The organism is Streptomyces rhizoryzae (assembly GCF_023155275.1).
GTDB classification, from domain to species: Bacteria; Actinomycetota; Actinomycetes; order Streptomycetales; family Streptomycetaceae; genus Streptomyces; species Streptomyces rhizoryzae.
In genome coordinates, this window is the sequence record NZ_JALMUV010000003.1 from 55959 (window position 1) to 112377 (window position 56419).

At 74.5% G+C, this 56419-nt stretch carries 54 protein-coding genes (2 of these 54 only partly in view); 30 read left to right on the forward strand and 24 right to left on the reverse strand.

Translation table 11 applies throughout. The features are described from left to right. The 3 genes from MUU72_RS03630 to MUU72_RS03640 form a co-directional block, all read right to left on the reverse strand. Window positions 1-2135, reverse strand: partial view of an ATP-binding protein gene (locus tag MUU72_RS03630; protein WP_372502969.1) — the 5' portion only. 505 nt of this gene lie to the left of the window's left edge; 2135 of the gene's 2640 nt are visible here — the first part of the coding sequence; it begins with the start codon at window positions 2133-2135; the stop codon falls past the left edge of the window. Between the two features lie 172 nt (window positions 2136-2307). Beyond that, the gene (locus MUU72_RS03635; RefSeq protein WP_248011635.1) at window positions 2308-3024 is read right to left on the reverse strand and encodes a helix-turn-helix domain-containing protein; all 717 of its coding nucleotides are present in this window, start codon (window positions 3022-3024) and stop codon (window positions 2308-2310) included. A gap of 44 nt (window positions 3025-3068) precedes the next feature. Beyond that, complete coding sequence (locus tag MUU72_RS03640; RefSeq protein WP_248011636.1) at window positions 3069-3767, reverse strand: CBS domain-containing protein; 699 nt, start codon at window positions 3765-3767, stop codon at window positions 3069-3071. Window positions 3768-4042: 275 nt separating this feature from the next. On the opposite strand from MUU72_RS03640, the gene MUU72_RS03645 reads away from it, so the two are divergent. From MUU72_RS03645 to MUU72_RS03655, 3 genes are all read left to right on the forward strand, one after another. After that, entirely contained in the window at window positions 4043-5035 is a 993-nt protein-coding gene (locus tag MUU72_RS03645; protein ID WP_248011637.1) for an Acg family FMN-binding oxidoreductase, read from the forward strand. 167 nt (window positions 5036-5202) lie between these two features. Next, window positions 5203-5895, forward strand: coding sequence for a hypothetical protein (locus MUU72_RS03650; RefSeq protein ID WP_248011638.1), 693 nt, complete (start codon window positions 5203-5205; stop codon window positions 5893-5895). A gap of 71 nt (window positions 5896-5966) precedes the next feature. After that, on the forward strand, window positions 5967-7808 hold the full coding sequence (locus MUU72_RS03655) for a glycoside hydrolase family 15 protein (protein ID WP_248011639.1): 1842 nt from the start codon (window positions 5967-5969) through the stop codon (window positions 7806-7808). A gap of 148 nt (window positions 7809-7956) precedes the next feature. Here the strand turns inward: MUU72_RS03655 and MUU72_RS03660 are convergent, their stop codons facing one another. Next, the gene (locus tag MUU72_RS03660; protein ID WP_248011640.1) at window positions 7957-9210 is read right to left on the reverse strand and encodes a PP2C family protein-serine/threonine phosphatase; all 1254 of its coding nucleotides are present in this window, start codon (window positions 9208-9210) and stop codon (window positions 7957-7959) included. Between the two features lie 150 nt (window positions 9211-9360). Here MUU72_RS03660 and MUU72_RS03665 point away from each other — a divergent pair, with 150 nt between their 5' ends. Both MUU72_RS03665 and MUU72_RS03670 read left to right on the forward strand, forming a co-directional pair. After that, window positions 9361-12054, forward strand: coding sequence for a SpoIIE family protein phosphatase (locus MUU72_RS03665; protein WP_248011641.1), 2694 nt, complete (start codon window positions 9361-9363; stop codon window positions 12052-12054). Between the two features lie 96 nt (window positions 12055-12150). Next, entirely contained in the window at window positions 12151-13596 is a 1446-nt protein-coding gene (locus MUU72_RS03670; protein ID WP_248011642.1) for a glyceraldehyde-3-phosphate dehydrogenase, read from the forward strand. A gap of 78 nt (window positions 13597-13674) precedes the next feature. Here the strand turns inward: MUU72_RS03670 and MUU72_RS03675 are convergent, their stop codons facing one another. After that, window positions 13675-15420 carry a hypothetical protein gene (locus MUU72_RS03675; protein ID WP_248011643.1) on the reverse strand — a complete coding sequence of 582 codons (1746 nt, stop codon included), beginning with the start codon at window positions 15418-15420 and terminating at the stop codon, window positions 13675-13677. 364 nt (window positions 15421-15784) lie between these two features. Here MUU72_RS03675 and MUU72_RS03680 point away from each other — a divergent pair, with 364 nt between their 5' ends. Genes MUU72_RS03680 through MUU72_RS03690 form a run of 3 tightly spaced genes read left to right on the forward strand, consistent with a single transcriptional unit; the run spans window position 15785 to window position 18410 of the window. Then, a complete protein-coding gene (locus MUU72_RS03680; protein ID WP_248011644.1) occupies window positions 15785-16804 on the forward strand; it encodes an NAD-dependent epimerase/dehydratase family protein in 1020 nt (339 codons plus the stop codon). A 50-nt stretch (window positions 16805-16854) separates the two neighbouring features. Continuing rightward, window positions 16855-17349, forward strand: a complete 495-nt coding sequence (locus MUU72_RS03685; protein ID WP_308403772.1) for an NUDIX domain-containing protein — start codon at window positions 16855-16857, stop codon at window positions 17347-17349. Beyond that, window positions 17346-18410 (forward strand): mevalonate kinase family protein, encoded by a 1065-nt coding sequence (locus MUU72_RS03690; protein ID WP_248011852.1) that lies wholly within the window; start codon window positions 17346-17348, stop codon window positions 18408-18410. Before MUU72_RS03685 ends, MUU72_RS03690 begins: the two co-directional genes overlap by 4 nt. Here the strand turns inward: MUU72_RS03690 and MUU72_RS03695 are convergent. The 4 genes from MUU72_RS03695 to MUU72_RS03710 all read right to left on the reverse strand — a co-directional run bounded on the left by MUU72_RS03695 (window position 18407) and on the right by MUU72_RS03710 (window position 22680). Further along, window positions 18407-19519, reverse strand: coding sequence for a radical SAM protein (locus MUU72_RS03695; RefSeq protein ID WP_248011645.1), 1113 nt, complete (start codon window positions 19517-19519; stop codon window positions 18407-18409). The genes MUU72_RS03690 and MUU72_RS03695 overlap by 4 nt on opposite strands. 85 nt (window positions 19520-19604) lie before the next feature. Then, window positions 19605-20459, reverse strand: coding sequence for a carbohydrate ABC transporter permease (locus MUU72_RS03700; RefSeq protein ID WP_248011646.1), 855 nt, complete (start codon window positions 20457-20459; stop codon window positions 19605-19607). After that, the gene (locus tag MUU72_RS03705) at window positions 20456-21382 is read right to left on the reverse strand and encodes a carbohydrate ABC transporter permease (protein ID WP_248011647.1); all 927 of its coding nucleotides are present in this window, start codon (window positions 21380-21382) and stop codon (window positions 20456-20458) included. The genes MUU72_RS03700 and MUU72_RS03705 overlap by 4 nt, the downstream gene beginning before the upstream one ends. Window positions 21383-21387: 5 nt before the next feature. Further along, complete coding sequence (locus tag MUU72_RS03710; protein WP_248011648.1) at window positions 21388-22680, reverse strand: extracellular solute-binding protein; 1293 nt, start codon at window positions 22678-22680, stop codon at window positions 21388-21390. Window positions 22681-22976: 296 nt separating this feature from the next. On the opposite strand from MUU72_RS03710, the gene MUU72_RS03715 reads away from it, so the two are divergent. After that, entirely contained in the window at window positions 22977-24140 is a 1164-nt protein-coding gene (locus MUU72_RS03715; RefSeq protein WP_248011649.1) for a serine/threonine protein kinase, read from the forward strand. A gap of 41 nt (window positions 24141-24181) precedes the next feature. Next, window positions 24182-24871: an HAD family hydrolase gene (locus tag MUU72_RS03720; RefSeq protein WP_248011650.1), complete on the forward strand. Its 690-nt coding sequence runs from the start codon at window positions 24182-24184 to the stop codon at window positions 24869-24871. Here the strand turns inward: MUU72_RS03720 and MUU72_RS03725 are convergent. Next, window positions 24855-26399, reverse strand: coding sequence for a N,N-dimethylformamidase beta subunit family domain-containing protein (locus tag MUU72_RS03725; RefSeq protein ID WP_372502971.1), 1545 nt, complete (start codon window positions 26397-26399; stop codon window positions 24855-24857). The two genes, MUU72_RS03720 and MUU72_RS03725, sit on opposite strands and share 17 nt — an antisense overlap. Window positions 26400-26457: 58 nt before the next feature. On the opposite strand from MUU72_RS03725, the gene MUU72_RS03730 reads away from it, so the two are divergent. Further along, the gene (locus MUU72_RS03730; protein WP_248011652.1) at window positions 26458-27330 is read left to right on the forward strand and encodes a class I SAM-dependent methyltransferase; all 873 of its coding nucleotides are present in this window, start codon (window positions 26458-26460) and stop codon (window positions 27328-27330) included. Continuing rightward, on the forward strand, window positions 27327-28094 hold the full coding sequence (locus MUU72_RS03735; protein ID WP_248011653.1) for a GNAT family N-acetyltransferase: 768 nt from the start codon (window positions 27327-27329) through the stop codon (window positions 28092-28094). Before MUU72_RS03730 ends, MUU72_RS03735 begins: the two co-directional genes overlap by 4 nt. A gap of 101 nt (window positions 28095-28195) precedes the next feature. On the opposite strand, the gene MUU72_RS03740 is transcribed toward MUU72_RS03735, so the two are convergent. Further along, window positions 28196-29329: a hypothetical protein gene (locus MUU72_RS03740; RefSeq protein ID WP_248011654.1), complete on the reverse strand. Its 1134-nt coding sequence runs from the start codon at window positions 29327-29329 to the stop codon at window positions 28196-28198. Between the two features lie 138 nt (window positions 29330-29467). Beyond that, entirely contained in the window at window positions 29468-29902 is a 435-nt protein-coding gene (locus MUU72_RS03745; RefSeq protein ID WP_248011655.1) for a MarR family winged helix-turn-helix transcriptional regulator, read from the reverse strand. A 137-nt stretch (window positions 29903-30039) separates the two neighbouring features. On the opposite strand from MUU72_RS03745, the gene MUU72_RS03750 reads away from it, so the two are divergent. Beyond that, window positions 30040-30447, forward strand: a complete 408-nt coding sequence (locus tag MUU72_RS03750) for a VOC family protein (RefSeq protein ID WP_248011656.1) — start codon at window positions 30040-30042, stop codon at window positions 30445-30447. On the opposite strand, the gene MUU72_RS03755 is transcribed toward MUU72_RS03750, so the two are convergent. Then, entirely contained in the window at window positions 30438-31046 is a 609-nt protein-coding gene (locus tag MUU72_RS03755; RefSeq protein ID WP_248011657.1) for a TetR/AcrR family transcriptional regulator, read from the reverse strand. The genes MUU72_RS03750 and MUU72_RS03755 overlap by 10 nt on opposite strands. A gap of 116 nt (window positions 31047-31162) precedes the next feature. On the opposite strand from MUU72_RS03755, the gene MUU72_RS03760 reads away from it, so the two are divergent. Next, a complete protein-coding gene (locus MUU72_RS03760; protein WP_248011658.1) occupies window positions 31163-32692 on the forward strand; it encodes a carboxylesterase/lipase family protein in 1530 nt (509 codons plus the stop codon). A 12-nt stretch (window positions 32693-32704) separates the two neighbouring features. On the opposite strand, the gene MUU72_RS03765 is transcribed toward MUU72_RS03760, so the two are convergent. Beyond that, window positions 32705-33934: a GDSL-type esterase/lipase family protein gene (locus MUU72_RS03765; protein WP_248011659.1), complete on the reverse strand. Its 1230-nt coding sequence runs from the start codon at window positions 33932-33934 to the stop codon at window positions 32705-32707. Between the two features lie 257 nt (window positions 33935-34191). Here MUU72_RS03765 and MUU72_RS03770 point away from each other — a divergent pair, with 257 nt between their 5' ends. Continuing rightward, window positions 34192-35109: an ATP-grasp domain-containing protein gene (locus tag MUU72_RS03770; protein WP_248011660.1), complete on the forward strand. Its 918-nt coding sequence runs from the start codon at window positions 34192-34194 to the stop codon at window positions 35107-35109. A 45-nt stretch (window positions 35110-35154) separates the two neighbouring features. Here the strand turns inward: MUU72_RS03770 and MUU72_RS03775 are convergent, their stop codons facing one another. Further along, window positions 35155-35937, reverse strand: coding sequence for a DsbA family protein (locus MUU72_RS03775; protein ID WP_248011661.1), 783 nt, complete (start codon window positions 35935-35937; stop codon window positions 35155-35157). A 262-nt stretch (window positions 35938-36199) separates the two neighbouring features. After that, window positions 36200-36994, reverse strand: coding sequence for a GNAT family N-acetyltransferase (locus tag MUU72_RS03780; RefSeq protein WP_248011662.1), 795 nt, complete (start codon window positions 36992-36994; stop codon window positions 36200-36202). A gap of 45 nt (window positions 36995-37039) precedes the next feature. Here MUU72_RS03780 and MUU72_RS03785 point away from each other — a divergent pair, with 45 nt between their 5' ends. From MUU72_RS03785 to MUU72_RS35170, 6 genes are all read left to right on the forward strand, one after another. Beyond that, the gene (locus tag MUU72_RS03785; protein ID WP_248011663.1) at window positions 37040-37888 is read left to right on the forward strand and encodes an alpha/beta fold hydrolase; all 849 of its coding nucleotides are present in this window, start codon (window positions 37040-37042) and stop codon (window positions 37886-37888) included. Window positions 37889-38053: 165 nt separating this feature from the next. Next, window positions 38054-39169 (forward strand): ABC transporter ATP-binding protein, encoded by a 1116-nt coding sequence (locus MUU72_RS03790; protein WP_248011664.1) that lies wholly within the window; start codon window positions 38054-38056, stop codon window positions 39167-39169. Between the two features lie 75 nt (window positions 39170-39244). After that, window positions 39245-40423, forward strand: a complete 1179-nt coding sequence (locus MUU72_RS03795; RefSeq protein ID WP_248011665.1) for an ABC transporter substrate-binding protein — start codon at window positions 39245-39247, stop codon at window positions 40421-40423. A 13-nt stretch (window positions 40424-40436) separates the two neighbouring features. Further along, window positions 40437-41285 carry an ABC transporter permease gene (locus tag MUU72_RS03800; protein WP_248011666.1) on the forward strand — a complete coding sequence of 283 codons (849 nt, stop codon included), beginning with the start codon at window positions 40437-40439 and terminating at the stop codon, window positions 41283-41285. Window positions 41286-41308: 23 nt separating this feature from the next. Further along, window positions 41309-42121 (forward strand): ABC transporter permease, encoded by an 813-nt coding sequence (locus tag MUU72_RS03805; RefSeq protein ID WP_248011667.1) that lies wholly within the window; start codon window positions 41309-41311, stop codon window positions 42119-42121. Between the two features lie 95 nt (window positions 42122-42216). Beyond that, on the forward strand, window positions 42217-42489 hold the full coding sequence (locus MUU72_RS35170; RefSeq protein ID WP_282503615.1) for an NUDIX hydrolase: 273 nt from the start codon (window positions 42217-42219) through the stop codon (window positions 42487-42489). Here MUU72_RS35170 and MUU72_RS03815 read toward each other — a convergent pair whose 3' ends face one another. Beyond that, window positions 42490-42918 (reverse strand): SRPBCC family protein, encoded by a 429-nt coding sequence (locus tag MUU72_RS03815; protein ID WP_248011668.1) that lies wholly within the window; start codon window positions 42916-42918, stop codon window positions 42490-42492. 178 nt (window positions 42919-43096) lie between these two features. Then, window positions 43097-43642, reverse strand: coding sequence for a helix-turn-helix domain-containing protein (locus tag MUU72_RS03820; protein ID WP_248011669.1), 546 nt, complete (start codon window positions 43640-43642; stop codon window positions 43097-43099). A gap of 56 nt (window positions 43643-43698) precedes the next feature. Between MUU72_RS03820 and MUU72_RS03825 the strand changes: the two genes are divergently transcribed. Beyond that, window positions 43699-44994 carry an alpha/beta hydrolase family protein gene (locus tag MUU72_RS03825; RefSeq protein ID WP_248011670.1) on the forward strand — a complete coding sequence of 432 codons (1296 nt, stop codon included), beginning with the start codon at window positions 43699-43701 and terminating at the stop codon, window positions 44992-44994. 30 nt (window positions 44995-45024) lie between these two features. On the opposite strand, the gene cynR is transcribed toward MUU72_RS03825, so the two are convergent. Next, complete coding sequence (gene cynR / locus MUU72_RS03830; protein ID WP_248011671.1) at window positions 45025-45927, reverse strand: transcriptional regulator CynR; 903 nt, start codon at window positions 45925-45927, stop codon at window positions 45025-45027. 150 nt (window positions 45928-46077) lie between these two features. Between cynR and MUU72_RS03835 the strand changes: the two genes are divergently transcribed. The 4 genes from MUU72_RS03835 to argG all read left to right on the forward strand — a co-directional run bounded on the left by MUU72_RS03835 (window position 46078) and on the right by argG (window position 49341). Next, on the forward strand, window positions 46078-46680 hold the full coding sequence (locus MUU72_RS03835) for a carbonic anhydrase (RefSeq protein ID WP_248011672.1): 603 nt from the start codon (window positions 46078-46080) through the stop codon (window positions 46678-46680). Window positions 46681-46729: 49 nt separating this feature from the next. After that, on the forward strand, window positions 46730-47212 hold the full coding sequence (gene cynS / locus MUU72_RS03840; protein WP_248011673.1) for a cyanase: 483 nt from the start codon (window positions 46730-46732) through the stop codon (window positions 47210-47212). Window positions 47213-47250: 38 nt separating this feature from the next. Next, complete coding sequence (locus tag MUU72_RS03845; RefSeq protein WP_248011853.1) at window positions 47251-47760, forward strand: nucleoside deaminase; 510 nt, start codon at window positions 47251-47253, stop codon at window positions 47758-47760. Window positions 47761-47892: 132 nt separating this feature from the next. Further along, a complete protein-coding gene (gene argG / locus MUU72_RS03850; RefSeq protein WP_248011674.1) occupies window positions 47893-49341 on the forward strand; it encodes an argininosuccinate synthase in 1449 nt (482 codons plus the stop codon). A gap of 191 nt (window positions 49342-49532) precedes the next feature. On the opposite strand, the gene MUU72_RS03855 is transcribed toward argG, so the two are convergent. The 3 genes from MUU72_RS03855 to MUU72_RS03865 form a co-directional block, all read right to left on the reverse strand. Beyond that, window positions 49533-49922: a tautomerase family protein gene (locus tag MUU72_RS03855; RefSeq protein ID WP_248011675.1), complete on the reverse strand. Its 390-nt coding sequence runs from the start codon at window positions 49920-49922 to the stop codon at window positions 49533-49535. Between the two features lie 138 nt (window positions 49923-50060). Beyond that, window positions 50061-50720, reverse strand: a complete 660-nt coding sequence (locus MUU72_RS03860) for a response regulator (RefSeq protein WP_248011676.1) — start codon at window positions 50718-50720, stop codon at window positions 50061-50063. A 5-nt stretch (window positions 50721-50725) separates the two neighbouring features. After that, the gene (locus tag MUU72_RS03865) at window positions 50726-52096 is read right to left on the reverse strand and encodes a sensor histidine kinase (RefSeq protein ID WP_248011677.1); all 1371 of its coding nucleotides are present in this window, start codon (window positions 52094-52096) and stop codon (window positions 50726-50728) included. A gap of 196 nt (window positions 52097-52292) precedes the next feature. On the opposite strand from MUU72_RS03865, the gene MUU72_RS03870 reads away from it, so the two are divergent. Next, window positions 52293-52850 (forward strand): GlcG/HbpS family heme-binding protein, encoded by a 558-nt coding sequence (locus MUU72_RS03870; protein ID WP_248011678.1) that lies wholly within the window; start codon window positions 52293-52295, stop codon window positions 52848-52850. Between the two features lie 212 nt (window positions 52851-53062). Then, entirely contained in the window at window positions 53063-53806 is a 744-nt protein-coding gene (locus MUU72_RS03875; RefSeq protein ID WP_248011679.1) for an SDR family NAD(P)-dependent oxidoreductase, read from the forward strand. Window positions 53807-53840: 34 nt separating this feature from the next. On the opposite strand, the gene MUU72_RS03880 is transcribed toward MUU72_RS03875, so the two are convergent. Beyond that, on the reverse strand, window positions 53841-54425 hold the full coding sequence (locus MUU72_RS03880; RefSeq protein ID WP_248011680.1) for a helix-turn-helix domain-containing protein: 585 nt from the start codon (window positions 54423-54425) through the stop codon (window positions 53841-53843). Between the two features lie 114 nt (window positions 54426-54539). On the opposite strand from MUU72_RS03880, the gene MUU72_RS03885 reads away from it, so the two are divergent. Further along, the gene (locus MUU72_RS03885; RefSeq protein WP_248011681.1) at window positions 54540-55376 is read left to right on the forward strand and encodes an EamA family transporter; all 837 of its coding nucleotides are present in this window, start codon (window positions 54540-54542) and stop codon (window positions 55374-55376) included. Between the two features lie 62 nt (window positions 55377-55438). After that, window positions 55439-56146: a B3/B4 domain-containing protein gene (locus tag MUU72_RS03890; RefSeq protein WP_248011682.1), complete on the forward strand. Its 708-nt coding sequence runs from the start codon at window positions 55439-55441 to the stop codon at window positions 56144-56146. A gap of 90 nt (window positions 56147-56236) precedes the next feature. On the opposite strand, the gene MUU72_RS03895 is transcribed toward MUU72_RS03890, so the two are convergent. Beyond that, a protein-coding gene (locus MUU72_RS03895) for a beta-ketoacyl-[acyl-carrier-protein] synthase family protein (RefSeq protein WP_248011683.1) crosses the window boundary here: on the reverse strand, window positions 56237-56419 show its final stretch. It continues 1032 nt past the right edge of the window; 183 of the gene's 1215 nt are visible here — the last part of the coding sequence; its start codon lies off the right edge, out of view; it ends in the stop codon at window positions 56237-56239.

Here is a 56419-nt window from a genome sequence, read left to right on the forward strand (position 1 = left end):
AGGGTGGCCAGGGCGGTGGGGAGGACGTCCGCGAACGAGGTGGGCTCGAGGTGCAGGGTGAGCGCGCCGGCACGGAGCCGGCTCATGTCGAGGAGGTTGTCGACCAGCCGGTTCAGCTCGATCAGGGCGTCCTCGGCGGTGGCCAGCAGCTCCTCCCGTTCCGCCGCGCCGAAGACCACGTCGCGGCTGCGCAGTGAGCTGATGGCGGCCCGTCCGGCGGCCAGCGGCGTGCGCAGGTCGTGGCTGACCGCGGCCAGCAGCGCGGTCCGCAGCCGGTCCGCGGCCTTGACCGGCTCCACCTCCGCGGCGGCCTCCCGCAGCCGGGCGTGGTCCAGGGCGGCCGCCAGATGCGCGGCGAAGGCGGTCAGCACCCGGTGCTCGGAGGCGGGCAGGGTGCGGCCCCGCAGGACCAGCAGCCGGTCCGGCCCGGCGGGCACCCTCACCGGCCCGTCGACGGCCTGCCCCGGACCGGCCTCCGCCTCCTGCGCGGACCGCGGCACCAGCTCGGCGGAGTCCATCCCGAACGCCTCGCGGGTGTGCTCCAGCAGCCGGGACACCCCCTGGTCGCCGCGTAGGATGTTGCCGGCCATGGACGAGAGCGTCTCGGCCTCCGCGGTGGCGCTGGCGGCCCGCCGCGCAAGCCGCATCGAACGGTCCACCAGGGCCGCGACGGTGACCGCGACCAGCGCGAACACCCCCAGCGCCAGCGCGTTGTTGGGCTCGGTGATGGTGAACTCGCCGCTCGGCGGGATGAAGAAGTAGTTCAGCAGCAGCGACGCGGTCAGGGACGCCAGCAGCGCCGAGACCACCCCGCCCAGGCAGGCCACACCGACGACGGTGACCAGGAAGAGCAGCGCCTCACTCGTCAGGTTGAGCACACCGCGGGTGCGCAGCAGCACGAACGTCAGCAGCACGGGCAGCAGGAGGCCGGCCGCCGGCCCGGCGACGCGGCGGGCCAGCGGCAGCCGGCGGCCGGGGACCGCCAACCGGCGCCCGCGCCCGGCCCGTTCATGGGTCACCATGTGGACGTCGATGTCGCCGGAGAGCTCGACGGTGGTCTCACCGATCCCGCGCGCGGCGAACAGCCGGGACAGCCAGCCCCGGCGGCTGGTGCCCAGCACCAGCTGGGTGGCGTTCTCGGCCCGCGCGAAGTCCAGCAGCGCGGTGGGCACGTGGTCGCCGACGACCGAGTGGTAGGTGCCGCCCAGGCTCTCCACCAGCGCCCGCTGCCGGGCGAGCGCGGCGGGGGAGGCGTAGGCGAGCCCGTCGCTGCGGGCCACGTGCACGGCCAGCAGGTCGCCGCCGGACGAGCGGTCCGCGATCCGCTCCGCGCGGCGGATCAGCGTCTCGCCCTCCGGGCCGCCGGTGAGGGCCACCACCACCCGCTCCCGGGTCTCCCAGACGGTGCGGATGCCGTGCTCGGACCGGTACGTCTGGAGCGTCTCGTCCACCCGCCCGGCGACCCACAGCAGCGCCAGCTCCCGCAGCGCCGTCAGGTTGCCGATCCGGAAGTAGTGCGCGAGCGCGGCGTCCACCTTCTCCGGCCGGTAGACGTTGCCGTGCGCCATCCGCCGGCGCAGCGCCTCGGCGGGCATGTCCACCAGCTCGATCTGGTCGGCGTGGCGCACCACTTCGTCGGGGACGGTCTCCCGCTGCGGTACGCCGGTGATCTTCTCGACCACGTCGTTGAGCGACTCCAGGTGCTGGATGTTGACGGTGGTGACCACGTCGATGCCGGCGGCCAGCAGTTCGTCGATGTCCTGCCAGCGCTTCTCGTTGCGCCCGCCGGGCACGTTGGTGTGCGGCAGCTCGTCGACCAGCGCGACCGCGGGGCGGCGGGCGAGCACGGCGTCGAGGTCCAGCTCGCCGAACGCCGTCCCGCGGTAGGCGCGGCGCAGCCGGGGCACGGTCTCCAGGCCCGCCAGCATCTCCTCGGTGTGCCGCCGGCCGTGGCACTCGGCGTACGCCACCACCACGTCCGTACCGCGCCGCAGTCGCCGGCGCCCCTCGTCCAGCATCCGGTACGTCTTGCCGACCCCGGGCGCCGCCCCGAGGAACACCTTGAGCTTCCCCCGCCGTACGCCCGGCGTACCGGCCGCGCCACCCTCCGGCGTCACCGAAAGTCCCTTCGTCACCCGTGCAGTGCAGGCACCACGACGCCTGCTGTGGCGAGGGACGGACCTCGGACGGCCGAGCGGTGGAGTGCTTCACATGGTCACATGTGTCCGGCGGAAGTGCGGTCGGGCGCCGGGATGTTGACGTTTTCCTGACCCGGCGGGGCCGCTCACGGCCCGGTCGCCGCAGGGGTCACCGCCCGGCGCCCCCGGCCGGTGACCCGGGCGCGCCCGCGACGCGGATCCGGCGCCCGCTCAGCCGCGTCGGCCGTACCGCGATCCACTGGTAGCGGCCGCCGCCCACCCAGGGGGCGGAGTACGCGTTCTCCTCCAGCCGCCGGGTCCGGTCGAAGGCGGTGACGATCTCGGCGGGCCCCACGGCCAGCACGCTCCAGCCCTGGCTGAACGCCTCGTCGAGGTGGTCGACCTCCAGCGCCGCCTCGTGGCCGGCCGCGGCGGCCGGACCGGAGCCGGCATGGGTGCGGTAGGCGATCACGTCGTGGTCGACGGTGTAGTTGACCGGGAAGACCGCCGGGACGCCGTCGACGGTGACCGCCACCCGGCCCACGCCGTGGCTGCCGAGCAGTTCCCGGCACTCCCCGGGCCCCAGCACCAGCACCTCGGGCCGGACGGTGGCGACACCCAGGCCGGCCGGCAGATCGGCGGTGCCCCCGACCAGGTCGGCGACCGTGGTGTCCAGCGCACCGGCCAGGCGCAGCAGGAACCCGATGTCGGGCTGGGCCGGATGCTCCTCGATGTACTGGAGGTAGCCGGGCGACGCGGCGGCCCGGGCCGCGACCTCCTCCCGGGTCAGGCCCAGCTGCTGCCGGCGCAGCGCGGCGCGCCGGCCGAGGTCGCCGCGGAACGGCGCCGGACCGCCGCCGGTTCCGGCGGGCTTGTCGGTCGTCATCGCTGTCTCCGTCCTTCCAGGGGTACCGGCCCGGCCGCTTCCGGTCAGCGGCCCTCCTCGGGGCCGCCCGCGGCGGCCGCTCCCGCCCGGTCACCACCGGGCACCGCCGGCGCCGGCTCCCCGGCCACCGACACCACGCCGTCCACGCTCGCGCACATCCGGACCAGGACGGGCACCAGCAGCGGGTCGGCGACCGTGCCGCCCAGCGTCACCTGCCCGTGGGAGACCTCGGCGGTCACCCCGGCCGCGCCGAGCCGCGCCAGCCGCCCGACGACCTCCCCGGTGATCTCCTCGCGGATGGCCCGGTCGGTGCGCAGGAACACCCGGAGCAGATCGGTGCGGCTGACGATGCCCAGCAGGGTGTCGGTCTCGTCCACCACGGGGAGCCGCTTGAGGTGCTGGACCTCCATCAGGCGGGCGGCCTCCACCACGGTCCATTCGGGGTGCGCGCACACCGCCGGCGCGGACATCAGCTCCTCGGCGGTGCGGCCCTCGGCCCGGGCCCGCTCCCAGGCTTCCAGGTGGGGCAGCGGCGTCCGCCCGGACAGGTCGGACCGGTCGGCCGCCTTGCGCAGCAGATCGGCCTCGGAGACCACACCGGCGGGCCTGCCGAGCCGGTCCAGGACCGGGACGGCGCTGACCGCGTGGTCGGCGAGGGTCTGCGCGATCTCCTTGAAGGGCGTGTCGAGCCGCACGCTGACGACCTTGCGGGTCATCAGCTCGGCTACCGTGCGGTGCGCCATCGTCGGCTCCTTCCGCCGTCCGTCCCGGCCGCGGCGGTGCCGCACGCCGTCCCGGCCACCTCTCTCCAGGGTGCTGGACCGGCGCCCGCCCGGCATGAGCCACCCGGCCCCACCCCACCGGCCGGCCGTCCCGCGAGGCCGACCGGCCCGCCCGGCCGGGCCCGTCGGCCCCTGCCGCGGCACCGCCCGGCCCGGCACGCTGGAATCACCCTGCCGACCCCGCCCGCGCCCGCGACCGGGCCCGCGGACGCATCCGATCCGCCCCGGAGGCCACGGTGCTCACCCACCCCACCCTCGACGACACCGCGGTCACGGCCCTGGTCGCGGACGCCACCACCGCCCCGTCGATGCACAACGCCCAGCCGTGGCAGTTCACCTACTCCCGCGCCCGGCGCACCCTCACCCTCGGCGCGGACCTGAGCCGCGCCATGCCGCTGGCCGACCCCACCACCCGGGGCCTGCACCTCGGCTGCGGCGCCGCCCTGCTGAGCCTGCGGGCCGCCGCGGCGCACGCCGGACTGCGGACGGCCACCACCCTGCTGCCCGACCCGCGCAGCCCGGCCCTGCTGGCCGAGGTGCGCCTGGACGTCCCGCACGAGCCCCTCGACGCCGCGCTGAGCGGTCTGTACCGGGTGCTGCGGGACCGGCACACCAGCCGCTACCCGTTCGCCGAGCGGCGCATCCCCGACGGCGTCCGGGCCGCCCTGGCCGAGGCCGCGGACCGGGAGGGGGCCCGGCTGGCGTTCCTGACCACCCCGCACCGCGAGGCCGTCCTCGACCTGATCGTGCACGCCGAGGGCTACGACCGGATGGACGACGGACGGGAGGCCGAACAGCGCGCCTGGACCCGCGACACCCGCGTCACCGCGCCCACCGACGGCGTCCCCGACTACGCCTTCGGGCCCGCCGAGCGCGGCGGCGCCGCCCCGCTGCGGGACTTCGCCGGCCGCCGCACCGTCCCCGGCCGCGCCCACGCCGCCTTCGAGAAGCGCCCCCAACTGGCGTCGCTGAGCACCACCGGCGACGGCCCGGCCGACTGGCTGCGGGCCGGCCAGGCCCTCCAGCGCGTCCTGCTGCTGGCCACCCGCGAGGGCCTGGCCAGCTCCTTCGCCACCCAGCCCCTGGAATGGCCCGACCTGCGCTGGCTGCTGCGCGACCCCCGCACCGGCACCGGCTACGTCCAGATGGTCCTGCGGCTCGGCTACGGCCCCCAGGGCCCGCACACCCCGCGCCGGCCGGTCGCCGAGGTCCTGACGATCACCCCGTGAGCCCGCGCCGCGGCCGGCGCACGGCTCACCCGTCCGGCACGTGCGACCCGGTGCCGCGCTCCCGGACGCCGTAGAACTGACCGTACGGCTCCGGGGCCGCCGCGAGGCGGCGCCCGGCCGGGTGCGCCGGGCGCGGCCCGGGCACGGCACGAGCGGCGGGAGAGGCGATGGCGACCAGGCACCCGGCCCCCCGGGGGCTGCGCACACCGCCGGTCGCGGCGGCGGCCGGGATCGTCGCCGCGGTACTGCTCGGCGCCGCGATCCTCCTGGTGCACCTGGCGGTGCCCGAGCACCCCCAGGACGCGGCCGACTGGGTCCGGGACACCTCCCAGCGGCGGTCCCTGCACACCGCCCTGGCCCTGCTCCCGTTCGCCGGGATCTTCTTCCTGTGGTTCATGGGCGCCCTCCGGGACCACATCGGCGCGGCCGAGGACCGGTTCTTCGCCACGCTGTTCCTCGGCAGCGGGCTGCTGTTCGTGGCCATGCTCTTCGTCCTGGCGGCGACCGCCGGAAGCCTGCTGGCCGTCACGGACGTCTCCCGCGCACCCTCCGCCGGGCAGCGGGCCCTGTGGCAGTACGGGCGCCACCTCGTCCTGACCCTGCTCACCGCGTACGCCACGCGGATGGCCGCGGTGTTCGTGATCGCGACGACCACCATCGGCCACCGGCTCGGCCTCTTCCCCCGCTGGCTGGCCTGGCTCGGCTACCTCGTGGCGCTGGTGCTGCTCTTCGCCGTCGGCGGCGCCACCCACCTCGAACTCGTCTTCCCGCTGTGGATGCTGGCCGCCGGCTGCCACCTCCTCGTGGTCACCCTGCGCCGCCACCGCACCCCCGCCCACCAGGACCCCCGCGCGGGCTGACCGGGCCGCCGTGGCGCGCACCGGGGCCGGGGCCGACAGTGGAGGTACCGGCTTCGGGAGGCGGAAGACCCATGGAGCGCTACCCACCCATCGCCGAGCACGGCCTCGTCGGCGATCTGCAGACCGCCGCGCTGGTCTCCGGCAGCGGCGTCGTCGACTGGTTCGCCGCACCGCGCTTCGACGGGCCCAGCATCTTCGCCGCCCTCCTCGACCACGACCGCGGCGGCGCCTTCCGCTTCGCCCCCGACGACACCCCCGGAACCCGCTGCAAACAGCTCTACTACCCGGACACCGCGGTGCTCGTCACCCGCTTCATGTCCCCCGACGGCGTCGGCGAGATCTACGACTGCATGGCGCCGGACCGCACCGGCACCCCCACCGCCCGGCACGTCCTGGTCCGCAGCGCGCGGGCGGTCCGCGGCACCGTCCGCTTCGGCCTGGAGTGCCGGCCGCGCTTCGACTACGGGCGGGCCGCCCACACCTGCGCGCTGCGGGACGGCACCGCCGCCTTCCGCGCCCCGGGCACCACCGCGTACCTCCAGACCACCTTCCCGCTGCGCACCGACGGCACCGACGCCGAGGGCGCGGTCACCCTGCGCACCGGGCAGCTCGCCGCGGCCGTCCTGACCGTGGACGCCCCGGACGCGCCCGCCCCGCCCCCGCTGAGCGTGGCCGCCGTGGAGGACCGGTTCTGGGAGGTGGTGGACTTCTGGCAGCGCTGGCTGCACACCTCCCGCTACCGCGGCCGCTGGCCCGGCGTGGTGCACCGCTCGGCGATCACCCTCAAACTGCTCACCTACGCCCCCACCGGCGCGCCGGTCGCCGCGGCCACGATGGGCCTGCCCGAGCAGATCGGCGGCGAACGCAACTGGGACTACCGCTACACTTGGGTCCGGGACGCCTCGCTGTCCGTACGGGCCCTGCTGGACCTGGGCTTCGCCGAGGAGGCCGCCCAGTTCACCGGGTGGCTCGGGGAGCGCCTGCGGGCCGGGCTCGACGCCGGCCGCGAACCGCTCCAGATCATGTACCGCGTGGACGGCGACCCCCACCTGCCCGAGGAGACCCTCCCGCACTTCGAGGGCTACCGCGGCTCGGCCCCGGTCCGGGTGGGCAACGACGCCGCCGGCCAGCTCCAGCTGGACATCTACGGGGAGGCGCTCTTCGCCCTGTCGGAGGGCCGCGAGATCGCCATGCGGGCCGGCTACCACGGCTGGCGGAACATCGCCCGCACCCTGGACTGGCTCGCCGACTCCTGGGACCGCCCCGACGAGGGCATCTGGGAGACCCGCGGCGGCCGCAAGGACTTCACCTTCAGCCGGCTGATGTGCTGGGTGGCCTTCGACCGCGGTCTGCGCCTGGCGGCCGCCTACGGCCGGCCCGCCGACACCGTCCGCTGGACCGCCGCCCGCGACACCATCCTGGAACAGGTGATGCAGCGCGCCTGGAACGACCGGGAACAGGCCCTCGTCCAGTACTACGGCGGCGCGGTGCTGGACGCCGCGCTGCTCCTCGTCCCCCGCGTCGGCTTCCTGGCCCCCAGGACGGAGAGCTGGCTGTCCACCCTCGACGCCGTGGAACGCACCCTGGTCTCGGACAGCCTCGTCCACCGCTACGACCCGGCCGCCTCACCGGACGGCCTGCGCGGCAGCGAGGGCACGTTCAGCCTGTGCACGTTCCTCTACGTGGACGCGCTCGCCCGGGCCGGACGGCTCCGCCCGGCCCGCTACGCCTTCGAGAAGATGCAGACCTACGCCAACCACGCCGGCCTGTTCGCCGAGGAGATCGGCCCCGGCGGCGAGCAACTGGGCAACTTCCCGCAGGCGTTCACCCACCTGTCCCTGATCATGGCCGCCGCCACCCTGGACGACGCCCTCGACCGGCAGCGGGACCCGCTCGCACCCCCGGCGTTCTGACCGGCCCGGCCGGGCCCCTGATGACGGTCGTCTCGGTGTCCCTGCCGCGCAGCCCGTCCACCAGGTCCGTGACGACGTCCCGCAGCTCACCGTGCAGGGCGTACACCCGCCGCGGGGTGTGCGGCGGCCGGGGTGAGCGCGGCGCCGGTCACAGGCGGGCGATGACCAGGGCGATGTCGTCCCGGGCGCCGCCGCTGACGTCCAGGCGGGCCAGCACCGCGTCGGCGAGCCGCTCCGGGCCGACCCGGGGGTAGCGGGCCAGCGCCTCGGTGAGCCGGGCCAGGCCCGCGTCGATGTCCTCACCGCGCCGCTCGATGAGCCCGTCGGTGTAGAGGACCAGGGCGTCACCGGCGGTGTAGGACACCTCCGCCTGGGGGCGCGGGACGTGGTCCGGACGGGCCCCCAGCGGCGGGTCGGTGGCCTGGTCCAGCAGTCGGTGGCTGCCGTCGGGGTGGAGCAGGACCGGCGGCGGGTGGCCGGCGCTGCTGTACGCGATGCACCGCCGGACCGGGTCGATGACCGTCTGGACGGCCGTGGTGGCCAGCGCCCCGTGGACGGACCGGGCGTACAGCCCCAGCACCTCCAGCGCCTTGGCGGGCCCGTCCACGGCCCGCGCCGCCGCCGACAAGGCGCTGCGCAGCATGCCCATCACGGTCGCGGCCGCCAGCCCGTGCCCCACCACATCGCCGACCGCCAGGGAGAAGCCGCCCGACGGCAGGTCCGCCAGGTCGTACCAGTCGCCGCACACGTTCAGCGAGCCGGCCGCGGGCAGGTAGCGCACCGCGACGTCCCGGTGCCGCTCCAGGTCGGGGGAGTGCAGCATCGCCTCCTGGAGGGCGAGCGCGACCTTGCGCTCCCGGGCGTGCGCCCGGCGCAGCTCGTCGTTGAGGTGCTGGAGTTCCCGGGCCCGCTCGTACAGCTCGGTCTCCATGGTCTCCGCCTGGCTCCCGCCGCCCTCGCGGGCGTCCCGCGGCGCACGGTGGTGGGGCCGGCGCTCCCGGACGAAGGCGGTGACGTCCTCGGCGCGGTGCAGGATCCAGGCCACCGAGCCGTCGGCGGCCTTGACCGGGGTGTTGACCGGCGACCACCAGCGCTCCTCGAACTGCCCGGGCCGGTCCGCGCACGGGATGTCGTACCTCAGGACCGCCATGGTGTCCGGGGCGCCGGTGGCCAGCACACGGCTCAGGGACGCGGAGAGGTTCCGTACGCTGCCGGCGGCGCGGTTCGCGGGGCTGTCCGGGAAGGCGTCGAAGAGGTACCGGCCCACCAGGTCGCCGCGGGACCGCCCGGTCGCGCGCAGGAACGCCTCGTTCACCTCGGCGATCACAAGATCCGTCCCCAGCACCAGGCAGGGGCTGGGGGTGGCGGCGAACAGAGCGGCGTAGTCGATCCCCGGTGTCACTTTCCTGGCTTTCCTGGCATCCCGCGCGGCCGGACAGGCTGACGCTCACCAATCTAGGAGGCCCGTCCGCGGTACGCCCGGTGGGGCGGACGGGTCCGGGCGGCGGCCTCCCGGCGGCACGGTGAACCGGACGGTGTTAGAAATGGCAGCATGGTCGACGGGTCCGACCGATACCGGCGCGTATCGGTACGGTCACTGACCGCCAGGCGCCCGTGGAGCGTCGCCGGGCAGGTCTTCGTACTTCAGGTGGCGGTGGGCCTGCTGCTCGTCATCGGTGCCATGGCGGCGCTGCTGCTGGAGTCGCGGCACGACGGTGAGCAGGAGGCACGCAACCGCTCCGTCGCCGTGGCCCAGACCTTCGCGCACGCCCCGGGTCTCCAGGCGGCGCTGAAGTCCCCTGACCCCTCCAAGGTGCTCCAGCCGATCACCGAGAGGGCCCGCAGACAGGCGGGTGTCGACTTCATCGTGGTGATGAACGACCAGGGGATCCGCTACACCCACCCCCGCCCCGAGCTGATCGGCAAGCACTTCATCGGCGACATCGGCCCGTCGCTGGCCGGCCGGGTCCGGGTCGAGAGCGTCAGCGGTCCGCTGGGCCACGAGGTGCAGGCGATCGTGCCGGTCGACGGGCCCGGCGGCTCGGTCGTCGGCCTGGTGTCCGCCGGCCTGAAGGTCAAGAACGTCACCCACGCCATCAACCGCCAGCTCCCGGTGATCCTCGGCGCCAGCGGCCTGGCGCTCTGCCTGGCCACCGGCGGCACCGCGCTGATCGCCCGGCGCCTGCGGCGGCAGACCCACGGCCTGGGCGCCGCCGACATGTCCCGGATGTACGAGCACCACGACGCGGTGCTGCACGCCGTACGGGAGGGCGTGGTGATCATGGGCGACGACGGGCGGCTGCTGCTCGTCAACGACGAGGCCCGGCGGCTGCTGGCCCTGCCCGACGACGCCGAGGGGCGGCACCTGTCGGAACTGGCCGGCCTGGAGCAGGGCATGGCCGAGCTCCTGGGCTCCGGCCGGGAGGCCACCGACGAGGTCCACCGGGCCGGCGGCCGGCTGCTGGCGGTGAGCCAGCGCCCCACCCGCCCGCACGGCGGCGCGCCGGGCACCGTCGCCACCATCCGCGACTCCACCGAACTGCGGGCGGTGTCCGGCCGCGCCGAGGTGGCCCGCAAGCGCCTGCGGCTGCTCTACGACGCCGGGGTCGGCATCGGCACCACCCTGGACGTGGTCCGCACCGCCGAGGAGCTGGCGGCGGTCGCCGTCCCGGAGTTCGCCGACTTCGTGACCGTCGACCTGGCCGAGCCGGTGCTGCGCGGCGACGAACCGGGCGACGCGGCCGGCCAGATGCGCCGGACCGCCGTCCACGGCATCCGCGACGACCCCCCGCTCTACTCCGTCGGGCAGCGCATCGCGTTCGCCCCCGCCACCCCGCAGGCCCGCGGTCTGAGCGACGGCCGGTCGCAGGTCGTCCCCGACCTGTCGGAGGCGTACGGCTGGCACACCCAGGACCCCGTGCTGACCCGCCGGATCGTGGAGTACGGCATCCACTCGATGATCAGCGCCCCGCTCAAGGCCCGCGGCATCATCCTCGGCGTGGTCAACTTCTGGCGCTCCCGGAAGCCCGAGCCGTTCGACGACGAGGACCGGTCGCTGGCCGACGAGCTGGTGGCGCGCGCCGCGGTGAGCATCGACAACGCCCGCCGCTACACCCGCGAGCACGCCATGGCGGTCACCCTCCAGCGCAGCCTGCTGCCGCGGGCGCTGCCCGAACAGAGCGGCCTGGAGGTGGCCCACCGCTACCTGCCCGCGCAGTCCGGGGTCAGCGGCGACTGGTTCGACGTGATCCCGCTGCCCGGCAGCCGGGTCGCGCTGGTCGTCGGGGACGTCGTCGGCCACGGGCTGCACGCCGCCGCCACGATGGGCCGGCTGCGCACGGCGGTGCACAACTTCTCCACCCTGGACCTGCCGCCCGACGAGCTGCTCAGCCACCTCGACGACCTGGTCGACCGGATCGACCAGGAGGAGTCCGACAGCGGCGGCGGCCCCGGCATCACCGGCGCCACCTGCCTGTACGCGATCTACGACCCGGTCTCGGGTCGCTGCGCCATGGCGCGGGCCGGACACCCGCTGCCGGCGCTGGTCCACCCGGACGGCGGGGTCCAGTTCCCCGAGCTGCCGGCCGGCCCGCCGCTCGGCCTGGGCGGGATGCCGTTCCAGACCGCCGAGCTGAGCCTGGCCGAGGGCACCCAGATCGTGCTGTACACCGACGGGCTGGTGGAGGAGCGCAGCCGGGACTTCGACGTGGGGATGGACCTGCTGGCGAGCACCCTCGCGCACGCCGAGCGGTCGCCGGAGGACCACTGCCGGGCCGTACTCGAAGCGCTGCTGCCCACCCGCCCGCACGACGACGTGGCCCTGCTGATCGCCCGCACCCGCACCCTGGGCCCGGACCGGGTGGCCGGCTGGGACGTCCCGTTCGACCCGGCGGCGGTGGCCGGGATGCGCACCGAGGTCTCCGCCAAGCTCACCGCATGGGGCCTGGCCGACCTGGTCTTCACCACGGAGCTGGTGCTCAGCGAACTGGTCACCAACGCCATCCGCTACGGCACCCCGCCGGTCCGGGTGCGGCTGCTGCGGGACCGCAGCCTGGTCTGCGAGGTGGCCGACGGCAGCAACACCTCACCGCACCTGCGGTACGCGGCCACCACCGACGAGGGCGGCCGCGGGCTGTTCCTGGTGGCCCAGCTGACCGACCGCTGGGGCACCCGCTACACCCCGCAGGGCAAGGTCATCTGGGCCGAACAGCCGCTGCCCGCGCCGGGCATCGAGGAGGGTGGCTGACGCCGCCCGGCCGGGCCCGGCCGGTACCCGCTGCGAGGGCGGAAAGCGGGCGGGTTAGCATATGAGCACCGCCTAGCTCGATCGAGAGATAAGCCTGTGACTGTCAACGACGACTCGTTCACCAACTGGAAGAACCGCGAGGAGATCGCGGAGTCGATGATCCCGATCATCGGGAAGCTGCACCGGGAGCGGGATGTAACGGTTCTGCTGCACAGCCGCTCCCTGGTGAACAAGTCGGTGGTCAGCATCCTCAAGACCCACCGCTTCGCCCGGCAGATCGCCGGTGAGGAACTCTCGGTCACCGAGACGATGCCGTTCCTCCAGGCCCTGGCCACCCTCGACCTCGGTCCGTCCCAGATCGACCTCGGCATGCTCGCCGCCACCTACAAGGCGGACGACCGCGGGCTCTCCGTGGTGGACTTCACCGCCGAGGCCGTCGCCGGCGCGACCGGTGCCAACAAGATCGAGCGCGGCGAGGGCCGCGACGTCGTCCTGTACGGCTTCGGCCGGATCGGCCGGCTCGTCGCCCGGCTGCTCATCGAGAAGGCCGGCTCCGGCAACGGCCTGCGGCTGCGCGCCATCGTCGTCCGCGGCGGCGGCGACCAGGATCTCGTCAAGCGCGCCTCGCTGCTGCGCCGCGACTCCATCCACGGCCAGTTCCAGGGCACGATCACCGTCGACGAGGCGAACGACACGATCGTCGCCAACGGCAACGAGATCAAGGTCATCCACGCCGACGACCCGTCGTCGGTGGACTACACGGCGTACGGCATCAAGGACGCCATCCTCATCGACAACACCGGCAAGTGGCGCGACCGCGAGGGCCTGTCCAAGCACCTCCGGCCCGGTATCGCCAAGGTCGTGCTGACCGCGCCGGGCAAGGGCGACGTCCCCAACATCGTGCACGGCGTCAACCACGACATGCTCAAGCCGGACGAGCAGATCCTCTCCTGTGCGTCCTGCACCACCAACGCGATCGTCCCGCCGCTGAAGGCGATGGCGGACGAGTACGGCGTCCTGCGCGGCCACGTCGAGACCGTCCACTCGTTCACCAACGACCAGAACCTGCTGGACAATTACCACAAGTCCGAGCGCCGCGGCCGCTCCGCGCCGCTCAACATGGTCATCACCGAGACCGGCGCCGCCTCGGCCGTCGCCAAGGCCCTCCCGGACCTCCAGGCGAAGATCACCGGCAGCTCGATCCGCGTCCCGGTGCCGGACGTCTCGATCGCGATCCTCAACCTCCAGCTCGCCCGCGAGACCAACCGCGAGGAGGTCCTGGACTACCTCCGCAACGTCTCGCTGACCTCCCCGCTCAGGCGCCAGATCGACTTCACCAGCGCCCCCGACGCGGTCTCCAGCGACTTCATCGGCTCCCGCCACGCCTCGATCGTGGACGCCGGCGCCACCAAGGTCGAGGGCGACAACGCCATCCTCTACCTCTGGTACGACAACGAGTTCGGCTACTCCTGCCAGGTCATCCGGGTCGTCCAGTACGTCTCCGGCGTGGAGTACCCGACCTACCCGGCCCCGGCGGTCTGACGCCCGCTCCGCCCCTGTCGGTACCCCTGCGAGGTCCCGTGCCCGATCGGCGCGGGACCTCGCCGTGCCGGGGCGCGGTCACACCTCCAGCGTGAGGTGGATGCCCTCGTAGGCCAGCCACTGGGCGTGCGTGTGCAGGCCGTGGCGCAGGTCGGTGACGGCCTGCCAGCCGGGCGGGGGCGGGGGCCAGGAGGCGGGCCCGGCGGCGGGCGGCCCGGGGACGGGCGGTGCGCCCGGGGCGGGGGCGGTGAGGGGGACGGGGCGGACCGCGCCGCGGACCGCCTCGGCCAGGGCGGCGGCGGTCACCGGGGCGCCGGCCAGGCCGGCCACGGGCGCCGCGGGCGGGGTGCGCACCACGCCGGCCAGCGCGCCGACCAGATCGCGGGTGTGCAGGGGCCGGACGGTCGCGGCCGGGTCGTCCAGGGTCAGCGGGTAGCTGCGCAGGGCGTCCCAGACCAGGCGGCCGATGAACCCGTCGGGCGGGCAGCCGGGGCCGTAGAGGTCGCCGAGGAGGAGCGTGAACTCCCGCCCGCCGACCGTGAGGCGGAGGCCGGGCGTGCGGGGCGGGGGCGGGGAGAAGGTGAGGGGGGTCAGGTCCAGGAGGGGCGCGGCCGGGTCGGCGGCGGGGCGGCGGGTGAGGGGGATGACGCGGTGGCCGGCGTCCGCCAGGCCGCGGACCACGTGCTCGCCGAGCGGTGTGGCGGCACCGAGGACCTGCACGGGCGGGGCTTCCGGGCTAGCCGGGGCGGCGGGCCGGCGGCGGGCCGGCCGGGGGAGTGCACCGGCCTCCTGACCCGCCGTCAGGCCCGCCCGGGCGATCCGCGCCAGGGCCGCCCGCTGCTCGGCGATCCGCTCCTCGGACTGGCGGTGGCTGAGGCCGCCGGGGCCGATGGTGGCGAGCGCCTCGGCGAGCACGGCGGGGTCCGTCCCCGGGGGAGGGCCGTCGGCGGAGCCGGCCGGCGGGTCGCAGCGGAGCCCGTCCCGCCGGTGGACCCAGCCCATCGTGAAGGCGGTCAGCCACGTCGCGTGGGCCGCCTCGGGGGAGGTGTCTTCGGCCATGCGCACAATGGCCGGTAGGTGTCTTTCCGGGTCGGCGCCGACGCCCGCCAGGTACTGCGCGCAGTCCAGATGCAGCCAGTGCCCGGGGTGGCCGGGGGTGTCGGCGCGTACCGCGCACTGCGCGACGCCGTTCTTGGCGAACGGCAGCACCCGCAGTCCGGACAGCCGCAGCTCTTCGCGGCCGGGAACGTCACCGGGCAGGAAGCACACCGAGCGGCGCGGCCCGCGGAACGCGTTGCCGGAGATGCTGCCGTGGTCCTCGTGCTCGGCGAGGCTGGGCACCGAGACGTAGGACGGGATGCCGCGGGCGTGCAGGTAGCGGCCCATCAGGATGTCGTCGGGCCAGCTGTCGAGATGACGCCGGCCGAAATCCACGAAACCGGCGGCGACCGCGCGCGGAAGAATGATCGCCACGCAGGGAAAATACTCGTTGACGGCGGCCACCCACCGGGCTCCGGTCAGTGCGCCGAAACGCACCGCGGCGCCGTTCCGGGAGTCCCACAGCGCGAAAAGGGCGAGCGCCGCCTCGGGCATCCGCGCAATCGCCTGCCGGGCGCGGGCGAAGAAGGAATCCGAAAGGATCATGTCGTCCTGGACGACGAGGTGATGTGTCGCGTCGTCCTCGATGGCCTCCCAGGCGCACAATGCGGTCCGCAATACGGACGGTTTGCCGGCCGGGTCGGGATCCATCACCACCCGCAGGGCGCCGGGCGGGGCGGAATGCGCCAGCCGTTCCGCCGCCGGACGGCGTCGAGGATGGGTCATCACGGCCCCGCTCAGCCGATAAGGCGTCATCAATTCCTCCGCTTCTCCGCTTTTCCGGCCCGACAGCCTTTTCCACCGCACCGGGGCGTTCCGGTCCAGGTGAATCCGGACAGTACGGCCGTCCTGGCACCGGCCGCAAGACTGCCGAAATGGCGCTCTGGCACCGCGAATCCGGGCCGGACATGCTGACCGCCGGCCCCACCCGGGCCGATTCGTGCTCCGTTATACGGGAAGAGGGGAAGCCATGCCCAAAACGGCCCACGCACATGGCGAGGTCGAGGGGAACGGAAAAACGCACGGCAATGACGGCGCGCGGAGCGGAACTTTGGCGCCCGGTGTCTTCGCGGAAACGGTGGAGGCCCGGTTGGAGAAACTCCGGGATTCCCGGGTCGTGGTGACCGGCGGCGCCGGACTCGTCGGCAGCCGGCTGGTCGGGCTGCTGCGCCGGGCCGAGGCCGAGGTGACGGTCCTGGACCGGCTGGACGCCTATCCCGAGGCGGTGCACTCCACCCTGTTCGGCGTCGACCGGCTCGGCGCGGCCGTGGTGGTGGGGGACGTCTGCGACCGCGAAGCGGTCCGCCGGGTGCTGGCCGGCGCCGACTACGTGGTGCACGCCGCCGCGTACGCCGATGTGGCCGCCTGCACCCGCCGCCCCGGTACCGCCTTCCGCGCCAACGTCCAGGGCACCGAGGTGGTGCTGGAGGAGGCCGCCGCCTCCGACGTGCGCCGGCTCGTCCTGGTCTCGTCCGCGGCGGTGTACGGCAACGGCGATCCGGCCGTCCGGGGGCCGCAGGTCTTCCACGAGGACCAGCGGCTGCTGCCGGTCTCCGTCTACGCCAACTCCAAGCTCTGGGCCGAGCACCAGACCCGGCTGCTGCTGAGCGGCCCGGACACCCCCGAGTACGCGGTCCTGCGGTACTTCTCCGTCTACGGCGACCCGCAGGTCCCCAAGCCCGGCAGCCACTCCTGGATGGTGGCCTGGCTGTCCATGCAGGCCCGCCTGGGCCGCCCGATGCGGCTCAACGGCGGCGGGGTGCAGGTCCGCGACCTCGTCCACGTGGAGGACGTGGCGGCGGCCACCGCGCTCGCCCTGGTGGAGGAGGGCATGGCCGGGGCGACCGTCAACGTCGGCACCGGCGTGCCGACGTCGGTGCGCGAGGTCGGCGAGCTCATCGCCCGGCACTTCCCGCACGCGCGGTTCGTCACCACCCCGCTGCCGGAGGGCGACCCGCTGGGCGGCTACGCGGCCACCGGGCAGTGCCGGGAACTGCTGCGCTGGGCCCCGCGGATCGACGTCCGCACCGGAGTGGAGCGCTATGTGCGCTGGCTGGCCGACACCCCGCACGCGGTGCCCGGCTGGCTGGCCGCCGGCCCCGCCGCATGACACGCTGCCTGCGCACACTCCCGACCGCTGCCAGGAAAGGTGCGTCACGCGTGAGTTACGAGGGCTCGTACCTCTGGCAGCTGCGGCAGCGGGTCGGCAGCCGGCCGCTGCTGGTCCCCGGCGCCCAGGTGCTGCTGCTGGACGCGGCCGGGCACGGGCTGTTCCAGCAGCGCGCGGACAACGGCGTGTGGGAACTGCCGGCCGGCGCCTGCGAGGAGGGCAGCGACTTCGCCGGCACCGCGCAGCGGGAACTGGCCGAGGAGACCGGACTGCACGTCCGCCGCGCCGACCTGGAGGCGTTCGGTTCGCTGTCCGACCCCGGCGTCCACACCCTGACCTACCCCAACGGCGACATCACCCACTGCTTCGCGCTGTGCTTCGTGGCCCGCCGCTGGTCCGGGGAGCTGACCCCGGGCCGGGACGAGGTGACCCGGGCACGGTTCCGGGCGCTCGCGGACCCGCCGCGCCCCCTGCACCCGCCCACCGCTGTGGTCCTGGAGATGTTCCGGGAGTACCGCACGACCGGAAGGTTCCAGGCCCGATGAGCGGATCGCGCACGGTGTCCGACGCGGCACAGGAGGGCGCGGCGGCGCGTCCCCCCGGGCAGGTGGCGGTGCCCTGCCGGGCCTGCCTGTCCGGGGAGGACCTGGACTGGCTGGGCGGCCGGTCGGTCAGCCTGGCCCTGGACCTGATGACCACGGTCACGGTGCGCCCGCCGGGCGCCCGGCCGCCCGCCGCGGCCCCGGCGGGCGGCGCCGGCGGCTGGGCGGAGGAGGTATGGACGTTCCTGCGCCGCCGGCTGCCCGGCCTCGGCCCCCGGCCCCCGGCCGTCACCGTGCACAGCGACGCCCCGGCGGCCAGCGGCCTGTCCTCGTCCACCGCGCTGATCGTGGCGCTGTTCCGGGCGTTCACCGACGCCGTGGCGCCGGCCGGCGGGCCCGGCGGCCGGCCGGTGTCCGCCGGGACGCTGGCCCGGTGGGCGTACGAGTTCGAGTTCGCGGTGTTCCACGGCGGCGGGATGGACCACCTGGCGGTGATCGCCGGCGGTCTGCTGCTGCTCGACGGGCGCACCGCCGGCCTGCCGGGGATCCGGGGGCGTACCGGCTTCCCCGGCGAGTGGTCCGTGGTCGTCCTGGACTCCGGCACCCGGAAGGACACCGGCGACCACATCCGCACGGTCCGCGGCCAACTCGCGGCCGGTGACGCCCGGTTGGCCGCCTACCGGGAGCGGACCGACGCCGCCTCGGCCGCCGTCTGGGACGCCGTGCACCGCCGCGACCTGGCCGCCCTGGGCGCGGCGATGACCGAGGCGCACACCGCGATGCGGGACCTCCAGGGCATGTCCACCCCGCAGCTGGAGGAGTTGCGGACGCTGGCCCGGCGGACCGCCGGCCTGCCGCTGAAACTCAGCGGGGCCGGCGGCGGCGGAGCCCTGGTCGGCGTCTGCCCGGCCGCCGACCGCGCCGAGGTGGTGGCCCGCCTCCGGCGGGCGCTGGCCCCGGCGCACCCCCGCGCGCGGGTGATCCCCGCCGGGGCCGCCGCGGGCCTGGCGCCGGAGCTCGCCGCGGTCCCGGACCACCGGGCCGGGGCCGGCGGCGCCCCCTAGATGAACGGGTCGTAGTCCGTCCCCGGTTCCGGCGGGGCCACCGTGCCCGCCGCCGTTCCGGCCCCGATCGCGTCGAGTTCGAGGTTGGAGCGGTGGCGGGCGCAGTGGAAGCGGCAGTCCCGGCTCGGGTCCACGATCCCGCGGTCCGAGGACCGCCAGATCTCCGGCAGGCGCTCGGTCACCGCGTCGCCGATCCGGGCCCCCTCGTTGCCCCGGTGGTACGAGCAGACGTACACCCCCGACGGGGTCACCAGGGTCCGCAGTTCGGCGACCCGGCAGCGGTGGTAGTCCTTCTCCTGCACCGGGCCGACCCGGTTGCGCAGCGACGTCAGCGTCGAGGAGTTGACGATCTCGAAGCCGTCCCCGGTCAGCGCGGCGGCCTTGCCGAGCTGCTCCTCCACCGAGGCCAGCACCGCGTCCGGCACCTGCACCACGTGGTGGCCGTCGTCGAACATGGCCTTGGTCTCGAAGTAGTCGCAGCCGATGTCGTGGGCGAGTTCGGCGGCCCGCAGCACCTCGTGGTGGTTGCCGACGACGCTGCCGTCCGGCTCCTGCCGGGACATGACCAGGAACGAGTAGCCCAGCGCGCCGCGCTTCTCCCGGGCCAGCAGCCGCATGTTGGCGACGACCCTGTCGAAGACGCTGCGGCCCTTGCGGTCCGGGCGGAAGAGCCGGTACGTGCCGCTGGTGCCGGCGTCCACCGAGACCCGCACCCACGAGGCGTAGGCGGCCAGTTCGGCCAGGTTCTGCTTGATCAGGGTGCCGTTGGTGACCACGCCGATGGCGATACCGGCCTCCCCGAGGACCCGCAGGACCTGCCGGGTGCCCCGGTGGGCGAGCGGTTCCCCGCCGCCTATCAGGACCACCGCCCGGACCTTCATCTCCACCAGCTCACCGGCCAGTTCCGCCAGCCGTTCGGGGGTGAAGCGCCCCTGGTTGAGCAGCTTTCCGCTGATGCACTCCGGGCAGGCCAGGTCACAGAAGGTCGTCGGGTCCAGATCCACGACCAGGGGGCCGCTGGAGCGGGCCCCGGTGGCGGCCTCCACGATCCGGGGCCAGCCGGACGGCTGGTACAGCTTGGACACCAGGTCGAGACGGTCGAACGTCACAAGTTCTCCTGTGAGGTCGGGGGTTCCGTACGCCGGCGGACACCGGTCCGCCGGCCGGGCGCGTACGCACACGGCTCGCGGCCGCTCACCCTTTGACCGCGCCGGCGGCCAGACCCGCGCCGATCCGCCGCTGGACGAGCGCGAAGAAGACCGCGACCGGGAGCGCGGTGAGGGTGGCACCGGCCATCAGTCCGCCGTAGTCCGTGCCGAAGCTGGTCTGGAAGGACAGCAGCCAGATGCTGAGGGTCTGTTTGTCGTTGCTGGACAGCAGGACGTAGGCCAGCACGTACTCGTTCCACGCCTGCACCAGGGCGTAGACGGACGTCGCCACCAGGCCCGGCGCCAGCAGCGGTAGCACGACCCGGCGGAACGCCCCGAGCCGGGTGCAGCCGTCGGTCATCGCGGCCTCCTCCAGCTCGACCGGGACGGCGGCGATGAAACCGCGCAGCAGCCACACCGTGAACGGCAGCACGAACACCAGGTAGGTGAGGATCACCCCCGGCAGGCTGTCGGTCAGGCCGGCATCGCTCAGCAGCAGGTACAGCGGGATGATCAGCCCGGCCAGCGGGACCATCTGGACGCCGATGATCACCAGCACCAGCGCCTTGCGGCCGGCGAACGAGAAGCGGGCCAGGGCGAACGCCGCCAGCGTCCCGATCAGCAGGGACACCAGGACCGTACCGACGCCGATCAGCACGCTGGACCGGACGTTGGCCCAGAACGTGGGGGAGCCGAGGGCCCGCCGGAAGTGCTCCAGCGTCAGGTGGCCGGGCAGCAGGCGGGGCGGGCTGGCGTGGATCTCGGTGGCCGGGCGGAACGCGGTGAGCAGCATCCAGTACAGCGGGAAGGCCATCCCGGCGCTGAAGAGCAGCCCGAGGGCGTTCGCCGCCGCGCGCCGCCGGGTGCCGCGCGGCGCCCCGGTACCAGGGGCTCCGGTCACTCGGCCGCTCCCAGGTGGACGAGCTGCCGGACGTAGACGACCGCGCCGGCCAGCAGCATCAGGACGGTCAGCACCGCGATCGCCGCGCCGGCGCTGTAGCGGTTGACCGCGAAGGATTCGATGAACGAGTAGACGCCGAGCAGGTAGTACTCCTTCTCCGGCTGGCCGCCGCGCATCAGCCAGATCTGGTTGAAGACCCCGAAGTCCCAGATCGCGCAGAGCGAGGTGACCAGGACCGCGGTCGGCCTGATCACCGGCCAGGTGACGTGGCGGAACAGCTGGCGGGGCCGGGCGCCGTCCACCAGCGCCGCCTCCGCCAGCTCGGCGGGGACCTGGCTCAGCGCGGCGAGCAGGGTCAGCGCGGCGAACGGGACGGCGCCCCAGACCACCACCCCGGTGATCACGGCGAACCCCTGCCAGGGGTTCTCGAACCAGTTGTGCTTGCTGAGGTCGAGCCCCGGCACCAGGCTCAGCAGCCAGTTGACGACGCCGTAGTCCGCGTCCGAGAGCCAGCGGAAGATGGACGCCGCGACCATCACCGGCATCGCCCAGACGGCCACCAGCACCCCGGTCATCAGCGTCCGCACCCCGCGCGCCACCACCCGCATCAGCAGCGCCACCAGCAGCGACAGCACCATCGTCGCCACGACGCAGACCACGGTGAACAGCGCGGTGCGGCCCACCACCGTCCAGAAGAAGCCGTCCGAGAGGACCGAGCGGTAGTTGGCGAGCCCGGCCCAGGGCGGTGCGGCCCCGGAGAACAGCTCGCGCCGGGTCATGCCCTGGAAGGACAGCAGCACCAGGTCGACGAGCGGATAGCCGAGGACCGCGGCGAGCGCCAGCACGGTCGGCGCGATCAGCAGGTACGGCAGCACCCGGCGCCGTACCCGGGCGGCGCGCGGCGGCTGCTCCACGGTCCCCACCGGCCTCAGTGCTCGTTGATCACGGCGTCGATCCGGCGGTCCGCGGCCCGCGCGGCGTCCGCCACCGACCGCTTCCCGGTCGCGATGTCCTGGAGCATCTCCGGCAGCACGTTGGACTTCTCGACCGCCGTCCAGCCGGGGGCCGGCGGGGTCACCCAGCCGTGCTCGGCGGCGCGCGCGGCCGGGCCGTTGACGCCGCCGGCCGCCACCTCCCGCAGCTGGGCGGTGTTGTTGGGCAGGGTGTCGGCGGCGATCAGCCGGCGCTGGGAGGTGCGGTCGGTGAACAGCCGGATCCAGTCCTGCGCCAGGTCCTGGCGGGCGGACTTGGCGGGGATCGCCAGCGTGGAGCCGCCCAGGAACGGCGGCAGCAGCCCGCCGGACGGGCCGGGGAAGGCGAAGGTGGCGAACTTCCCGCGCAGCGCCGGATCACCGCCCGAGCGGCTGTCGGTGGCGGCCTTGGCCTCCCAGGTGTTGCCGTAGAACATGCCGACCCGGCCCTGGCCGACGACCGCCGGCTCGTCCCCGTTGTCCTTGGAGCGGTCCCCGGTGTAGTACGCGTCCAGGAGCTGCTTCCAGGCGGTGAGCCCGGCGACGGACCTGGCGGAGGACAGCGTGCCGTGCCAGCGGCCGTCCCGGCTCACCGCGATCTCGCCGCCGGCGTCCTTGACGAAGGCCATCGCCGCGTACCAGTAGCGGCCCGGCATGTAGAAGGCCGAGAAATTCTTGTCGGCGGCGCCGAACTTCGCTTTCAGTTTGTCGAGGTCGGCCCGGAGTTCCGGATAACTGCGCGGGGCGCCGGCCACCCCGACCCGGGCGAGCAGATCCGTGCGGTAGATTCCCACGCGGGCGCCGACGTAATACGGGACACAGTAGGTTTTTCCTTCGTAACGGCAGGCGTCGCGGAGTGCCGGAAGCCATTGCCCGGAGTGGTCGTATTTCGCCGGATCGACGGTGGTGAAGGCGCCGTTGACAATGTAATTGGTGGTTTCGCTGTTCCCCATTTCGATCACATCGGGGACGTCCCGGCCGGCCAGCGCGGCATCGATCTTCTGGTTCTTCGTGGTCCACTGCTGGTACTGCACGGTGACCTTGACCTTCGGATAGGTCTGCCGGAAGCGCCGGTTGACCTCGGTCACCAGATCCGGCCAGCTCTCCTGGGCGTCCACGGTCAGCCAGACCGTGAGCTCATCCGCCCGGTCCGCGGCCGCGACCGGCTTGCCCCCGCCGCAGCCGGCCACCGCGGCCAGCATGGCAAACGCCCCCAAACCCGCCGCTGAACGGGAGATCCGCTCGGCCATGAGCCCCTCCATCCGGTTGCCGGAACCGGCTGTATCTACCCGTGCTTTTCCCGCCGCTCACCCCGGGGATTCTTTCCGGCCAGAAAATCCGGCGCCGGTAAATGATCAGCCGGAGAATCCCGTGGACCCGGTCCGGCAGGCCGGACGGTATACCGATCTTGGGTGCGGCGGGTCAAAGCCACCGTGGTTTTGACGCAAAAGGCGCGCCGGCCGCATGATCCGCTCTTGACGGTGCCGCCCCCGCTGCCTCAGTTTTGCTCGGGTGTCTCCCACGTCCCCTATCGAAGGGTTTGCACGTGACTGACTACGGCACGACGGCCGCAGATCCGGCCACCCGCCCGGTGAAAGTCAATTCCTGGAACGGCTGGGATCCCCTGCGGCACGTCGTCGTCGGACGCGCCGACAACACCGTGGTGCAGGCCCCCGAGCCCGCGATCCGCCGGGACTTCCCCGACGACGGCTTCCCGCTGGGCACCTACGGCCCGATGCCGGCGGAGATGACCGCCGAGGCCAACGAGCAGCTGGACAACTTCGCCGAACTGCTGCGCCGCCGCGGCATCCGCGTCGACCGCCCCACCCCCTTGGACTTCAACCAGCAGGTCAGCACCCCGGACTGGACCCAGGAGACGATGTCCGGCTGCATGCCGCCGCGCGACCTGCTGCTGACCGTCGGCAACGAGGTCCTCGAAGCGACCATGTCCTACCGCAGCCGCTGGTTCGAGTACCTCTGCTACCGGCCGCTCCTCCAGCAGCTGTTCGCCGCCGACCCGCACATGCGCTGGGAGGCCGCCCCCAAGCCCCGGCTGACCGACGCCTCCTACAAGCCGGGGTTCTGGGACACGTATCACGACCTCCCCACCGAGGTGCAGCTCGCCCGGGTACGCGATTACGACCTGGTGCTGACCGAGGAGGAGCCGCTGTTCGACGCGGCCGACATCGCCCGCTTCGGCAAGGACCTCTTCGTCCAGCTCTCGTTCGTCACCAACCGCAGCGGCCACCAGTGGCTGAAACGCCACTTCCCCGACCACCGGGTGCACGCGGTGACCTCCACCAACACCCACCCGCTGCACATCGACGCCACCTGGGTGCCGCTGCGCCCCGGACTGGTGCTGCACTGCGGTGAACGGCTCGCCGACGCCGAGCTGATGGAGTTCTTCCGGCGCAACGACTGGGAGATCGTCGAGGCAGTCCAGCCCGCCAGCTGGGACCATCCGCCCAAGCTGTCGTACTGCAGCCCCTGGCTGGCCGGGAACATGCTCAACCTCGACCCCGACACCCTGTGCATCGAGGAGAAGGAGGTCGCCCTCGCCGACCAGCTGTCCGGCTACGGCTTCGAGATCGTGCCGGTGCCGTTCCGCGCGGTCGGCCCGTTCGGCGGCGGTCTGCACTGCGCCACCGTCGACATCGAACGGGACGGGACCCTCCAAGACTACTTCCCGCACCGCTACGGACGGTACTGACCGCGTGCCGGACCCCGCCCCGCCGGCCCGCCGTGCGGGGCGTGATCCTCGACTTCTACGGGACCCTGGTGCGGCTGGTCGAGCCGCTGCCGCCCAGCCACCGGTCGCTCTTCCTCCGCCGCGGGCTGGCCGAGGCGGCCGACCGGTGGGGCGACCAGTGGGCCGTCGGCCCCCGCGACGGCGAGGAGCACACCGCGCACTCCACCGGCGAACAGGCGTACCGCGCCTGGGAGGTGGACCGGCTGCGGCGCCGGGCCCTGGCCTGCGGCGTACCCGCGCCGCAGGCCGGACCGCTCGCCGCCGAACTGGACCGGGCGATGAAGGACCTCCGCCTGGCCCGGTTCGACGACGTCCCGGCGGCACTCGCCGGACTGCGCGCCCGGGGCCTGACGGTGGCGGTCTGCTCCAACTGGTTCTGGGACCTGGACCGCGCCCTGGAGGACACCGGGCTGGCCGGACTGGTCGACCACGCGGTCAGCTCGGCCCGCGCCGGCGCCCGCAAACCGCACCCGCTGATCTACCGCACGGTGCTGGAACGCTGCGGGCTGCGGCCCGACGAGGCGCTGTTCGTCGGCGACATGTGGGAGGTGGACGTGGCGGGCCCGCTGGCGTACGGGATGCGGGCGGTGCACCTGTGGCGCCCGGACCGGGCGGTGGCGGGCGCGGCCCCGCCGCTGCCGGACGGGGCCGCGCGCATCGCGTCGCTGGCCGAGCTCAGCGCCCTGCTGTAGCCGGGCCGGACCCCGAGCCCGACCCCGGCCCCCGTCCTGTCCCCGTTCCCGTTCCCGTCCGCGTTCCCGGTCCCGAGAGGCGGTCCAGCACATTACGGGTCACCCGCACCACGGCCGGGTCCAGTTCCCGGCCGCAGACCACCGGCCAGTCGGTGGTCCCGGCCGTGAACACCGTGCCGCCCGCGGTGTAGAGCCCCATCGTGGCCGCGCGCGGACCGCTGATCCCCGGCTCCCGCACCGGGCAGTTCCAGTGCCCCCATTTCAGGTGGTGAAAGTCCTCGTGCACCGGATCCAGGAGGTAGATCCCCAGAATGAGGAAGGACTCCGGCGTCCCGTCCGCCCCGGTGGCGTACGCCACCCCGTCCGCGTCCCGGGCGAAGGCCGCGCCGTCGCACTCGTAGCCGATCAGCGGCGTCCCGGCCCCCAGCGCGTCGGCCGGCCCGCCGTCCGCACCGTCCCGCAGCCCGGTGCCCTCGTACACCCAGTGGTCCGCGTGCTGCACGCGGTAGCCGTCCCGCGGCCGGTCGCCGGGCCACTCGCCCGGCCACATCCCGCCGTTGCGGAAGCTGACCCCGGTCAGCGCGTTCTCCGGCTCGCCGACCCCGTCCGGCGGCGCCGGCCACCACAGGTCGGTGGCCGGCAGATGCGGGTACTCCGCGCCCACGCGGTGGTCGGTGTCGCACACGAACGCGCTGTTCCCGTCCACCGGGTGCACCCGCCACCAGCAGGTGTTGGCGCTCAGGAACGCCACGTTCCCGCCGCCGCGCACGAAACGGGCCACCTGGTCGCGCATCGGTGCGCTCCAGTACTCGTCGTGCCCCACGCTGAGCAGCAGCCGGTACGGCGCCAGCAGGTCGGGCTCCTCGTGCAGATCCAGGTCGGTGCAGTACTCGACGGCGTAACCGGTCCGCTCCAGCCAGGCGATGAACGGCGCGTCCCAGTAGGCCAGATCGATCACCCCGCCGGGGCGGTGCAGACTGAGCCGGTGGCCGCGCGGACCGTCCGGGCCGGCCTCCCGGTACACCGGGTTGTCGTAGAGGCTGGCGGCCCGCTGGACATCGGCCCGGTCGGCGCGGTTGTACGCGTGCCGGGTGAACGTCGACTTCTTGTAGAGGATCCGCGCCCCGCCCGCGCCGGGCCGGGCCGGCCGGACGATGAAGAATTCCCGCCCGAAACCCTCGATCCCGGAAGCGTCCAGCAGGGGAACGGACCGGGCCCGGCGCTGCCCGCCCTCGATGAAATGCGCGAGGTAGATGCCCGGCGGCCAGTCCTTGGGAACGGTGTGGTGATACGGCGGCCAATCCCAGTCCACGGCCGGGGAGGCGTGCTCGGGAACCCCGTCCGGATGCGGCGGGGGAGCGACCGCCACCCCGCGGTACGGACCCGACTCCGCCATGAACGTCAATTCCCGTCCCAGACGGTAGAAACGCACCCGGAATTCCACGGCATCGGTCGACACGTGAAACACCAACTGCCGCCCGGCGCGCACACTTTCACGATCCAGATATCCCTCGATCATCCGCGTCATGCTAGGTGCGGGTATGGGTCCCCACAACAGAACTTCCGGCCAAGGGAGACAGAAAACCATGGACCATGAATTCCGGGTGCGTGAACTCGTCCTGGGCATCGAGGGGCTGGCCCTCCTGCGCCATGCGCTGGACGCCGACGAGGATTTCGTGAATGCCCGGGTGGAGGAGATCCGCGCCTTCGCCACCGGCGGCGGCGGCCCGCTCCCGGACGGCGGGGCGGCGGTCGGCGAACTGGACGCGGCCGCCGGCTATGCCTCCTGGGCGGCCCGCTACGACGCGCTCCCCAGCTCGTACATCGAGGTCGAGGAGCCGGTGCTGCACCCGCTGCTGGACCGCGGCCCGGCCGGGACCGCGCTGGACGCGGCCTGCGGCACCGGCCGCCAGACCGCCGCCCTGGCCGCCCGCGGCCACCGCGTCATCGGCGTCGACCAGTCACCCGAAATGCTCGACCGGGCCCGCCGCAAGGTCCCCGCCGCGGAATTCCGGCAGGGCCGGCTGGAAGAACTCCCGCTCGACGACAACAGCGTCGATCTCGCGGTCTGTTCCCTGGCGATGACCCATCTCCCGGACGTCGCCACCGGGATAGCCGAACTCGCTCGCGTGGTCCGCCCCGGCGGCCGCGTCATCGTTTCCGACCTGCACCCGTTCGTGATCTCCCTCCAGGGACAGTGCCTCTTCATCGATGGTCCGGACCGCTTGGCGTTCGTCCGCAATCACGTCCACCTCCCCGGCCGCTATCTCGCCGGATTTCACGCCGCCGGCCTGACCGTACGCGCCTGCCACGAACCGCTCTTCAACGGCCGGCTCGCCCCCGGCGGTTACGAGGAGGCCATCGCGGACGCCGCCCTGGCCGCGTGGGAAAACCTCCCGCTGGTCATCGTCTGGGAAGCGGAAAAGCCCGCCGCGGAACCCCGGGAGTCGCGCGCATGACCCTCCGCTTCGTCCACCACGGCGAACGCCCGGAACTCTGGGACCGGCTCCCCGCGGAATTCGCCGGGGTGGTCCCCGAATACAACCTGCACGGCGACATCAACGGAGATTTCTGGGACCGCCTGTTCACCGACTTCCCCGCCCACCAGTTCGTCCTCCACGACACCGCCACGGACACCGTCCTCGGCACCGGCCGCACCCTGCCGCGCACCTGGGACGGCACCCCCGAGGGCCTCGGCACCGGCCTGGACGCCTCCATCGAGGCGGCGTTCCGCGACCACGACGCCGGAGCGCCACCGGACGCGCTGTGCGCCCTGGGCATCGAGATCGCCCCCGCCCACCAGGGCCGCGGCCACTCCGCCCGGCTCCTGGCACACATGGCCGACCTCGCCCGCGCGGCCGGCCTCTCCCACGTCATCGTCCCGGTCCGCCCCACCTGGAAGGACCGCTACCCCCTCGTCCCCATCGACCGCTACGCCGCCTGGACCCGCGCCGACGGCGCCCCGTTCGACCCGTGGATCCGCACCCAGGTGCGCCAGGGCGGCACCGTGGCCGCCGCGGTGGCCGAGTCCTCCCGCATCACCGGCACCGTCGCGGACTGGGAGACCTGGACCGGGATGGCCTTCCCCGACGACGGCCGCTACGTCTTCCCCGGCGGCCTCGCCCCTCTCGACATCGACCACGTCCGCGACCGCGGCGCCTACTGGGAACCCTGCGTCTGGATCACCCACGACGTCCGCCGCACACCCCCCGGCCGGCCGTAGGGCCCGCCCCGCGGGGCGGTGCGTGTCCGCAACGTCCCGTCTGCCGTCCGGCGCCCGGCACGCCCACCGGGCGAACGACGCGACTTCACGGACACCCCTGGCTAGGCGGCGCCGCCCCGCACCTGCGCCACCGGTCCGAGCAGCAGCCCGCCGCAGCACACGGCGCTCTCCGCGTACGCGGCCAGCAGCGTGGCCCGCTCCGGACCCACCTCCGGCCGCCGCTCCGGCGGCAACCCGGCCGGGCCGACCGTGGACAGCGCGGCGGCCCGGACCCGGGCCGCCGGCCCGGCCATCGGCCCCTCCGGCGCCCGCCGCGCCGCGTACCGCCACGCGGCCTCCTCGGCCTGCCGCCCGAGCAGCAGACAGTGGATCCACAACTCGTCCGCGAAGCCGTCCCCGAACAGCCGCCCGACCTCCGCCGCGGCGTCCTCGGGCCGGTGCCGCCGAAGCACCTCCCACACCTGACTCTCCGTCAGGCCGGTGTTCGGCAGCGCCTCGGGCCACCGCAGGTGCCGCCGCGGATCGGCGTCCCGCTCGCATCCGGCCGGCCGCAGATACCCCTCGCCGTACCGCATGTACGGCAGCCAGTCCAGCTCCTCCAGCACCCAGCCGCGCTCCAGCAGCGGCCGGGCCTCCGCCGCCCCCACCGGGCACACCGCCAGCCGCACGCCCTGCGCGGCGTGCCCGTTGATGCTGCTCGTCCCGATGTGCTCGACCACGTTCGGCACCGCCAGCAGCCCGGACCGGCCACCGGCCCGCAGGAACGCCGCCATCACCTCGTCGTCGTGCCGCTCGCCGCTGCCCGCCGCGAACGTCCGGAACGCGTCCGCCGCCGGCACCGGCAGACAGATCGCCAGCGTCGGCGCGAACTCCTCGGGCACCGCCCGCACCCAGCCCGCCCCCGCCAGCGCGGCCAGCCGCGCCGCCGCGCCGTTCCGGGCGTGCCAGTTGGTGTAGAAGATCAGCGCCTCGTCCGGAAACCGGGCCACCGATCCGGCCACCAGCTCCAGCAGCTCCGGGGGCGCCGCCACATCGTCCTGGACGACCAGGTGGTGCCCGGCCTCCGGGGTTCGCGCCGCCCAGGCCACCAGCGCGGTCCGCAGCGCCGACGGCGGCCCTTCCGGTTCCGGGTCCAGGGCCAGCCCGCCGAGCCCCAGCCGCGCGGCCAGCGCCGCGGCCTGCACCTCGCGCACCGGGTGGGTCATCACTGCCGAACTGAGCGAAACCGTGCTCACCGGGCCACTCCTCCCCTCGCCGAGCCCTTCCGCTTCGGGCGCCTCATCGTGACAGACACCCACCCCGGCCCACCCCCGCCCGCGAAGACTGGCCGAATCCCGCCACCACCGCCCTGGCACCGGGCGGGCGGCGTCCCCTCACCGCCCGCCGTACAGGCGGAGCAGCAGCCCGTGCAGGACGGTCCGCTCCTCGGCGGTGAGCGGGTCGAGGACGGTGTCCTGGACGGAGGCGGCCTGGTCGGTCAGGTCGGAGAGCAGCGCCCGTCCGGCCGGCGTGATGGCGACCAGCACCCGCCGCCGGTCGCCGGGGTCGCGGTCCCGGGTGAGCAGGTCCCGGCCGGCGAGTTCGTCGAGGAGCTTGGCCATGTCGCTGGCGTGGATGGCCAGGCGCCCGGCCAGGTCCCGCTGGGCGTGCGGGCCGAAGTCGGCGAGCGCGGCCAGGGTCGCCAGGTGCCACAGCCGCAGGCCCTGGGCCGCGAGGCGTTCGGCGAGGAGCCCGCGGGCGCGCTTGCCCACCTTGGACAGCAGATAGGTGGTGAGTGAGGTGAGGCTCGGCGGCGTCGTGTCAGGCATGACCCTATGATAGGTGACCACCAATGATGGGTGGTCACCTACTAAGTGGGGCGGGTGCGCTGATGAGCGCCCGCCCCGGGCGCCCGCGGCGGGCTGCCGCCGGGTGCCGGAATCGGCCGGTACGGGGAGGACCTTCGATGGACGCACTGCACGCCCGCTTGCTCGTCACGCGCTTCGGCGACTGCTTCCGCTTCTACGACGCGGTACTGCCGGAGCTGCTCGGCGCCCACCTGTCCGGTGGCGGCGAGCAGGGCCCGTACGCGAGTTGGGACGTGGGGGAGGAGGCCGTGGTGCGGCTCTTCGACCGCGCGGCGATGGCCGAGGTGGCCGGGACCGCCGGCCTGCCGGCGCCCGGCCCCGCGCAGGACGCGGTGATGCTGGTCAGCCGGGTCCCGGACGTCGGCGCGGCGCACGCCCTGTGCCTGGCGCACGGCGCCCGGGACGTCGCCGTGCCCGCCGACCGCCCCGCCTGGGGTCCGACCTGCCGCACCGCGCACGTCCGCGACCCCGAAGGCACCCTGCTGGAGTTCCAGTCCTACGGCTGACCGCTGGGCGCGAACAGCCGGTCCAGGTGGGCGTCGAGGGCGGTGAGCGCGTCGGCCGGCCCGATCACGCCCAGCTCCAGGAGCGGGGTGAAGCCGGTGAGGGCGAGCAGCAGATGCGTTTCGGTCACCGGATCGCGGTCGGGCCGCAGGTGCCCGTCCGCGATCGCCCGGCGGACCACCTGCTCGACCAGCTCCCGCCCCTGGGCGATACCGTCCCGCGCCCGGGTGCGGAGGCCCTCGTCGTGCAGCGCCTCCAGGACGTAGGCGGCGCTCATCCGGCTGGTCGCGCGGGCGTCGGCGTGCAGCGGGAGCATCTCGGTGAGCAGCAGGCGCAGGACGTCGCGCGGATGCGGTCGGTCGCCGAGCTCCCGGACGCCCCGGTCGACCCGGTCCGCGGTCTGCTCGGCGGCGAAGTCCATGGCGAAGCAGAGCAGGGCCGCGCGGCTCGCGAAGTAGTGCTGGAGCTGCCCGTGCGACATGCCCGCCTCCTGCGCCACCTCGCGCAGCGACAGCCGGGTGACCCCGCGCTGCTCCACCACCCGCCACAGCGCCCTGGCGATCTCCTCGCGGCGCTCCTGATGGTTGACCTGTTTCGGCAACTCCCCGCCCCTTTCCGGCCGTTCACCTGCGCGGTTTTCTCATACAGTTGACATAATACAGCTGACCGATAAACCTGGGGCGGCGAACGGAGATCGGACGAGGGGGAGGTGGCGGCGTGCCCGGAGAGCCCGAGGTGCGGACGGCGGCGGGTGTGGTGCGGGGGTTCCGGCGGGGCGGGCAGGCGGTGTTCCGCGGCATTCCCTACGCCCAACCGCCCGTCGGGAGGCTGCGGTTCGCCGCCCCGGTGCCGGCGCTGCCGTGGGACGGGGTGCGGCCGGCGGTCGCGTTCGGCCCGACGGCGCCCCAGTCCGGCCCGACCGCCCCGCGCACCGGCGAGGACACCGGCCCGCTTGCGGGCGACGCCTGGCTGACCCTCAACGTCTGCACCCCCGACCCCGGCGCGGCCAAGCTCCCGGTCCTGGTGTGGATCCACGGCGGCGGCTACATCGCGGGGGCGTCGAGCGACCCCTCGTACGATCCGGCGGCGCTCGCCGGGGCCGGCCTCGTCGTGGTGAGCCTCAACTACCGCGTCGGCGCGGAGGGTTTCGCGCTCATCGAGGGCGCCCCGGCCAACCGCGGGATCCTCGACCAGATCGCCGCACTGCACTGGGTCCGGCGCAACATCGCGGCGTTCGGCGGGGACCCGGACCGGGTCACCGTGGCCGGCCAGTCCGCCGGGGCGGGCACGATCGCGGCGCTGCTGGCGATCGAACCGGCGCGCGGCCTGTTCCACCGGGCCATCGCCCACTCGGTGCCGGGCAACCACTGCACCCGGGCCCTGGCCGCCCGGGTCACCGCCGCCCTCGCGGACCGGCTCGGCGCCGCACCCACCGCCGCCGGCCTCGCCCGGGTCTCCCCGCAGCGCCTGGCCGACGAGGTCACCGCGCTCGGCACCGCCCTCGCCGACCGCCACGCGGACTGGGGGCGCCTGGCCCGGCTCGGCGTCGCGGTCTGCCCGGTCATCGACGGCGAACTGCTCACCGGACCGCCGGGGCCCGCGCCGACCGGCGGCCGGACGGGCGGCATCGACCTCCTCGCCGGCCACACCCGCGACGAATTCCGGCTGTTCAGCGTCCTGAGCGGCCGGTACGGCACCGGCGCGGACGGGACCGGCGGCTGGACCGCGGAGGAGGCCCGTACCGCCCTGGACCTCTTCGCCCCGCCGCCGCACGGCGGCGACGCCTACCGCGCCGCCCACCCGGGGGCCACGCCGGGGGAGCTGCTGGAAACGGTGTACTCCGACGCCCTCTTCCGCATGCCGTCCCTGCGGCTGGCCGAGGCGAACGCGGCGGCCGGCGGCACCTCGTACCTCTTCGAACTGTGCCTGGCCGCACCGGCGTCGGGCGGCGTCCTCGGCGCCTGCCACAGCCTCGACGTCCCCCTGGCCTTCGGGACCCTGGACAGCCCCACCGGCCGGCAGCTCTTCGGCGACCGGCCCGCCCCGGAGGTCCGCGCGGTCTCCCGGGAGCTCCAGCGGGCCTGGGTCCGCTTCGCCGCCACCGGCGACCCCGGCTGGGCCGCCTACCGCCCCGACCGGCAACTCACCCGCGTCCTGGACACCGCGTCCCGCACCGTCCGCTACCCCGAGCAGACCTCCCGCGCGATCTGGCAGGGGCACGCCGCGGCCCCCTACGACCTGCCCTGACGGCCGCGGCCTTCAGGCGGCCTCGGGGGCGAGCGGGCCGCCGGGGCCGAAGGCCAGGGCCGCGAAGCGTTCGCCCATGCGGAGGTGGGTGGCGGCGTCGGGGTGGAGCTGGTCCGGCAGCGGCAGTTCGTCGAAGTCCGCCGGGCCGTAGAGCTCCCGGCCGTCGAGGTAGTGCAGCCGGGGGTCGTCGGCCGACCGCTGCGCGACGATCCGGGCCAGCTCGTCGCGGATGGCACCGAGCGTCAGCTTGCCGGCGGCGCGTTCGGCGGGGTCGCCGGCCGCCTTGAACTGGAGCCGCCCGGCGCCGAGGTCGCTGAAGTCCGGCATGCTGGGCCCCGGGGCGTCCTCGTGGATGGGGCAGTGGAGGGGCGAGACGACCAGCAGGGGAGCGGTGGGGTGCCCCTCGCGGATGGTGTCGAGGAAACCGTGCACGGCCGGGGTGAAGGCGCGCATCCGCATCAGGTCGGTGTTGACGAGGTTGATGCCGATCTTGACGCTGATCAGGTCGGCGGGGGTGTCGCGGAGCGCCCGCGCGGTGAACGGGTCGAGCAGCGCGCTGCCGCCCAGCCCGAGGTTGATCAGCTCCACCCCGCCCAGGGCCGCCGCGCGGGCGGGCCAGGTGCGGGTGGGGCCGGCGGCGTCGGAGCCGTGGCTGATCGAACTGCCGTGGTGCAGCCACACCTTGCGGCCCGCATCCGGTGCCGGCTCGACGGCGGCGTCGGCGCGCAGCGCCACCAGGTGGGTGGTCTCGTTGTGCGGCAGCCAGATCTCGACCTGCTTGTCGCGGCCGGGCAGCCCGGTGAACCGCACGGTGCCGACCGGGCCGGGCCGGGTCTCCGCGGACCCGGCGAGCATGTCCACCACCACGACGTTGCCGCCGCTGGTCCGCGCGTGCCCGGCCGGGGCGCCGTCGACCAGCAGGTCGTAGACGCCGTCCGGACGCGGCGGCGCGCCCTGGTACTCCATCTTGGTGCGCAGGGTGTCCAGTTCGAGGGCGGTGGCCCGGGTCCGGAACACCAGCCGGACACCGGAGGGCTGGCGCTCCGCCAAGGCCAGCTGCGGATCGGCGCACTGGGCGCGGGCCCGGGCGGGCAGGCGGTGGGGCAGCAGGCCGTGTTCGGTCCGCTCCACCTCCAGCGCGCCGCGCAGGAGGCCGGCGAGGTCCGGGACGGTGTGCCACGTGGCGGACTCGGCGGCGGGAGCGGATTCCGGGCCGGGGGCGGGATCGTGCGAGGCATTCATGAGCCCAGTCTGTCAACCCCGCCGCGGACCGGTCACCTCATTATTCCCGCCGCCCGCCGCCCGCTGCCCGCGCGCCCGGGCCGTCCCGGTCACCGTCCCGGTTCCCGTCGGGCGGCCGGGGCCGGGTGTGGTGGTGCCGCGGCGGACGGTAGCGTTCGGCCGGGGTGTGCCGCGCCCGCGCCGGTCCGTACGGACGGCAGGCGCGGCCCGAGCCGGACGTGCCGGTCCCGCGGTCAGGGCGATGAAGGAGAGTGTGGATGGGGTCCGTACCGGTGGCGGCCGCCGATGTCTGGATGCTGGTGCGGGAGCATCCGATGCCGCTGCTCAAGGCCACCCGGGCGCTGGCCGAGGCGCTGGCGGCCGCCCACGGCCCCCGCTTCGCCGTCTGGCACACCGATGAGATCCTCTTCGGCGTCCAGCGGGGACGGCTGGTGCTGCGCACGCTCGGCGGGGTGGAGATCGCCCCGCCCAAGGTCGTCCTGGTGCGCCAGACGCCCGGCACGATGACGCAGGACCGCGAGCTGAGCCTGCTGCGGCACCTGGAGCACCTGGGCGCGGTCCTGATCAACTCCGCGGCGGCCCACCACCGGTGCGGCAACAAACTGTGGCAGCTCCAGGACCTCGCCGTCGCGGGCCTGCCGGTCCCCGACTCCCTCTCCTACGCCACCGCCCCGCTGACCGGTGTGGTGCGCAGCCCCGACGTGGCCGCCCCCTGCATCGTGAAGGCCGTACGGGGCCGCAACGGACGGCAGGTGTTCCTGGCGCCGGACGGCGGACTGCTGCGGTCGCTGGCCGGCAGCCTGGCGAACGAGGTCCCGCTGCTGTTCCAGGAGTACGTGTCCGCCTCGCACGGCCGGGACTTGCGGGTGGTCGTGGTGGACGGCGAACCGGTGGCCGCCCAGGTCCGCACCGCCCGCGACGGCTCCCTGGCCGCCAACCTCGCCCAAGGCGGCTCCGCCGAGCTGTGCCCGGGGCGCTTCCCCGACGCCGAGGCCCTGGCGGTCGCGGCCGCCGGGACGCTCGGGCTGGCCGTCGCCGGAGTCGACCTGCTCTTCACCGCCGAGGGCGGCCACACGCTCTGCGAGGTGAATTCCGTACCCGGCTGGCGCCCGCGGATGACGGCGGTGATACCGGCGATCACCGGGTACGTCGCCCGGCTGCTGGCCGAGCGGTAGGCCCGGGCCCGGCCGGGGCACGCGTCCCGGCCGGGCGCCGTCCGGCTACTGCTGCGGGGCCGCGGCGGCCACCCGGCGGGCCTCCTTGGTCACCAGCCCGGTCAGCTTGGCGGGGGTGAGCTGGGTGGCGGGGTCGGCCAGGGTGCGCCCGTTGAGCTGGACGACGGGCACCTGGCCCAGGCCCGACGCGGCGTACTGCTCCTGGGATTTGGTCACCCAGCCCTGCCGCTGCTTGCGGTCCAGGCACAGGTCGAAGGTGTCGTGCTGGATCTTGCCGGCCTTCTTGGCCAGCTTCTTGAGCAGGGCGCGGTTGTTGAACGCGTCCTTCTCCGGGGCCGGCTGGTTCGCCCACACCTGGTCCATGAACTGGCGGAACCGGCCCTGGTCCTGCGCGCAGGCGGCCGCGGCGGCGGCCTCCTTCGCGCCGCTGCCGCCGTACTGCCGGTCGCTCGGGGTGACCAGCCGGTAGTTGATCTGGGCCTGGCCGGACGCCAGGAGCTGGGCGAACGTCCCGGCGTACCGCTGGGCGAAATCGCGGGACAGGGGGCTGCGCGGGTCCTCGTACACGGTCAGCGTGACCGGGACGGTCGGCTTGACGGGCAGGTCCAGCTGCGGGGCGCCGGTGGGCGCGCCCGACGGGGCCACGGCGCCGGAGGGCGCCTCGAACGTGGTCGCCTCGTTGGCGCGGGCGAACTGGCCGAGGACCGTCGCCGCCCCGCAGACCACGGCCAGGCCGACCGCGGACACCGCGTAGGTGCGCCAATTGCGGCGGGAGCCGCTCCGCGTCGTGCCGCTGCCGTTCTTCTTGCTCCCTGCGGAGGCCACCATGCGCACCCTTTCACCAGGCCGGTCCTTGTGCTTCCGGCGGCGCGGTACCTGCCACCGGTGCCCCGGCGCGCCGCCTCCGTACGGGACGGGGCGCTGCCGCGGCACGCCACAGTGTGGCAGCCCCCGCGGGGCGCGCGCGGGCCGGGGCCCGTGGTGGCGGACGGTGACCGCGGGGTCAGCGCAGGGAGACGCCGAGAGGCCGGCGGGCGCTGCCGAGCCGGGGCGGACGAGCGTGAGGAGGGTCACGTCCCGGCGCCACCCCTCACGTCCCGGCCGGTGGGGACCACACGTACGGGGTCGTCGTCGTGACGGCGTGGAAGCCCAGGCGCCGCAGGATGGGCGCGCTGTCGTCGGAGGCGTCCACCTGGAGGAACCGCACCCCGCGCGCGGCTGCCAGCCGGGCCCGCGCGGCGACCAGCGCGCGGTAGATCCCCCGCCCGCGCCAGGCCGGGAGGGACGAACCGCCCCACAGGGACGCGAACGCGGTGCCGGGGCGGAAGACCACCCAGGCCGCGCAGACCACCTCGCCGCCGGCCTCGGCGACCAGGACCGTCACCTCCTCGGGCGCCGCCGCGATCCGGCCGGCCAGGTCGTCCACCAGCCAGCCCCAGTCCTGCCCCCAGACCGCCGACTGCATGGCGGCGATCCGCCGCAGGTCGTCGCGCGCCGTCACCTGCCGCACGGTCACCCCGGCCGGCAGGACCGGTTCCGCGGCCAACTCCCCGGCCAGGCCGATCAGTACGGTCTCCCGCTCCTCGGGCACGAAACCGGCCGCGCGCAGCCGGTCGGGGAGGTCGGCCGGCCGGTCGTGCGCCCGGGTCTTCCACTCCACCGCCTCACCGCGCGCGGCGAAGTGGTCGCGCTGCCGGGCGATCAGCCGGTCCAGCTCGGCGCCGCGTAGGGTGAGGTCGGGCGGGCCGCTGACGAAGCCGCGGTGCTGGCCGGTGATCCGCAGCAGCGGCCCGTCCTGCTCGTAGCGCACACCGGCCGGCGGGTGGGGCGGCGCGCCCCGCATCTGCTCGTCATAGGCCGCGAGCAAGCTCTCGATATCGGTCACGGCCGCCACTCTACGAACGCACCGGACCCCCACCACGGAGGCGCCATGAGGAGGACGATGCGGACCGGGCCGACGACCGTGCGCGGACTGCGGCTGGCCCGGGCCGACGCGGGCGGGCCGGGGCGGCCGGTACTGGCCCTGCACGGCCACTTCGGGCGGGCCCGCGCGTTCGCCGGCCTGGCGGCCGCGCTGGCGCCGGAGTTCCGGGTGATCGCGCTGGAACAGCGCGCGCACGGCCTGAGCGAGAGCGCCGCCGACCTCTCGCCGGACGCGTACGCGGCCGACGCCGCCGCGTTCGTCCGCACGCTGGGGCTGGGACCGCTGCCGGTGGTCGGCCACTCGATGGGCGCCGTGGTCGCCTTCCGGCTGGCGGCCCGCCACCCGGACCTGGTCACCGCGCTGGTCAACGAGGAGGGCGGGGCGCTCAACCGCCGCCCCGACGTGGCGCATCCGGTCCTGGACGTACGGGACTGGCCGCGCCGCGCGCCCACCCTGGCCGCCCTGCGGCGGGAGGTCGAGGCGCGCGGCATCCCGGACGCCGGCTACTTCCTGGAGAGCGCGGTCGAACACCCCGACGGCTGGGGCTTCCTCTTCGACCCCGAGGACATGATGCGCTCGCAGGAGGCGCTGATCGGCGACTGGTGGCCCGACTGGCTCGCCGCCACCTGCCCGGCCCTGCTCCTGCACGGCCTGGACAGCGCCGTCCTGCCCACCTCGATGGCGCGGGAGATGGCCCGCCGGCGGCCGGGCACCATCCTGCGGGAGTTCCCGGGGTGCGGGCACTGGCTGCACGACGACGACCCGGCGGGTTTCGCGGAGGCGGTCCGGGCGTTCCTCACCGACTGCCCGAGGTGGTCACCCGTCAGCGGAGGCAACGCCCGTCAACCGAGGTAACGCCCGTCGACCGAGGTGCCCGGGACGCCGGTTGGGGTGCTGCCGCCCGATGCACACAGGACGTTCGACGGTGCGTGTGAGGGTGCCCGCCGGCCCTCTGCCGCCCGAGGCGGAACCCCGGTACAGTCACCGGCGCGATCAAGCCGTTCACGAGGGGGAGCGCCCGTGGCCGAAGCCGCCCGCACCGACGTCCGTCCGGTCGCCACGGAAGTCACGCCCGCCGTACGACTCACCGCCGTCAGCAAGTACTTCGGAGCGGTGCGCGCCGTCGACAGCGCCGAACTCACCATTCGGCAAGGGGAGTTCTTCTCCCTCCTCGGCCCGTCCGGCTCCGGCAAGACCACCCTGCTGCGTCTGATCGCCGGCTTCGAGCGGCCCACCTCGGGCCGTATCGAACTCGCCGGCCGCGAGGTCACCGCACTCCCGCCCAGCCGCCGCGACGTCCATACCGTCTTCCAGGACTACGCGCTGTTCCCCCATATGAGCGTCGAGCAGAACGTCGCCTACGCGCTGACCGTCGCCGGGGTGGGCAAGGCCGAACGCCGCGCCCGCGCCCGCGAGGCGCTGCGCACCGTACGACTCGACGACCTCGGACCACGGCGCCCCGCCCAACTCTCCGGCGGGCAGCGCCAGCGCGTCGCCCTGGCCCGCGCCCTGATCGACGGCCCCGGACTGCTGCTGCTCGACGAGCCCCTCGGCGCCCTCGACCTCCAGCTGCGGCAGGAGATGCAGCGCGAACTCCAGCGCATCCAGCGCGCCACCGGTGTCACCTTCCTCCTCGTCACCCACGACCAGGAGGAGGCGCTGACCCTCAGCGACCGCCTCGCCGTCCTCGACCGGGGCCGGATCGTGCAGACCGGCCCGCCACTGGAGATCTACGACCGGCCGGCCACCGCCTTCGTCGCGGGGTTCGTCGGCACCACCAACCTGCTGCGCGACCAGGCCGCGGTCCGTGTCGTCGGCGCCCCGGGCACGTACAGCATCCGCCCCGAGCGGATCCGGATCGCCGACCCCGAAGGCCCCGACGGCGTACCGGGGCCGGGCGAGCGGTGTGTCCCCGGGCGGATCGCCGAGATCGCGTACGCCGGCGCACACACCCGCTTCGTCATCCGTCTCGACGCCGGCGACGACCGGCTCACCGCGCTACGGCTGAACTCCGCGGGACTCCCGGAAGCGGCCCGCCCCGGCGCCGCCGTCCACCTGCTGTGGGACGCCGCGGACGCCTTGCCGGTACCCGATCGACGGCCGCCGAACGTGCGCCCCGGCGCATCCGATGCGTGATGCGCTCTGGTATCAGAGGGTTCACTTCCGGATACTGGCGGGGCTCGACAGCCGTGTGCGACAGGGGAGTACACCATGCGCAGCGCGAATCCATGGAAGGCGTCCGTGGCGGCCGGCATCCTGCTGCTGGCCGTCGCCTGCGGCTCCGGCGGCGGGGACGGCGGCGGTGCGGGGGCCGCTCCGCAGAAGTCCGTCGGCAAGGGCGAGGGCCGGGTCGACATCATCGCCTGGGCCGGATACGCCGAGGACGGTTCCAACGACCCGAAGGCCGACTGGGTGCACCCCTTCGAGAAGCAGACCGGCTGCAAGGTCAACACCAAGATCGCCGGGACCTCCGACGAGATGGTCTCGCTGATGAAGACCGGCCAGTACGACACCGTCTCCGCCTCCGGTGACGCCACCCTGCGGCTGATCGCCGCCAAGGACGTGGCCCCGATCAACACCCGTCTGGTCCCCAACTACCGCGATGTCTTCGCCGGTCTGAAGATGCGCCCGTTCAACTCCAAGGACGGGCAGATGTACGGCATCCCGCACGGCCGCGGCGCCAATCTGCTGATGTACCGCACCGACAAGGTCTCCCCGGCCCCCGACTCCTGGCAGGCCGTCTTCGACGGCGCGCCGAAGTACTCGGGCAAGGTCACCGCCTACGACTCGCCGATCTACATCGCCGACGCCGCCCTCTACCTGATGAGGACCCGCCCCGCGCTCGGCATCAAGGACCCCTACGCCCTGGACACCGAGCAACTCGCGGCAGCGGTGAGCCTGTTGAAGAAGCAGCGGCAGTACATCGGCGAGTACTGGAGCGACTACCAGAAGGAAGTGACGGCCTTCAAGGGCGGTGACAGCGTCATCGGCACCACCTGGCAGGTCATCGCGAACACCGCCGCAGCGGAGAAGGCCCCGGTCAAGGCCGTCCTCCCGAAGGAAGGCGCAACCGGCTGGTCCGACACCTGGATGGTCTCCGCCAAGGCCCGGCACCCCAACTGTGCCTACCAGTGGCTCGACTGGATCATCTCGCCGAAGGTGAACGCCCAGGTAGCCGAGTACTTCGGCGAGGCACCGGCGAACGCCAGAGCCTGCCGGGAGACCGCCGACCCGCACCACTGCGCCGTCTACCACGCCGACGACGAGAGCTACTACCGCCGCGTCCACTTCTGGACCACCCCCGTCCCGCAGTGCCTCGACGGCCGCACGGGCGTGAAGTGCACCGACTACGCGGACTGGACCCGGGCCTGGACGGAGATCAAGGGCTGAGCAGGGGGGCCCGGTGTCCACAACGAGCCGCGAGCGGGGCGGGCGCGCCCGGCTCGCCGCGCTGCTCGCCCCGCCCCTGCTGTGGCTGATCCTGGCCTACCTCGGCTCCCTCGCCGTCCTCCTGCTCTCCGCCTTCTGGACCACCGACCCCTTCACCTCGGACGTCGTACGCACCTGGACCACCGACAACTTCCGGTCCGTCCTCACCACCCCCGTCTACCGCACCGTTGCCCTGCGCACCCTGGGCACCGCCGTCGCCGTCACCCTCCTCGACGCCCTGCTCGCGCTGCCCATGGCCTTCTTCATGGCGCGGGTGGCGCGGGGCAGGCTGCGCCGCGCTCTGCTGGTGGCCGTGCTCACCCCGCTGTGGGCCGGCTACCTCGTCAAGGCGTACGCCTGGCGGGTGATGCTCGGTGAGCACGGCATCGTCAATGCGGCGCTCGCCCCACTGGGCCTGCACGGTCCCGGTTACGGCGCCACCGCGGTGGTGATCGTGCTCGCCTACCTGTGGCTGCCGTACATGATCCTGCCGATCCACGCGGCCCTGGAGCGGCTGCCGGCGCACCAGTTGGAGGCCTCCGCCGACCTCGGCGCCGGCACCCTCCGCACCCTGCGCTCCGTGGTCGCACCGGCGGTCCGCCCGGCGCTGCTGGCGGGCTCGGTCTTCACCTTCTCGCTCTCCCTCGGCGACTACCTCACGGTGCAGATCGTCGGCGGCCGCACCCAACTCCTGGGCAATGTCATCGCCTCCCAGGTCACCCTCGACCTCCCGCTCGCCGCGGCGCTCTCCGCCGTACCCGTCGCCCTCGTCGTCTGCTACCTCGCCGCCGTCCGCCGGGCCGGCGCGCTCGACTCGCTCTGACCGGTCCCGAAGGAGGCAGCCGGATGCACCTGTCCCGCACCGCCCGGATCGTCCTCGGCTGCATCACGGCCACCGGCCTCGCCCTGATCTACCTCCCGCTGCTCCTGGTGCTGCTCAACTCCCTCAACACCGACCGCTCGTTCGCCTGGCCACCCAGCGGGCTCACCGGCGAGTGGTGGGGCCGTGCGCTGCACAGCCCGGGCGCCCGCGAGGCGCTGTGGACCTCGCTGCGGGCCGGACTCGGCGCCACCGCCATCGCCCTGGTCCTCGGCTCCCTCGCGGCCTTCGCCGTGCACCGCCACCGCTTCTTCGGCCGGCAGACCGTCTCGTTCCTGATCGTGCTGCCGATCGCGCTGCCCGGCATCGTCACCGGAATCGCCCTCAACGCCGCCTTCCGCACCGTGCTTGAGCCGCTGGGCATCGGCTTCGGGCTGTTCACCGTCGTCGTGGGGCATGCGACCTTCTGCGTCGTCATCGTCTTCAACAACGTCGCCGCCCGGCTCCGCCGGATCGCGCCCTCGCTCGCCGAGGCCTCCGCAGACCTGGGCGCCCGCCCCTGGCAGACCCTGCGGTACGTCACCCTCCCGGCGCTCGGCCCCGCCCTGTTCGCCGGTGCGCTGCTGGCCTTCGCGCTCTCCTTCGACGAGGTCGTGGTGACCACGTTCACCGCCGGTGCGGGCACCAAGACGCTGCCGATCTGGATCTACGAGAACCTGGCCCGCCCGAACCAGGCCCCGGTCGTCGACGTGGTGGCCGCACTGCTGATCGCCCTCTCGACCGTCCCCGTGTACGTCGCCCAGCGCCTTTCTTCAAACACCGCGGGCGGACGGCTCTGAAATCACCCGCCAGGCCGGCCTGTTGAGCCCGCTCCTCGTCGGTGCCCTGTCGTTCTCGTTTCGGGAAGGACTCAAGGTGAGAATGGATCCAGGGGGTGGCGGTCGTGAACGCGGACCGGCAGGGCAACGCGGGCGACGGCCCGGACGGCGGCGATGAGCGCGCTTTCCTCGCGGCCTACGACCCGCGCGAGTTCCCCGCCATCGCCGTGACCGTCGACATCCTCGCGCTGACCTTGTGCGCAGGGGTGCTGCACGTCCTGCTCGTCGAGCGCGGCGGCCCGCCCTCCGGCACCTCTCGCCGCCCCATGTCCACCTCAACGGCACGACAGCGAAGCAGTCACACGATCGGCCGGACACGTCCTAGCTAGCTAGTCGCACCCGTCCAGCAGCCCCCGCAGGATGCGTGCGTAGAGGAGTCCGGCCGGGCGGGTCGTCAGGGGATGCAGGGGGCGGGGCAGACCGCGGGGGTGGACCTCGCCGCGCCAGACGATCCGGCAGCCCCCGGCCGCCCGGGGGCCGACCTCGATCTCGGCCCAGCCCCGCACCGCGCGCCCCCGCTTCTCCAGCCGGCACCGGGTGGGCGGTTCCCAGCGGACGACCCGCATCACGTCGTCGAAGGCGAGGGGGCCGAGGCCGGTGCGGGCCACGAAGGTCGTGCCGGGGCCCGGCGGCGGCGGGGTGGTGACCGCGATGGTGGTCAGCGGGACGTGCGCGGCGTGCGCCTCCCACTGCGTCAGCCGCTGCCAGGCGGCCTCGGGGGAGCAGGGCGCCGTGCGCTCGATCCGGAACTCCGTCACGGGTCCAGGGTAGGCAGGCCCGCCCGGGGCGGCGCGGTCAGGCGGTGCCCGGCGGCTCGTGCGGCGGCTGGGGCGGGTGGGGCGGGTGGGGCGGGAGAAGGGGAGCCGAGCTACCGGGCCGGACCCGCCGCGGCCACCCCGGCCCCTCCCGTCCCTCCCGTCCCTCCCGTCCCTCCGGTCACTCCGGCTCGGCGGGGGGCTCCGCGACCGGGAAGAGGATGGGGCTGAGGAGGTAGCGCGCCCGGCCGGGCGCCGCCTCGTTCGCCAGGCGCGGTGCGATGGCGGCCCGCAACTCCCCGAGGAGGGAGCGCAGTTCCTCGTCGTCCAGCCAGATCGCGTGCTGCCGGTACCCGACCGGATCCGTCGCCGGGGCGGCGTGCTCCTGGTCGAGGTAGGCGTGGAACTCGGCGAGCAGCGCGGCCATCGCCACCGCGAACGCCCGGCGGTGGTCCTCGGCGGTCAGCGACTCCGCGGTCTCCCGGCTGATCGACGCCCGCTCCTGGCGCAGCCGGTACCGGCGTTCCACCGCGCCGCGCACCCGGCGCTCCTCGGCCACCTCCAGGACCCCGCCCGAGGTGAGCAGGTCGAGGTGCCGGTAGACGGTGGCCTTGGAGGCGTCCCGGACCAGCCCGCACAACTGCGTGGCGGTCAGGGTCCGTTCGCCGCGCAGGGCGTGCACGATGCGCAGCCGCACGGGGTGCGCCAGAAGCTCCAGGGGATCCATCCCCGTACGGTCGCACGGCGTGCTACCTTTCTCAAAACTTGAGAAAGGTAGGGGGAATGAAGGAGAAAGAAGGGGCTGCCGCCACCGCCACTGCCACTGCCACCGCCATCGCCGCGTCCGTGGCCGAGGAGGCGCGCCGGGGGGACTTCGCGGCGATCGGGGAGCGGTTCGCACCGGCGCTGCGCGCGCTGGTCTCCGCCGACGCCGTCCGGACCGCCTGGGCCGCGCAGGTGGCCGGTACCGGCCCCGTCACCGCGGTCCGGCAGGCGGTGGCCGAACGCCCCGCGGGCGGCCTGGTCCGGGTCAGCACCCCGCTCACCTGCGAACGCGGCGCGTTCACCCTGGTCATATCGGTCGACGGCGCGGGGCTCCTGCACGGCCTCCGGCTGGCCTCCCCGGACGCCGCGGCCTGGACGCCCCCGCCCTACGCCGACCCCGGGCGCTTCACCGAACACCCCCGCACCGTCGGCTCCGGCCCGCTGGCCGTCCCCGGCACCCTCAGCCTGCCGCGGACCCCCGGCCCGCACCCTGGCGTGGTGCTGCTCAGCGGCGGCGGCCCCTTCGACCGCGACGCCACCGCGGGCCCCCACAAGCCGCTGAAGGACCTCGCCTGGGGCCTGGCCTCGGCGGGCGTGGCCGTCCTGCGGTTCGACAAGGTCACCCATGCCCACCCCGCCGAGGTGGCCGCGCTGCCGCACTTCACCATGGCCGACGAGTACGTCCCGCACGCCGTCGCCGCCGTCCGCCTGCTCCGAGCCCATCCGGCCGTCGATCCCGCACGGGTCGTGGTGGCGGGCCACAGCATGGGCGGCAAGGCCGCCCCGCGGGTGGCCGCCGCCGAGCCGTCCGTGGCCGGGCTGGCGATCCTCGCCGGCGACGCCCAGCCGATGCACCACGCCGCCGTCCGCGTCGCCCGCCACCTCACCGCGCTGGACCCCGCCGCGGACCGGTCCCTCCTCGACACCCTCACCCGGCAGGCCGCCCTGGTCGACAGCCCCGCCCTCACCCCCGCCACCCCGGCCGTCGACCTGCCCTTCGGTCTCTCCGGCGCCTACTGGCTGGACCTGCGCGCCTACGACCCGGTCGCCTCCGCGGCGGCCCTGGTGGACACCCCGCTGCTGCTCCTCCAGGGCGCGCGCGACTACCAGGTCACCGTCGCGGACGACCTCGCCCGCTGGCGGGCCGGCCTGGCCCGCCACCCGGACGTCACCGTCCGCGTCCACGACGCCGCCAACCACCTCTTCGTCCCCGGTGCCGGCCCGTCCACCCCCGCCGAGTACGCCCGCCCCGGCCATGTCGATCCGGCCGTCCTCACCGACCTCACCACCTGGCTGGCCTGCCTGCCCCGCTGATGCCGGCCGCCGCCGCTCCCGCCCGCCGCGTCAGGCCGCCGGATACCCCCGGCTGCGGACCAGCTCGCGCGCCAGGCGGATGAACGCCCGGGCCGCGGCGCTCCGGTAGGCGTCGGCCCGCCGCAGCAGCGCCACCGTGCGGGTGGGCAGGGCCGGGTCGAGCGGGACGGGCGCCAGATGGGGGTGGTCGTGCGTGATGGCGTCCGGCAGCACGGTGGACAGCGCACTGCGCCGGACGATCTCGATGAGGGCCTGGAGGGAGTTGGCCTCGACCGCGATCCGCGGCGCGACCCGGTGCCCGGCGAAGTAGCGGTCGATATGCGTCCGGGTGGCGAAGTCCGCGCTGAGCAGCGCCAGCCGGCGGTCGGCGAGCCGGTCCACCGGCAGCGGCCGGCCGCCCGCCGCGGGCCCCGGAGCGGCGGTGACCAGGCTCAGGGTCTCGGTGAACAGGGCGGTCGCCTCGATCCCGGGCAGATGCGCCCCGGCGAACGCGATGCCCAGGTCCAGCTCGTCGTCCAGCAGGCAGGTCTCGATCCGGTCCTGCGGCATCTCCCGCACGGCCAGCGTCACGCCCGGGTACCGGTCGTGCAGCACGGCGGTCAGCGGGCCCACCAGGTAGGCGGTGAACGTCGGGGTCAGCCCGAGCCGCAGATGACCCCGGGACAGGTCCTGCACGTCATGGACGGCCCGTTCGGCCGCGGCCAGGTCGCGCAGCGCGCGCCGGGCGTGCTCGGCGTACGCCGTGCCGGCGTCGGTCAGCCGCATGCTCCGCCCGGTGCGGTCCAGCAGCTGCGCCCCCACGGCCCGTTCCAACTGCCTGACCTGCTGGGAGAGCGTCGGCTGGGAGATGTGCAGCTCCTCGGCGGCGCGGGTGAAGCTGCCGTGCTCGGCGACCGCGAGCAGATACCGCAGATGTCGTAGTTCAGGGGCCATACCGCCCACTATAGGAACACCTATAGATGAGATCTATAGCAGGCATCTCCACCAGCTCTTGGACTCTATAACGGCAGGTCGTGCACAGTGGATTGCGCCGGACCACCCGGGCCGGCCGGACCGCTCAAGGAGTGCCCATGCGGAGTTCCCATGCCTGACCTCGCCACCGGCGTCGCCCGCTACCAGCGGGACGTCCACCCGGCCAAGGCGGACCTCTTCGGCCGCCTGGCCACCCACCACCGCCCGCACACGCTGTTCCTCGGCTGCTCCGACGCCCGCGTCGTCCCGGAACTGCTCACCGGCTGCGAGCCGGGCGAACTCTTCGTCGTCCGCACCGCCGGCAACCTCGTCCCCGCCTACCACCGCGCCTCCGGCGACGGTGTGGTGGCGAGCATCGAGTACGCCGTCGCGGTCCTCGGCGTCACCGACATCGTGGTGTGCGGGCACTCCGCGTGCGGTGCGATGACCGCCCTCGCCGAGGCGCAGGACCTGGCCGCCGTGCCGGTGCTCGCCCGCTGGCTGCACCACGCGGACGCCGCCGCGGCCCGCGCCGCTGCCGGGTCGGACGCCGTGGACCTGCCGGCCCTGATCCGGCACAACGTCCGCGCCCAGCTGGCCAACCTCGCCACCCACCCGGCGGTCGCCAAGGCCCTGGCGGCGGGCACCCTCGGCCTGCACGGCTGGGTGTACGACATCGCCACCGGCGCCGTGGACGACGTCGGCACCGGTGCCGTCGCCGCCCCCGCCGCCTGACGGCCCCCTTCGATCCGCAGACCTCCACCGATCCCGGAAGGATCCCGCCATGACCCAGCCCACCCCGCACGCCCAGTTCGCCCCCGCCGCCCGCCAGGCCCTCGCCAACGCCGCGGTCGAGGCCAAGACGCGCAAGAACCTCACCTGGCAGCAGCTGGCCGACGCCGCCGGCCTGTCGCCCGCGTTCGTCACCGCCGCCGTCCTCGGCCAGCACGCCCTCCCGGCGGAGTCCGCCCGGGCCGTCGCCGACCTGCTGGGCCTGGACGCGGACGCCGCGCTGCTGCTCCAGACCATCCCCACCCGCGGCTCGATCCCCGGCGGCGTCCCCACCGACCCGACGATCTACCGCTTCTACGAGATGCTTCAGGTGTACGGCACCACCCTCAAGGCGCTGATCCACGAGCAGTTCGGCGACGGCATCATCAGCGCGATCAACTTCAAGCTGGACGTGCGCAAGGTCGCCGACCCCGAGGGCGGTGAACGCGCCGTCATCACCCTGGACGGCAAGTACCTCCCCACCAAGCCCTTCTGACCCCGCCCCCCACCCGTCGAAGGAGCCCCATGAGCCCCGTGGACTTCGCACAGCGCACCATCGACCTCGCCCGCCGCAACGTCGCCGAGGGCGGCCGCCCGTTCGCGACCGTCATCGTCAAGGACGGCGAGATCCTGGCCGAGAGCCCCAACAAGGTCGCCCAGACCAACGACCCCACCGCCCACGCCGAGGTCCTCGCCATCCGCGCGGCCTGCACCGCGCTGGGCACCGAGCACCTGACCGGCACCACGATCTACGTGCTCGCCCACCCCTGCCCGATGTGCCTGGGCGCCCTCTACTACTGCTCCCCGGACGAGGTGGTCTTCCTCACCACCCGGGACGCCTACGAGCCGCACTACGTGGACGACCGCAAGTACTTCGAGCTGAGCACGTTCTACGACGAGTTCGCCAGGGACTGGGACGAGCGCCGCCTCCCGATGCGGTACGAACCGCGCGACGCGGCCGTCGACGTCTACCGCGCCTGGCAGGAGCACAACGGCGGCGACCGCCACCAGCCCGGCAACCCGTCGCCGGACGACCAAGGCTGACCGCCGCCGATCCGTCCGGCCGGGCCGCCCGGACGCGTCCGCGGCCGCCGGGAAGGGCGGCCGCGGACGCCGCGGCGCGGTCCGGACGGATCCGCACTTGCATGGTCATGCGTGATGATGCATAGTCTTGCTATGTCCAAGGTCCTCACCTCCCTCCCCGCCGGCGAGCGCGTCGGCATCGCCTTCTCCGGTGGTCTCGACACCTCGGTCGCCGTTGCCTGGATGCGCGACAAGGGCGCCATCCCGTGCACGTACACCGCCAACATCGGCCAGTACGACGAGCCCGACATCGACTCCGTGCCCGGCCGTGCCTCCGCCTACGGCGCCGAGATCACCCGGCTCGTCGACTGCCGTGCCGCGCTGGTCGAGGAAGGGCTGGCGGCGCTCGCCTGCGGCGCGTTCCACATCAAGTCCGGCGGCCGCCCCTACTTCAACACCACCCCGCTGGGCCGCGCCGTGACCGGCACCCTGCTGGTGCGGGCCATGCTGGAGGACGGCGTGCAGATCTGGGGCGACGGCTCCACGTTCAAGGGCAACGACATCGAGCGGTTCTACCGCTACGGCCTCCTCGCCAACCCGCACCTGCGGATCTACAAGCCCTGGCTGGACGCCGACTTCGTCGCCGAGCTGGGCGGCCGCAAGGAGATGTCGGAGTGGCTGCTCGCCCACGGGCTGCCGTACCGGGACTCCACGGAGAAGGCGTACTCCACGGACGCCAACATCTGGGGCGCCACCCACGAGGCCAAGACCCTGGAGCACCTCGACACCGGCATCGAGACCGTCGACCCGATCATGGGCGTCCGGTTCTGGGACCCGGCGGTGGAGATCGCCCCGGAGGACGTGACGGTCGGCTTCGACCAGGGCCGCCCGGTCACCATCAACGGCAAGGAGTTCGCCTCGGCGGTCGACCTGGTCATGGAGGCCAACGAGATCGGCGGCCGGCACGGTCTGGGCATGTCCGACCAGATCGAGAACCGCGTGATCGAGGCCAAGAGCCGCGGCATCTACGAGGCGCCCGGCATGGCCCTGCTGCACGCCGTCTACGAGCGGCTGGTCAACGCGATCCACAACGAGGACACCGTGGCCGCGTACCACAACGAGGGCCGCCGGCTCGGCCGGCTGCTCTACGAGGGCCGCTGGCTGGACCCGCAGGCGATGATGGTCCGCGAGTCGCTCCAGCGCTGGGTCGGCGCCGCGATCACCGGCGAGGTCACCCTCCGGCTGCGGCGCGGCGAGGACTACTCCGTCCTCGACACCCGGGGCCCGGCGCTCAGCTACCACCCGGACAAGCTCTCCATGGAGCGCACCGAGGACTCGGCGTTCGGCCCGGTGGACCGGATCGGCCAGCTCACCATGCGCAACCTCGACATCGCCGACTCCCGGGCGCGGCTGGAGCAGTACGCGGGCCTGGGCATGGTCGGCACCGGCCACCCGACGCTGATCGGCGCCGCCCAGGCGGCCTCGACCGGTCTGATCGGCGCCATGGACAAGGGCGGCGCCCAGGCGATCGCCTCGCGCGGTGCAGCCCCGTCCGAGGAGACCATGCTGGACCGCGCCGCGATGGAGTCCGGCACGGACTGATCCGGCACGGGCCACCCCGGCCACCGGCCGTGGGTACCGGTGCTACGCCTCGCGCGCGGCGGGCCCCGGCGGAATCCGGTTCCGCCGGGGCCCGCCGCGCGGTGCCGTGCCGGGGGCGTCCGGCCCTGCGCGGCGGGGTGCCCCCGGCACGGCACCGCGGGGGCCGCAGAGGCGCGGCGGCCCCGGCGCGGTCAGTCCGGGAGGGCGTACTGGGCGGCGCCGTTGCCCAGCGACCAGTCGACCGACGCGTTCTCGGTCAGGGTGACGAAGACATTGCGCGGCTCGGTCCCCGCGTACTCCTCGGCCAGTTCGGCGATCCGCCGGTAGAGCGCCCGCTTCCGGTCGGGCGTGCGGCCCGCGCGCAGGGTGATGGCGATGTAGACGATGCCGTCGTCGCGGTCGATGCCGAGGTAATTCCCGTGCCGCAGGGTGCTGTTGACCCCGTCGTGGCCGACCAGGACGTGGAAGCGGTCCTCCGGCGGGATCCCGATCGTCTCGGTCAGGGCGTCGTGCACGGCGCGGCTGAGTGCGTCCAGCCGCGCGCCGTCGGCCCGCAGCGCGTCGATACGGACGAAGGGCATGGCGGTCCTCCCGGAGGGGTGCGGTCTGTCGAGGCGGTCCGTCGCGTCCGGCTGGTGCTTCCGCCCGGTAGTGATCGTACATACTAGTAGGTACAGACGGGCTCACGGGTGGGAGTGGTCCGCTGTGGGTGGGCGGGGTCAGGGGATCAGGCGCTGTTCCTTGGCGGCGGCCACGGCGCCGGCGCGGGTGTCGACGCCGAGCTTGCCGTAGATCCGGACCAGGTGCGTCTTGACGGTGGCCTCGCTGATGAAGAGGGCCCGGGCGATCTCGCGGTTGCCCAGGCCGCGGGCGAGCTGGCGGAGGATGTCCAGCTGGCGGTCGGTGAGCGCGGCGTGCGGGGTGCGGACGCGGGCCATCACCCGGCCGGCCGCGGGGGCGGACAGCACCGCCCGGCCCTCGGCGGCCGCGCGGATCGCGGCGAACAGTTCCTCGGGCCGTTCGGCCTTGAGCAGATAGCCGGTGGCGCCGACGTGGACGGCGCGGGTGACGTCGGCATCGGTGTCGTAGGTGGTGAGGACGAGTACGCGGGTGCCCGGGACCTCGGCGACCAGGCGGCGGGTGGCCTCGATACCGTCCATGCCCGGGCCCAGGCTGAGGTCCATCAGCACCACGTCGGGCCGCTCCTTGGCGGCCACGGCCAGGGCTTCCTCGCCGGTGGCCGCCTCGCCCACGACGTCGATACCGGGTTCGGCGGAGAGCAGGGCCAGCAGGCCGGCCCGGACCACGGCGTGGTCGTCGCACAGCAGCAGGCGCACCCGGCGGCCGGGTGCCTCGGGGGAGCGCGGGGCGGGGGGCATCGGGCTCACTCCTCGTCCCGGCCGGCGGCCGGGGCGTTCGGGCGGAGCGGCACCGCCGCCGAGACGACCGTGCCCTCCCCGGGGTGGGATTCGACGGTCAGGGTGCCGTCCAGCTGCCGCATCCGGGCCTCCATGGCGCGCAGGCCGTGGCCGCGGCGGGGGAGGGCCGCGGACGCGGTGCCGTGCGGCGGGGTGAAGCCGCGGCCGTTGTCGGCGATGTCGAGGACCACGTCCTCGTCGAGATAGCTGAGGGTGAGGACGGCGTCGGTGGCGCGGGCGTGTTCGCGGACGTTGGCGACGGCGCCCTGGGCCACCCGCAGCAGGGCCGCCGCGACGGCCGGCGGCAGCGGGACGGGTTCGCCGTCGGTCCGGAAGGTCACGGCCGGGCCGGTGGCCGGCGAGCCGCCGGTGGTCCCACCGGTGGTTTCGCCGGCGGCCGCCCCGGCAGCGGTCTCGCGGCGGGCGAGGGCCCGCAGCGCGTCGGGCAGCCCACCGCCGGCGGCCAGGTCGGCGGGCGCCAGGTCGTGGACGAACCGCCGCGCCTCGACGAGGTTGCGCTCGGCGATGTCCGACGCGGTGGCCATGTGCCCGCGGGCCGCCGCCGGATCCTCGTCCCAGAGCCGTTCGGCGGCCTGGAGCAGCATCCGCTGGCTGGACAGGGCCTGGGCGAGGGTGTCGTGGATCTCCCGCGACAGCCGTTCGCGCTCGGCCAGCACCCCGGCCCGCCGCTCGCTGGACGCCAGGCCCCGCCGGGTCCGGACCAGGTCCTCGATGAGCGTGCGCTGCCGCACGGACTGCCGCCGCATGTGCACGAAGACCGTCGCGGCGAGACCGGCGACCACCGGCGGCACCACGATCAGCAGCGGGTCGGGGCCGTCGATGCGCACCTGGGCGACCACGACCAGGACGGCCAGCACCGCGCTCAGCGCCAGCGCCGCCCGCTCCGGCAGCAGTTGCAGCGCGGTGTAGAGGAGGGCGACCGCGCTCCAGGCGAAGCTCGGTGCCTGGAGCACCAGCGCCACCCAGCCGGCGATGAACGCCCCGAACCAGACCCGCTGCCAGCGCACCGGCACGTTCCCGCCGGCCGCGGGCCGCGCCGCGTACGCCACGGCCAGGGCGGTGGTCAGCGCGATCACCCACCAGGTGGTGGGGGCGCCGGGGTGGCGGGTGAGGAAACGAGCCATGGCGGCGATCAGCAGCAGCACGAAGGAGGCCGAGATGACCACCTCCAGGCGGCGGCCGGACGCGGCCGTGTCGGCGGTCCCCGGCCCCGGCCCGGCGGTCCGCGGCCCGGGCACGCCGGACGCCCCGGGGGCCGGCCCGCACCCGCCGGGTGGGGTCTTCGCGGAGCCGCGGCTCAGGTGGTGCACGTCCATCCTTGATTCGTAACCCGGTTTCCGGACCGCGTCCGTCATCCGATCGGTCGACATCGACGTCCTCCATCATGCTCCGCGACGGCATCCGCTCCGACGACCGGCGGCCTCCCGGCCGCCGCCGACGATGAAGGGGCCGCGGCCGGCCGCCGCGGCGCCGGGGCCCGCCGGCCCCGGCCCGACGAACAGGAGCAGACCCATGCAGATGCCGTCCAGGCGTACCCGGATCCTCACCGGCGCGGCCGTGCTGGCCGCCGTCGGGGTGAGCGCCGCCGGCGCCATCGCGGTGGCCGCCCCCGACACCGGCGTCCGGGCCGCCGGCGCCCCGGCGAGCCGCACCGCGGCCACCGGCACCGTCGCCACCGACCACCTCTCGATCGCCGCGGCGGCCAAGGCGGCGCAGGCCGCGCTCGCCGCCGCGCAGAAGGCCGACCAGCACGTGTCGGTGGCCGTGGTCGACCGCAACGGCAACACCGTCGTCACCCTGCGCGGCGACGGCGCCGGCCCGCAGTCGTACCGGGCGGCCGAGGCCAAGGCGTTCACCGCGGTGTCCTGGAACGCGCCGACCTCCGCACTGACCAAGCGCCTGGAGCAGGCGCCCACCCTGAAGGACATCCCGGGCACGCTGTTCCTCGCGGGCGGCGCCCCCGTCCAGGCCGAGGGCGCCCCGATCGCGGGCATCGGCGTCGCGGGTGCGCCCAGCGGCGACCTGGACGAGCAGTTCGCCCAGGCCGGTGTCGCGGCCCTCAACGGCTGACCGTCCGGCCCACCGGGCGGCCTTCCTGCCGGGACAGGGGGGCCGCCCGTCGCGGCTTCCGGCCGCCTGCCACGGGCCGCCGGCCCCGCCCGCACCAGGCCGTCCGCCGCCCGCACCCCGGCCGTCGGCGCCGCCGCCCGGCGTGCGAGGCTGGGCCGGCACGATCGTCACGGCCCCGCGGCCGCCGGGCCGCCGACTGCTGGAGGTTGCCCATGAAGCGGAACCGCGCCGTCCTGGTGACCGGCGCCGCGCGCGGCATCGGCCGCGCCGTCGCCACCGCCTTCGCCGCCGCCGGCGACCGCGTCGCCCTGCACTGCGGGACCCGCCGTGAGGCCGCCGAGGAGGCCCTCAACTCCCTTCCGGGCAGCGGCCATTGCGTGATCCAGGGCGACCTGGGCACCCCGGAGGGCGCGGCCGCGGTGGTCGCGTCGGCCGTCGAGGCGTTCGGCCCGCTCGACGTCCTGGTCAACAACGCGGGGACCAACACCGCGCACCCCCCGGCCACCACCTCGTTCGAGGACTGGCAGGACGCCTGGCGGCGCATCGTGGACGTGAATCTGCTGGGCACCGCCCACGTCAGCTACTGCGCGGCCCGCAACATGATCGACAACGGGATCGCGGGGCGGATCGTCAACGTCGGTTCCCGCGGCGCCTACAAGGGCGAGCCGGACCACCCCGCCTACGGGGCGACGAAGGCCGCGGTGCACGCCCTGGGCCAGTCGCTCGCGGTGGCGCTCGCGCCCTACGGGATCGCCGTCGCCTCGGTCGCCCCCGGCTTCGTGGACACCGAACGGGTCGCCGACCGGATCGGGGACGAGGTCCGGCGGCAGAGCCCGTTCGGCCGGGTCGCCGCCCCCGAGGAGATCGCCGCCGCGGTGGCGTACCTGGCCTCCCCGGAGGCGGTGTGGTCCTCGGGCGCCGTCCTGGACGTCAACGGCGCGTCGTACCTGCGCTGAGCCGGGCGCCCCGCAGCGGGCGCGGCGGGTTGCCTCAGGCCGGGCCCGCGCCGCCGGGCGGGAGGTGGACGGTCATGATCAGGTGGCAGGTCCCGGTGCCCGAGCCGCGGTACGTGTGCGCGGCGTCGCCGTCGAAGACCGCGGTCTGCCCGGCCTCGACGCCGTGCTCGGTGCCGTCGACGACCAGCGTCATCCGGCCGGACGTGACGCTGACGGTCTCCACCACCCCGGTCCGGTGGGGGTGGCTGGGGTACTCCTCGTCCGGTTCCAGCTCCCAGCGCCAGACCTCGACCGGGGCCGGCCCGGGGGTCGTCAGCATCAACCGGGCCGCACCGCCCCGCGGGCCGGTCCACAGCGGCGGCAGCGCGTCGGCGGACACCACCCGGACGCGCGCTTCGGCCTTGCCCTCGGTGAGGGCGGACACCGAGACGCCGAGGGTGTCGGCCAGCCGGACCAGAGTGGCGAAGTTCGGATTGCCCTGGGCCTTCTCCAGTGCCACCAGGGCGCCCTTGCTGATCTGGGCGCGCCGGCCGAGCTCGTCGAGCGACAGGCCCGCGCGGGTGCGGGCCGCCCGGACGTTGTGGGCGAGCGTCCGCAGGGCGGCCTCGGTCTCGGTCATCCGATCCCCTCCTCGTGCCGGGCTCCTGCCGGGCACCGCGCGGTCGTTTGGTTGACACGGCCCGGTCGGTCCGCTGTACCGTTCGGTCGTTCCATCGATGTTAAGGGATGTACCGTGATCGCTCTGCTGCTGGCCCTGGGCAGCTCCCTCGCCTACGGGTGCGCCGACTTCTTCGGCGGCCTCGGCGCCCGCAAGGCCCATGTCCTGCGCACCGTGCTGATCGCCGCTCCGGCCTCGCTCGCGGTCGAACTCCTGCTGTGGCCCTTCCTCGGGGCGTCGTTCAGCCAGGGCGCCGTGGTGTGGGGCGCCGCTTCCGGCGTCGCCTCGGCCGCCGCGTTCGCCCTGCTCTACCGCACCCTGGCGATCGGCCCGATGAACGTGCTCTCGCCGGTCACCGCGCTGGTGTCCGCCATGCTGCCGGTCGGCGTGGGGCTGGCCCAGGGCGAGCACCTGAGCACGGCCGGGCTGGTGGGACTGCCGCTGGCGCTGGTCGCGGTGGTGCTCATCAGCGCCGGACACGGCGCCGGGGCGGCGCGCCCGTCGCGGACCGCGCTGCTGCTGGCGCTGGGCGCCGGTGCGGCCATCGCGCTCCAGCTGATCTTCCTGCACCAGGCGCCCGCCGACAGCGGAGTGGCGCCGCTGATCACCGGCCGGGCGGTCTCCTCGGCCGTCACCCTGGCCGCGGCCGGGCTGCTGTACCGCAGGCTCGGCAGCGAGAAGCCCGCCTACGCGATGTCGGCCGCCGCCGGGGTGCTGGACTCGGTGGCGAACCTGCTGTTCCTGCTGGCCGCCCGCGGCGGCGACCTCGCCGTGGTCGCCGTGATCACCGCCCTCTACCCGGCCGGGACCGTACTGCTCGCCCGCTGTGTGCTCGCCGAGCGCGTCCACCGCGGCCAGCTCCTCGGCCTGGGCAGCGCCGCCGTCGCGGTCGGCCTCCTCGCCCTCGGCTGAGCCCCCGCCGCGGGCTCCCCGCCTTTCACCCCCGCCCCGACGCAGAAAGCGGAGTACCGTCCATGACCACCTTCCGTCTCGCCCCCGCTGTCGCTGACGCCTTCCCCGACGCCCTCATCGCCCTGGTCACCGCCACCGGCCTGCGCGGCCGCGAAGCCTGGCCCGACACCGCCGACGCCCTGGCGGACCTGGAGCGGCGGCTCGCCGAGGGCAGCTGGCAGCCCGCCGACGAGAACGACCCGCGCATCGCGGCGTGGCACACCGCCTACCGCGCCTTCGGCACCAACCCGCGCCGCATCCGCCCCAGCGTCGACGCCCTCGGCCGCCGGATGGCCAAGAAGGGCACGCTGCCGCGCATCAACCCGGCCGTCGACTCCTACAACGCCGTCTCCGTCCGCCACGGCCTGCCGGCCGGCGCCTTCGACCTCGACCGGGTCACCGGCGACGTGGAGATCCGCCACGCCGGGGACGGCGAGGAGTTCACCCCGCTCGGTGAGCCCGGCACCGTCGAGCAGCCCAAGGCCGGCGAGGTCGTCTACGCCGACTCCAGCGGTGTGCTGACCCGCCACTGGAACCACCGCGACGCCCACCGCACCCGCGTCACCGAGGACTCCACCCGGGTGGCGTTCCTCCTGGAGACCGTCGACGCCCCCCGCGACGCCGACCTCCTCAAGGCCGCCGCCGATGAACTGGAGGGCCTGCTCGTGCCGCACGCCGAACGGACCGCGGTGCACTACCTCAGCCCCGCCCAGCCGCACGCCGGTGCCTGACGCCCCGCACGCCCGCCGCTGACCGGGGAGGCGCGGAACCCGTACGCGCGGCCGGCCGCCCCCCGGCCCCGGCATACGGGTTCCGCCGGCTCACCCGGTGAACACCAGGCTGACGTTGTGGCCGCCGAAACCGAACGAGTTGGCCAGGGCGGCCCGCCACCGGCCGGTGCGGTTCGCGCCTTGTACGACGTCCAGGTCGATCCCGGGGTCCAGCTTCTCCAGGTTGCGCACGGCCGGCACCACGCCGTCCCGGAGGGCCAGCAGCGCGGCCAG

What these genes read in the sequence shown, in the direction of transcription:
- MUU72_RS03675 (WP_248011643.1), bottom strand. Translation starts at nt 15,420, where the DNA reads ATGACCCATCCTCGACGCCGTCCGGCGGCGGAACGGCTGGCGCATTCC.
- MUU72_RS03730 (WP_248011652.1), top strand. Translation starts at nt 26,458, where the DNA reads ATGGACCATGAATTCCGGGTGCGTGAACTCGTCCTGGGCATCGAGGGG.
- MUU72_RS03880 (WP_248011680.1), bottom strand. Translation starts at nt 54,425, where the DNA reads ATGACCGAGACCGAGGCCGCCCTGCGGACGCTCGCCCACAACGTCCGG.
- MUU72_RS03825 (WP_248011670.1), top strand. Translation starts at nt 43,699, where the DNA reads ATGAAGGAGAAAGAAGGGGCTGCCGCCACCGCCACTGCCACTGCCACC.
- MUU72_RS03775 (WP_248011661.1), bottom strand. Translation starts at nt 35,937, where the DNA reads ATGGTGGCCTCCGCAGGGAGCAAGAAGAACGGCAGCGGCACGACGCGG.
- argG (WP_248011674.1), top strand. Translation starts at nt 47,893, where the DNA reads ATGTCCAAGGTCCTCACCTCCCTCCCCGCCGGCGAGCGCGTCGGCATC.
- MUU72_RS03665 (WP_248011641.1), top strand. Translation starts at nt 9,361, where the DNA reads ATGGTCGACGGGTCCGACCGATACCGGCGCGTATCGGTACGGTCACTG.
- MUU72_RS03820 (WP_248011669.1), bottom strand. Translation starts at nt 43,642, where the DNA reads ATGGATCCCCTGGAGCTTCTGGCGCACCCCGTGCGGCTGCGCATCGTG.
- cynS (WP_248011673.1), top strand. Translation starts at nt 46,730, where the DNA reads ATGACCCAGCCCACCCCGCACGCCCAGTTCGCCCCCGCCGCCCGCCAG.
- MUU72_RS03805 (WP_248011667.1), top strand. Translation starts at nt 41,309, where the DNA reads ATGCACCTGTCCCGCACCGCCCGGATCGTCCTCGGCTGCATCACGGCC.
- MUU72_RS03835 (WP_248011672.1), top strand. Translation starts at nt 46,078, where the DNA reads ATGCCTGACCTCGCCACCGGCGTCGCCCGCTACCAGCGGGACGTCCAC.
- MUU72_RS03865 (WP_248011677.1), bottom strand. Translation starts at nt 52,096, where the DNA reads ATGGACGTGCACCACCTGAGCCGCGGCTCCGCGAAGACCCCACCCGGC.
- MUU72_RS03860 (WP_248011676.1), bottom strand. Translation starts at nt 50,720, where the DNA reads ATGCCCCCCGCCCCGCGCTCCCCCGAGGCACCCGGCCGCCGGGTGCGC.
- MUU72_RS03890 (WP_248011682.1), top strand. Translation starts at nt 55,439, where the DNA reads ATGACCACCTTCCGTCTCGCCCCCGCTGTCGCTGACGCCTTCCCCGAC.
- MUU72_RS03855 (WP_248011675.1), bottom strand. Translation starts at nt 49,922, where the DNA reads ATGCCCTTCGTCCGTATCGACGCGCTGCGGGCCGACGGCGCGCGGCTG.
- MUU72_RS03735 (WP_248011653.1), top strand. Translation starts at nt 27,327, where the DNA reads ATGACCCTCCGCTTCGTCCACCACGGCGAACGCCCGGAACTCTGGGAC.
- MUU72_RS03875 (WP_248011679.1), top strand. Translation starts at nt 53,063, where the DNA reads ATGAAGCGGAACCGCGCCGTCCTGGTGACCGGCGCCGCGCGCGGCATC.
- MUU72_RS03745 (WP_248011655.1), bottom strand. Translation starts at nt 29,902, where the DNA reads ATGCCTGACACGACGCCGCCGAGCCTCACCTCACTCACCACCTATCTG.
- MUU72_RS03750 (WP_248011656.1), top strand. Translation starts at nt 30,040, where the DNA reads ATGGACGCACTGCACGCCCGCTTGCTCGTCACGCGCTTCGGCGACTGC.
- cynR (WP_248011671.1), bottom strand. Translation starts at nt 45,927, where the DNA reads ATGGCCCCTGAACTACGACATCTGCGGTATCTGCTCGCGGTCGCCGAG.
- MUU72_RS03650 (WP_248011638.1), top strand. Translation starts at nt 5,203, where the DNA reads ATGGCGACCAGGCACCCGGCCCCCCGGGGGCTGCGCACACCGCCGGTC.
- MUU72_RS03765 (WP_248011659.1), bottom strand. Translation starts at nt 33,934, where the DNA reads ATGAATGCCTCGCACGATCCCGCCCCCGGCCCGGAATCCGCTCCCGCC.
- MUU72_RS03635 (WP_248011635.1), bottom strand. Translation starts at nt 3,024, where the DNA reads ATGACGACCGACAAGCCCGCCGGAACCGGCGGCGGTCCGGCGCCGTTC.
- MUU72_RS03725 (WP_372502971.1), bottom strand. Translation starts at nt 26,399, where the DNA reads ATGACGCGGATGATCGAGGGATATCTGGATCGTGAAAGTGTGCGCGCC.
- MUU72_RS03770 (WP_248011660.1), top strand. Translation starts at nt 34,192, where the DNA reads ATGGGGTCCGTACCGGTGGCGGCCGCCGATGTCTGGATGCTGGTGCGG.
- MUU72_RS03785 (WP_248011663.1), top strand. Translation starts at nt 37,040, where the DNA reads ATGAGGAGGACGATGCGGACCGGGCCGACGACCGTGCGCGGACTGCGG.
- MUU72_RS03870 (WP_248011678.1), top strand. Translation starts at nt 52,293, where the DNA reads ATGCAGATGCCGTCCAGGCGTACCCGGATCCTCACCGGCGCGGCCGTG.
- MUU72_RS03710 (WP_248011648.1), bottom strand. Translation starts at nt 22,680, where the DNA reads ATGGCCGAGCGGATCTCCCGTTCAGCGGCGGGTTTGGGGGCGTTTGCC.
- MUU72_RS03655 (WP_248011639.1), top strand. Translation starts at nt 5,967, where the DNA reads ATGGAGCGCTACCCACCCATCGCCGAGCACGGCCTCGTCGGCGATCTG.
- MUU72_RS03690 (WP_248011852.1), top strand. Translation starts at nt 17,346, where the DNA reads ATGAGCGGATCGCGCACGGTGTCCGACGCGGCACAGGAGGGCGCGGCG.
- MUU72_RS03795 (WP_248011665.1), top strand. Translation starts at nt 39,245, where the DNA reads ATGCGCAGCGCGAATCCATGGAAGGCGTCCGTGGCGGCCGGCATCCTG.
- MUU72_RS03640 (WP_248011636.1), bottom strand. Translation starts at nt 3,767, where the DNA reads ATGGCGCACCGCACGGTAGCCGAGCTGATGACCCGCAAGGTCGTCAGC.